We start from the raw sequence: 55,405 nt of genomic DNA, 5'->3' as shown, positions 1-55,405 counted from the left end.
GTCAACCGCTCGACCGAGGAGTCGCTGGACGACATCGCCGAGCTGATCGACCTGCTGCACGGCGCGGGCGCCCGGGCCGAGGTGATCGTGGCGACCAGCTTCGGCTGCCCGTACGAGGGGGACGTCGACCCGTACCGGGTCGCGGGCATCGTGGACCGGGTGGTCCGCGACGGCGCCGACCGGGTGGCGTTCGGCGACACCACCGGCATGGGTACCCCGCGCCGGGTCCGCGAGCTGATCACCGCCGTACGCGACCGCAACGCGCACGTGCCGGTGCTGCTGCACTTCCACAACACCCGAGGTACGGCGCTGGCCAACCTGCTGACCGCGCTCGAGCTGGGGATCACCGAGTTCGACGCCAGCGTGGGCGGCCTGGGCGGCTGCCCGTACGCCCCGGGGGCGAGCGGCAACCTGGCCACCGAGGAGGCCGTGCACATGCTGCACGACATGGGCATCGACACCGGGATCGACCTGGACGCCCTGATCGAGGTCGCCGAGCTGGCCGAGGAGCTGCTCGGCAAGAAGCTCCCCTCCGGCGTGCTGCGCGCCGGCCCGCGTACCCGCCTCACGCCCCGCCCCGCCTGACCCGTTCCACTCGTGACGGGTCACTCCTTCCCGGTGACCGCCGGCCCGTCGGTGCGCGCCGCCCGGCGGGTCGCCGGAGCGGGCGCGGATGCGCTAACCTAACGATCGTTCAGGTCGGCCGGTGGGTGCGCGTGAGGCGTGGCCGGATCAGGTGGCGAGGGAGTCGGCGTGACGCTCGACGGTGAGGCACTGGAGCAGCTGCGCAAGCGCGCCCGGGCCGGCGGTGCGGACAAGTACCACGCGGCGAACGCCGCCAAGGGCAAGCTCTTCGCCCGCGAGCGCGTCGCGCTCCTGGTCGACGAGGGTTCCTTCGTGGAGGACGGCCTCTACGCGAACACGATGGCCGACGGGCTGCCCGCCGACGGCGTGGTCACCGGCACCGCCACCATCGACGGCCGCCAGGTGTGCCTGATGGCCAACGACTCCACCGTCAAGGCCGGCAGCTGGGGCGCCCGGACCGTCGAGAAGATCATCCGGATCATCGAGCGGGCGTACTCCACCAGCGTGCCGATGGTCTACCTGGTCGACTCGGCCGGCGCCCGGATCACCGACCAGGTCGAGCTCTTCCCCGGTCGGCGGGGCGCCGGCAAGATCTTCTGGAACCAGGTCCGCGCCTCGGGTTCCATCCCGCAGGTCTGCGCGCTGTTCGGGCCGAGCGCCGCCGGTGGTGCGTACATCCCGGCGTTCTGCGACGTGGTCGCCATGGTCGACGGCAACGCCAGCATGTACCTCGGCTCCGACCGGATGGTCGAGATGGTCACCGGCGAGAAGACCACGCTGGAGGCGATGGGCGGGGCCAAGGTGCACTGCGCCGAGTCCGGCGTCGGGCACTTCCTCTGCAAGACCGAGGCCGACGCGCTCGACGTGGTGAAGCGCTACCTGTCGTACCTGCCGGCGAACTGGACGCAGCAGCCGCCGGCCGCCGAGGCCGTCGAGGCCTCCGACAAGGTCGACCTGGCCGCGCTGGTCCCGGCCAGCGAGCGGCAGGCCTTCGACATGCGCCGGTACGTCAAGGGCCTGCTCGACGACGGCTCCTTCTTCGAGATCCAGGCGCTCTGGGCCAAGGAGCTGACCATCGGCTTCGGCCGGCTGAACGGCGAGGTCGTCGGCGTGGTCGGCAACAACTCGATGTTCAAGGGCGGCGTGCTCTTCGTCGACTCGGCCGACAAGGCGACCCGGTTCGTGCAGCTCTGCGACGCGTTCAACGTGCCGCTGCTCTTCCTGTCCGACGTGCCCGGCTTCATGGTCGGCAGCGCGGTGGAGAAGCAGGGCATCATCCGGCACGGCGCCAAGATGATCACGGCGATCTCCGAGGCGACCGTACCGAAAATCTGCGTGGTGGTGCGCAAGGCGTACGGCGCGGGCCTCTACGCGATGGCCGGCCCCGGCTTCGAGCCGGACGCCACGATCGCCCTGCCCACCGCGAAGATCGCCGTGATGGGTGCGGAGGCCGCGGTCAACGCGGTCTACGCCAACAAGATCGCGGCCATCGAGGACGAGACCGAACGGGCCGCCTTCGTCGCCGCCAAGCGCGAGGAGTACGAGCGGGACATCGACATCGTCCGGCTCGCCAGCGAGCTGGTGGTCGACGCGATCGTCGAGCCGCACGAGCTGCGCGTCGAGCTGGTCCGCCGGTTCGCCGCCGCCCGCACCAAGGACCGGCAGTTCTCCCGCCGCCGACACGGCGTCACCCCGGTCTGACCCGAGCCGCCGCCCCGCACCACCGCACCGCGCCCGGCTCCGCACCACGAGACGCGCACCGCGCACACCCGGCACCGCCCACCGCGACCAGACGAACCGACCGTCCCGGCGTCACGAGCGCCCGGCGGAGGAGACCCGTACAGGAGGAACCGATGGACTTCCGGCTCAGCGAGGAACAAGAGGCGCTGCGGGAGAGTGTGCGGGAGTTCGCCCGCGAGGTGGTCGCCCCGACCATCGCGGAGCACTACGAGCAGCACACCTTCCCGTATGAGATCGTCCGCCAGATGGGCAAGATGGGGCTGTTCGGGCTGCCCTTCGACGAGGAGCACGGCGGCATGGGCGGGGACTACTTCGCGCTCTGCCTGGCGCTGGAGGAGCTGGCCCGGGTCGACTCCAGCGTGGCGATCACCCTGGAGGCGGCGGTCTCGCTCGGCGCCATGCCGATCTACCGGTTCGGCACGGAGGAGCAGCAGGCGCAGTGGCTGCCGAAGCTGCTCAGCGGGGAGGCCCTGGCCGGCTTCGGGCTGACCGAGCCGGGCTTCGGGTCGGACGCCGGGGGCACCCAGACCCGGGCGGTGCTGGACGAGACGACGAACGAGTGGGTGATCAACGGCTCGAAGGCGTTCATCACCAACTCCGGCACCGACATCACCACGCTGGTCACCGTCACCGCGGTCACCGGCACGAAGCCGGACGGTGCGAAGGAGCTCTCCACCATCATCGTGCCGTCGGGGACGCCGGGCTTCACGGTCGCGCCGGCGTACTCGAAGGTCGGCTGGAACGCCTCGGACACCCACGAGCTGACCTTCGACGACTGCCGGGTGCCGGCGGCGAACCTGCTGGGTGAGCGGGGCCGGGGCTTCGCCCAGTTCCTGCGCATCCTCGACGAGGGGCGGATCGCCATCGCCGCGCTGGCCGTCGGCCTGGCCCAGGGCTGCGTCGACGAGTCCGTCAAGTACGCGAAGGAGCGGCACGCCTTCGGTCAGCCGATCGGCAACTACCAGGCGATCCAGTTCAAGATCGCCGACATGGAGCTGAAGGCGCACACCGCGCGGCTGGCCTACTACGACGCCGCCGCCCGGATGCTGGCCGGCGAGCCGTTCAAGCGGCAGGCCGCCATCGCCAAGCTGCACGCCAGCACCGTCGCGGTGGACAACGCCCGCGAGGCCACCCAGATCCACGGCGGCTACGGCTTCATGAACGAGTACCCGGTGGCCCGGTTCTGGCGGGATTCCAAGATCCTGGAGATCGGTGAGGGCACCAGCGAGGTGCAGCGCATGATCATCGCCCGCGACCTGGGCATGTGAGGTGACCCGGACCCGTCCGGGCCGGTCGAGGTCCGGGCGGGGCGCCCTGCTGTCGGATATCCGCGCCGGAGCGTCGGCTGGCCGACGATGACCTGCCGCCCGTCGCACCCGCTCCGTACTCTTCGTGCCCATGACTCCGGATCATGATCGTTCGCGGAGCCCGGGCGATCGTACCGTTTTGTCGGATCTGCTCCGTGGGTACCGGCTCGCCGCCGGCCTGACCCAGGCGGAGTTGGCGGCGCGGGCGGGCGTCGGGGTGCGGACCGTCCGCGATCTGGAGCGGGGCCGGTCGGTGCGCCCCCAGCGCACCACCGTCGAGCTGCTCGCCGACGCCCTCGGTCTGCCCCACGCCGCCCGGACGATCTTCCTCTCGGCGGCCCGGCCGTCGCCCGCCGCCGAGCCGCGCCCGGCCGGACGGCATCTCCCGGTCACCGGCCCCGGCGCCGCTGCCTCCGGTACGCCGATCGCGCTTCCGCAGCCGGTCCCGCTGATCGGCCGGGACCGCGACATCGCCGAAGTGGCCGCCCTGCTGGCCGCCGACCATCCGGTGGTGAGCCTGATCGGGTTGGCCGGTGTGGGCAAGACCGCGTTGGCCCTGTCGGCGGCCCACGCCGTCGCCGCCGACCACCCCGCCGGCGTGGCCGGGGTGCTGGTCGGCGCGGGATCCGACGCGGCGGACGTGCTCGCCGCCTCGGCCGCGGGCTTCGGGGTGAACCGACTGCGGGACCTGACCGGCCGGTTCGGCGGGCGACCGGCGCTGCTGGTGGTGGACGCGGTGGAACGGGCGCCCGACGCGGTGGCCGAGGCGCTGCGCCGGCTGCTCGCCGCGGCGCCGGACCTGCGGGTGCTGGTGACCGGGCGGCACCCGGCCGGCCTGCCCGGGGAGCTGGTTCGGCCGGTGGCGCCGCTGGACGTGCCACCGCCCGGGACGGTGCCGGCGGGACGGGCGGAGCTGGACCGGTGGCCGGCGGCGGCGCTCTTCACCGCCCGCCTCGCCCAGGTACGCCCCGAGCCGCCCGCCCCCGTCGAGCTGCCGGCCGTCGCGGCACTGGTCCGTCGGCTGGGCGGGCTGCCGCTGGCGATCGAGCTGATGGCCGCCCGTGGCCGGATCCTGGACGTCACCGAGCTGCTCGACCGGTACGGCCACCGGGTCCTCGACCTGGCCACGCCCGAGGATCGACCGGGCCGGGACCCGGCGGAGGGCGCGGTGACCCTCCGCGACGCGGTGGCGACCAGCTACCGCCTGTTGGCGCCCGGAGAGCGGGCGGCGCTGCGCCGGCTCTCCGCGTTCGGCAACCGGTGGTCGGTGGAGCTGGCCGAGGAGCTGCTGGCCGACGGCGGCGACCGGGCGGACGCCCTCCCGCTGCTGGACCGGCTGCTCGAACTCGGGCTGCTCAGCGTCCGGGGCACCGGCCCGTTCCGGTTCCGCCTCCTCGACGCGGTACGCGACTTCGCCACCGAGCAGGCCGGCCGCGAGGGGGAGTTGACCCGGATCCGGCGGCGGCACGCCCGGGTCGTCACCGGGCTGGTGGTGCGGACCGCGCCGGATCTGGCGGGCGCGCAGCTGGGCACCGCCGTGCACCTGCTCGACGAGGCGACCAGCGACATCACGTCCGCCCTGGCGCACGCCGCCGGCGACGATCCGATCACCGCGCTGCGGCTGGCGGCCGCGCTGCCGCGGTGGTGGCGGTTCCGGGGGCGGGACGTCTCCGGGCGGCGCTGGCTGCGCCGGCTGCTGGCCGATCCGCGGACCGCCGACGTCGATCCGGCGCTGCGGGCGTGGGCGCTGCTCGGGATGGCCCAGCTGGCCGCCGAGCACGGCGCGGGGGTGGAGGAGCTGCCGTCGGCGCGGGCCGCGTTGGACGTCTTCCGGGATGCCGGCGAGGTGTCCGGGGAACTGGCCGCGCGGTCGGTGCTCTGCGCGCTGCTGCACGCCACCGGCGGCCACGACGAGGCCCGGGAGCACGCCGAGGCGGTGCTGGAGCTGGCCACCCGGCACGGCCGGGTGCGGGACATGGCGGTCGCGCAGAACAATCTGACCTGGCACGACATCCGGTTGGGCGACCTGGCCGGGGCGCGGCGTCGGCTGGCCGCGGTGGACCGGCTGGCCGCCCAGTGCGGGGAGCGGCGGCTGCGGGTGCTCGCCCGCGCCAACCTGGCCGAGGTGGTCCGCCTGGAGGGCCGGTACGCCGACGCGGTGGCGCAGGGCCGGCGGGTGGCGACGGCGCTGGCGGAGCTGGGCGACCCGGGGCACCGCCGCCGGGTGCTGGGCACGGTGGGGTTGGCGCTGGCCCAGGACGGCCGGGTCGTCGAGGCGCTGGAGGTGGTGGTCGAGCTGCGGTCGGGGACGGCCGACTCCCCGGTGCCGGGGCAGCGCCGCCCGCCGCGGGGCGCGGGTGTCTCCGCCGCCCGTCCACGGGAGGACGCGGTGTGCGCGCTCATCGAGGGCTACCTGGCTCTCTACCAGGGTGACCGGGAGCTGGCGGCCGAGTGGTTCGCCGCCGCGGCCGAGGCGGGCGCCGACGGCCAGGACCGGCGGGACGTGGTGGAGGCGCTGGTCGGGCTGGCGGCGAGCACGGCGGACGTGACGGTGCTGGGTCGGCTCGACGAGGCCCGCCGGGCGGGCGGGGTCAGTCTGCTGCCGCAGGAGGAGGCGCTGCTGTACGCGTTGGTGGCACGTCGTACGGCCGGCGCCCGACGGGACGCGACCGACTGAGCGCGGCCCTCGTTCGGCCCGGGACGGCGTCTGCGGGCAGGTAGGCGCGGGGGTGGCGCGAGCGACAAAGCCCCCTGGTGTTGCCCCTCGCTCATCGCTCGCGCCGGCACCCCCCGGTGCGCCCCCGCTGACGGAAGACTATCCGCTCCTGCTGGGCGATTTGGCGGTTTTTGCGGCTAGATGGACCGGGGGTGAGCCGGTTCTGCCGGTCTTTCTGCCGGTAGGCGGCCGGGGCGGCGGATTCCGGTCAGGAGCCGGTGTCGACAGGTCCGTGAGTCGGTGCCGGGTCGGTGCTGCCGGCGGTCGCGCCCGGGTGGACCGCGTCACGGACCCGGCGCAGGCCGTCCAGGAGGGCCTCGAACGCGGCCGGTTCGAGCTGGCCGGTGAACCACTGCTCGATGATCCGCAGGTGCCCCGGGAGGGTCTCGTCCAGCCGGGCCAGGCCGGTGCTGGTGACCACCGCGTAGGAGCTGCGCCGGTCGGAGGGGCACGCCTTGCGGCAGAGCAGGCCGTCGCGTTCCATCCGGTCGACCACCCGGGTCACCCCGCTGGTGGAGAGCGTGGTCTGCGCCGCCAGGTCGGTCATCCGCAACTGCTTGCCGGGTGAGCGGGCGAGGCGGGTCAGCACCTCGAACTCGACCGGCGACAGGCCGTGCTCCTCGAACTGGGTGGCGAACCGGGCGGACAGCCCGGCGGCCGCCTCGTACAGGAGGCCGGTGGCGGTGATCCGGGGGTCGTCGAACACGTTCTGGTCCACGCGCCCATCCTAGCAGTACTTGACAACGGGAATATTGCTGTGCCTATAGTTGCTTAGTCAGTCGTTGGGCTACTAAACAATCTCCCCTGGAGGACAGCACCATGACCAGCAGCACCGAATCGGTTACCCGCAACTGGGAGGGTCTGACCATCCCGGCTGCCGGCACCTACCTGCTGGACGCGGCTCACAAGCGGGTCGGGTTCGTCGCCCGTCACATGATGGTCAGCAAGGTGCGCGGCGAGTTCGCCGACGCGTCGGCCACGATCACCGTGGCGGAGGACCCGATGCAGTCCTCCGTGACCGCGACCATCCAGGCGGCCAGCATCCACACCGCAATGGCCGACCGCGACGCGCACCTGCGCAGCCCGGAGTTCCTGGACGCCGAGGCGTTCCCGACCCTGGAGTACCGCAGCACCGGCGTGAAGTCCCGCTCCGGCAACGAGTTCGTCCTCTCCGGTGAGCTGACCATCAAGGGCGTCACCCGCCCGGTCGACCTCGAGGTCGAGTTCGAGGGTGTTGGCCGCAGCCCGTTCGGGCAGGACATCTTCGGTTTCTCGGCGAGCACCGAGATCGACCGCGAGGAGTTCGGCCTCACCTGGAACGTCGCGCTGGAGACCGGCGGCGTCCTGGTCGGCAAGAAGATCAAGATCGAGATCGAGGGCGAGGCCGTCCGCCAGGCCTGATCCCCCCGTACGAACCGACGGGCCCGCGCTGTCCCATGCGCGGGCCCGTTCGCGTACGCCCGTCGGGTGCGAATTGTCACGACTCCCGCCGCGCCGGCCACCGGTGGTCCGGACTTCCGCTGGGTAGAGATGCCGCCGGGAGCGCACTGCGGGGCCGGACCCCTGGTTCGGACACCCGGACGCTCTTACCGTGGATGTTCACAACGCGCTCCGGAACGGTACGGTTCCGTTGCGCCGCGCGCCGGGAGGACACATGGGCAGGGACGTCGAGCAGGGCGCCTTCTCCCGGGAGGACCGGGTCCGCTACCGGCACAAGGTCCGGCGGTGCCTGGACGTCTTCGCGCTGATGCTGGACGATTTCGGGTTCGACGCCGACCGCCCGATGACCGGACTGGAGATCGAGCTCAACCTGGTCGACCCGGCCGCCGAGCCGGCCATGCGCAACGACCAGATCCTCGCCGACATCGCGGACCCGCTCTTCCAGACCGAGCTGGGGCAGTTCAACCTGGAGCTGAACGCGTCGCCCCGGCTCATCGAGGGCACCGGCTTCGGCGACTACGAGCAGGACCTGCGTAGCAGCCTCAGCCGCGCCGACGAGCGGGCCGCCAAGTCGGACGCCAGGATCGTCATGGTCGGCATCCTGCCCACCCTCACCGAACGCCACCTGGTCGCCGACAACCTCTCCACCAACGAGCGCTACCGGGTGCTCAACGATCAGATCGTCGGCGCCCGGGGCGAGGACATCGAACTGGACATCCGCGGGGTCGAGCGACTGCAGACGCACACCGACTCGATCGCCCCCGAGTCGGCCTGCACGAGCCTCCAGTTCCACCTCCAGGTGGCGCCGGACAGCTTCGCCGACTACTGGAACGCCTCCCAGGCCATCGCCGGCGTCCAGGTCGCGGTCGGCGCCAACTCGCCGTTCCTCTACGGCCGGCAGCTTTGGGCGGAGACCAGGATCGCCCTCTTCGAGCAGGCCACCGACACCCGCCCGGACGAGCTCAAGGCCCAGGGCGTACGCCCCCGGGTCTGGTTCGGCGAACGCTGGATCACCTCGATCTTCGACCTCTTCGAGGAGAACGTCCGGTACTTCCCGCCGCTGCTGCCGATCTGCGAGGACGAGGACCCGGTCGAGGTGCTGCACGCCGGCGGGGTGCCCGAGCTGAGCGAGCTGCGGCTGCACAACGGGACCGTCTACCGCTGGAACCGGCCGGTCTACGACATCATGAACGGCCGCCCGCACCTTCGGGTGGAGAACCGGGTACTGCCGGCCGGTCCGACCGTGGTGGACATGCTCGCCAACGCCGCCTTCTACTTCGGGCTGGCCCGCGGGCTGGCCGAGTCGGACCGGCCGATCTGGAGCCAGCTCACCTTCAGCTCCGCCGAGGAGAACTTCCACGCCGCCGCCCGCCGTGGCCTGGACGCCGTGCTGCACTGGCCCCGGCTGGGCGAGGTCCCGGTGGCCAAGCTGGTGCTCGACGTCCTGCTGCCGAAGGCCGCCCAGGGGCTGGACCGGTTCGGCGTCGGCCCGGCCGAGCGGGACCGGCTGCTCGGCGTCATCGAGCAACGTTGCCGTACCGGTCGCAACGGCGCGGTCTGGCAGACCGAGACCGTCTGGGCGGCCGAGCGGCACCGTGGCATGGACCGGGACGCCGCGCTGCACCACATGCTCCAGCGCTACGCCGAGCTGCAACGCGGCAACGAGCCGGTGCACACCTGGCCGATCGACTGACCCGCCGGGTCCGCGCCACGCCGGCTCCCCCGGCGGTACGACCAGCCGCTCGGCGGGATCAGCGGGCGCGGCGGCCGGGTCGGGTCTTCGGGCCGGTGCTCGGCCTGGTCGCCGGGCCGCTCTCCGGCTCGTCGGGTCCGGTGGCCTCCACCGACGCCGGCGGGACGTCCGTCGCCTTCCGAGGGGAGGGGATGCTCGGTCCGGCGGTCGTTGTCCCGGATGGTGCCGCCGAAGAGCCAGGTGTCCCGGTGTCCACCCCGGACGCCGGGTCCGCCTCCGGCGCCGGCTCTCCGGTGCCCGTCGCCGCGTCGGACGTCGTCGACGCCGCGCCCAGTGGCAGGTCGAGGTCCTCCCGGCCGGTGCCGGTCGAGAGGTCGTCCGGCCCGGCGGTGCGCTGCCGTGGCAGGGCCACCCCGGTCGGTGCGGCGTCGCGGCGCTCGGACCGCTGGGCGAGCGCGGCCACCAGCACCGAGCCGCCCACCCCGGCGATCACCGCGTACGGGGCGATCAGGTGCGCCGAGACCTGCTCGGCGGCGAACGCGGCGAGCCTCGGCACGGCCAGCAGGTACGCCACCGCCACGAGCAGCGGGCCGGCCGCGCCGGACGCCGCCGCCCCGATGCGCCGCTCCGGCAGCCGCGCGGTACGCCGAGCGGCCAGCGCGCCGATCACCAGCGCGGAGCCCATCGCGAGGAGCGCCCCCGGCCAGTAGAAGTAGTCCCGGATCCAGAACCGTTCGCTGTCCGCGCTGATCTGCCAGATGCCGAGCTGCGCGCTGGCCAGGCCCCGCCCGGCGAGCACGCTGTCGACCACCGAGACGACGGCGAGCAGCCAGAGCCACGCGGTCGTGGCGATCAGGTTGGTGGCGGCCGCCCGGGAGTGCAGCGCCCAGGTCGCCACCACCACGCCGACCAGCAGTCCGACGGCGGCGTAGCCCGCGGCGACGGTCTGCGGGGAGAAGGTGTCCGGCACCCGCGCCGCGCGGGCCGGTACGGCGACCAGGAGCACCGTGATCAGCGCGCCGACCGCCCCGGCGACGGCCAGGGTGACCTTCCGCAGCGTCCCGCCCGGCTCCTCGTCCTCGCCGCCCCGTTCCCGCAGCCGCTGGGCGCAGACCGCGCCCGCGACCACGGAGGTGGCGGAGATCCAGGTGGCCCAGGCGAGGCTCGCCACCCACGCCGCCTCGACCGTCGCGGCCTCGGCTGGCGTCCAGTCGATGATGCCCAGGCCGTAGCCGAAGCCCAGCTGCGCCGCGCCCGCACCGGCAGCGACGCCGATCGCGGTAGCGACCGATCCTCCCCAGCCCCGTCTGGCCATGCCCGGGAGCGTAGCGTCCCAGGGTCGGCTCGGCGAGTCGTGGCGGGCAGCCGGGACCGGCCGCGGCCGGGGGTTTGGTGGCGGCGGCTACGGTCGCCCCTGATGAGGCGGTGGACGCGATGACGGACGGGTACCCGGAGCGGCAGACCTCACCCGGGCAGGCTGACCCGGGGCCGGACCGGGCCAGGTTGCTGCTCGGCGGTGGCCTCGCGGTGGCGCTGCTGGCCGTGATCGGCGCCAGCGGCGGCTGGATCCTCGCCGGCGGCGACTCCGGTGCGAGCGACCGGCCGGTCGCGGCGGTGACCACCGTGCCGGCCCCGACCGAGGCGACGCCGCCCACCGACGCGCCCCGCACCACGCCCCCGGTGACCCGGACGACCGCGCGGGCCACCCCAGCCGGGCTGACGGTGCCGGAGTTGGTCGGCGTTGATTTCGAGGACGCCCGCCGGCAGTTGCACGAGCGGAAGCTCGGCTGGCGGCTGGTCTTCGGCGCGGGCGCCGGCCGGAACGTCGAGCGCACCTCCCCGGAGCCCGGTACGCCGGTGCGGCGGGGCGTCACCGTCACCCTGTGGGTGGCCGGCCCGGCACCGGCTCTGGCCGTACCGGACCTGGTCGGCGACGACTGCGCAGCCGCCGCCGACGACCTGGTCGAGGCGGGCCTCTACCCGCGCTACCGCACCGGTCGGCGCGGCAGCGTCACCGCGCAGGCTCCGGTCGCCGGCACCCGGGCCCGGTGGAACGACCCGGTCACCCTCGTCTGCGGCGACCCGCCGTCGAGCCCGCCCGCCAGTCCGGCACCGACCCCCTGATCGACGGCTCGCCGCGCTGATCCCCGCCGATGGCCGTCCGGACCGCTAACTTGGATGATCGAGGGCCAGGGCGCCCGCCCCGGTGGGGAAAGGACGTGCCATGAGCGACGACCGCCTGGAACCACCCGCCGGGGACGACGCCGACGCCACCCGCGCGCTGCCACCGAACCGGGGCGACGACGCCGACGCCACCCGCGCGCTGCCGCGGGACGGTGGCGCGGACGACGCCGACGCCACGCGGAGGATGCCGCCGACCGGCGACGCGACCGGCCGGACGGCCCGGGCGGGTGGGGCCGCGGAGCGGCCGGAGTCCGGGGAGGCCGCGACCGCGCGGCAGCAGCCCGTCGACCGGACCGCGCCCCTGCCGGCCGCCTGGTCGGGGCGGGCCGGGGTGCCACCGCCCCGACCGGTGGGCTACCAGGAGGCAAGCACCGAGTGGTACACCGAGGAGCAGGCCGGCCGGCGCTGGTGGATGCCGATCCTGCTGGGCATCCTCGCGCTGTTGCTGATCGCGTTGATCGGGGTGGGCGTCTGGCTGGCGCTGCGGGCCGCGGACCGGGGTCCCGAGCCCTCCCCGTCGCTCACGCCCGGGCCGACCACCGCGCCGGCGACTACCGCCGCGCCGACCTCGGCGGCGCCGAGCACCGAGCCGCCGACCAGCCCGCCCACCACCACGGCGACGGCCCAGGTGCCGATGCCGCTGCTGGTGGGACTCCCGGAGGCGGCCGCCCGGGCGGCCCTCGACCGGCTGGGCGTGGACTACCGGGTGGTGACCCGGCCGTCGGACCGGACGGCCGGCACGGTGATCGAGACCGACCCGCCCGCCGGCGCGCCGGTGGCCGAGGGCGACCACGTCACCGTCGTGGTCGCCGAGGCCGCGGCCCCGACGACCGGCGCCGGCACTCCCACGCCCGCCCCCTCGGCCAGCGCCACGCCCTGACCCTCACCACTGCCGTCGTCTGGTGCCGACCAGGCCGAGCCCGGCCAGCGAGATGGCGAGCCCGAGGAGTCCGGAGTAGAACAGCGACCGGCTGAGGTCGTCCGTCGTCCGTACGCCGGTCGAGCCCGTCGCTCCCTCGGCCACCGCGCCCTGCCCGGCCCCACCGCCGGCCTGGTCCGCACCGGTGCCCGGCGGCACGCCCAGGGCGCCGGCCCCCGGCCGACCGACCCAGCCCGGCTCGTCCGGCTCGTCGGGCGGTGCGGAGCCCTCCCCGACCACGGTGATCTCCGGCGCCGGTACGGGCTCGGTCAGCTGCTGGGTGGAGGAGAGGGCGGGGTGGTTGACCGCGACCGCGAGTGCGGTCGCGGCGCCGAGGAGCGCGAGGAGCCCGAAGGCGTAACCGACACGGGACCGGTGGTGCCGCCGCGCGGCGGGCAGATTGACCATGGCCATCCCAGGTTCAGGGTCCGGGACGCGCGGGGTGGAGACTTCGCCGGGGTGGGCGTACCGATTCTATGGCGGCGGCACGCCGCCCGACCTGGCAATCGCGGTGTCAGCCCACCCGAACCGGGGTCCGGGCGACCGGCCGCCGGGTGCGTACGGTGTGCGGGCGGGGCACCGGCGCGACCTCGGTTTGCATCAGCCCGGAGGACTGCACGAAGATCGACCGCCGGTTGACCGCGTCCCCCGCCGCGTTCAACTCGTAGCCGTCGAGCCACAGCCAGCCGTCGTAGGTGGGCCAGTCGAGCACCCTGATCACCCGGAACATGATGGGTCGAAGGAACTGGACACTCGCCGCGCGAGTCACGTGCAGTACGTCACCGGAGCGGGGAAGCACATCGGCTCCTGGGGAGGGTCGGCCGGCGGGCGAGCCGGCGGAGGCTGATCGGGGGAAAGTTCGGGCCCGGTGTCGGGGTCGTGCCTCGTGGACCGGCTGATCAGGTTTCGGTGCTGGTCGGGCCGTACCCGCGGTGGCGCGCCGCCACCCGACCATCACCCGGCTGCTCCCGGTACCGCTCCCGCCGCCGCAGCCGTCGGGCGTGCAGCGGCGGGGTCCTCACCCCCGGGGCAGGTCTCATCACGCCAGCTCGGGCCGGCTCACGCTCCCTCGACCGCCGACCGGTGGGAGCACCACGCCGGGAGATCAAGCGGAGACGGTGAGTAACCCGTGCCATACCGACAGAGTGCATCAGCGGCGTGCTTCATGCAAGTTGCACCGCGACTTTTGCCGATACGGGAGCAGGACACGTGAACGACATGCTTGATGACCTCGCCATCGGGGCGGCACACTGGACGCCGGTTTCGCCCGTCGCGGCCGGTCGATGACCGGCACCACCCCTGCCGCGAACGATCGCCCGCCGTACCACGGTCGCGCCCCCGGCGGGGGTCGAACCGGGCGTGATCGACCGGAGGTGGCCGGGTGAGCGCGAGGGGCCGGGGTTCCCGCACCACGACCCGCGGAGCGGCGTCGTGAGCGAGCGGCGCAGCCCCACCATCCGGCGTCGTCGCCTGGGGGCGGAACTCCGCCGCCAGCGGGAGTCCGTCGGCATCACCATCGAGACGGTCGCCGAGCAGCTCGAGTGCTCGGCCTCCAAGATCTCCCGGATCGAGACCGGCCACACCACCGCCACCCCGCGCGATGTGCGGGACATGCTCCGGATCTACGGGGTGGTCGGCGCCGAGAGCGACGAGCTGGTGCAGATCGCCCGGGAGGCCCGGCAGAAGGGCTGGTGGCACCCGTACAGCACGGTGCTGGTCGGGGCGTACGTGGGGCTGGAGGCGGCGGCCAGCTCGATCCGGGCGTACGAGCAACAGGTGGTGCCGGGCCTGCTGGAGACCGAGGAGTACGCGGGGGCGATGATCCGGGCCGCCCGGCCCGACTTCACCGCCGACCAGGTCCACCAGCGGGTGCGTGTCCGTCTGGGTCGTCAGTCGTTGTTGACCCAGGACGATCCGGTCGATCTGTGGGTGGTGCTCGATGAGGCGGTGCTGAGCCGGCCGGTGGGCGGCGACGCGGTGATGCGTGGCCAGCTCAAGCGGCTGGTGGAGGTGGCCGAACTGCCGAACGTGACGTTGCAGGTCCTGCCCTTCGAGGTGGGCGCGCACGCCGGCATGGACGGGACCTTCACGATCCTCAGCTTCCCCGAACCGAGTGATCCCGATGTCGTGTACGCGGAGAACGCCACGGGTGGGCTCTTCCTGGAGAAGAGCGACGAACTGCAGAAGTACAGCTTCATCTTCGATCACATCCGAGCAGCGGCCATCCGCCCGGAGGAATCCATCGCACACATCGCAAAACTGGCAGAGGAGCCACTGTGGAAATGGCGACCAAGGAGTTCCCCGTGGACCTGACGCAGGCGACCTGGTTCAAGAGCTCGAAGAGCGGTCCGAACTGTGACAACTGCGTGGAGGTCGCGTACGTGACCGGGGTGGTCGGCGTCCGGGACTCGAAGGACAAGACGGGCCCAGCCCTGGTCTTCGCCCCTGGTGACTGGCACGCCTTCGTCACGGGTGCCAGGGACGGTGTGTTCGCCCGGGCCTGACCCGGCGACCCCGACTTGGAAAGCGTGGTCCCGCCCGGCGACGTCGCCGGGCGGGACCATTCCGTCCATTCAGGCGCCGTGCACGCCGCCGGCGCGGCTCACCCGTCGCCACAGCCGCTCCGCCTCGTTGAACCGCACGGATCGGCAACCGAGCGAGGCAGGCGAGACGGATGACGACGATCGGTTCAGAGAATCTCGGCAACGGCCCGGGCAAGCCGGAGCGGTTCGGCGGCAAGTACCGCGGGGCGCGCCGGGACACCGTGCTCACCGAGGTGGTCTCCGCCGACAACGACCTGGGCGGCCGGGACGCCGCGCCACCGGAGCAGGCCGGCCCGCCGCTGTCCCTGCCGTCGCTGGACCCGAACCCGCTCACCGAGCCGTCGTTCCCGCCCACCGGCTGGCCGCCGGAGCCCGCCGAGTCCCTGGTGGACCACCCCCTGCTGCGCGGGCTGCTGATGGAGCTGCCCCCGAAGGGCAGCGTCCCGCCGCCCGGCTGGCTGGACCGCTGGTTCGAGGCGACCCGGGCGATCCTCGAACTGCTATACGTGCAGGGGGCCGGCCGCTCGCGGTGAGGCGACGGCCGCCGGCATCGCCCGCTCGGCGAGCCGGTTGTGCCGCAGCGCGTGGCGTACCCCGATCGCGGCGATCCCCAGCGTGCCGACGGTGACGGCGGCGCCGGTCGGGCCAGCGCCGGTGAAGAGGTCCAGGCCCGCGGCCGAGACCACCGCCGGGACGGTCGCCAGGGCGGTGACCTGCAGCGGCAGCCCGACCAGCGGGTGCGCCGCGGCGGCCCGCAGGCCGTGCGGGGCGGGGGTCTCCGGCGCCCGGGCGAACGCCCCCGCGCCGGCCCGCAACCGCCGGACCCGCCGGACTGTGCAGACCGCGACCACCAGCGCCGGGGCCGCCGCGAGAGCGAGACCGGCGCCGGCCCGGTCGAGCCGCGTGTCGCCCGCGCTCTGCAGGCCCGCGAGCAGCACCGTGGTCGTCAGCGCCAGGCCGGTCAGGGTCAGGGCGGACAACCATCCGGTACGCCGGCGGAGCGCGCGGGCGCGGTCCAGCCGGGGCAGTCCGTCCGCGACGACGCCGGCGGCCACCCAGACGGCGGCGACCGGGAGCAGCACGATGAGATGGTCAGCCATGCCGTCAGCCTGGCCCAGTTCGACGTCCACCGAATCCAGGCCCACCCCCGGTCCGCCCCGTATGTCGTCCCGTAGGGGGCATCCCACCGGTGCTATTGCGGATTCGGCATGTTCCCGCCGACCTGGCTTCCGGCCTAGCCTCATCTCGACACCGCGCGAGCGGTCCGAAGCCAACCTTCCCACCGGCGTCCGGCGGTCACCCCCACGGGTGACCGCCGCACGTCGTGCCGGGGATCAGACGGCGAAGCTGGCCGGGCGGTCGGTGGCCGGCGGCGGCGGGGTGGCCTTCCACAGGCCGGTCTTCTGCGCGGCCAGGCGGGCCAGGTAGGCCGGGTTGAGGATGACGTACCGACGCCAGAGCCGCATCGGCTCCAGGCCGAGCCGCCAGAACCACTCCAGCCCGGCGCGCTGCATCCACGGCGGCGGGTTGCGCAGCAGGCCGGCGTGGTAGTCGAAGGCCGCGCCGACCGCCATCAGCGGCATGTCCAGCAGCGGCCGCATCGCGTACGCGAAGACCTCCTGCCGGGGGCAGCCCAGCCCGACCAGGACGAGCCGGGCACCGCTGGCCCGGATCCGGTCGGCGATCTCGGCGTCCTCGCCGGGCTGCGCCTGGCGGAACTTCGACGGCTCGACGCCGGCGATCTTCAGCGCCGGGAACTTCTCCTCCAGCGCCGGGATCAGCCGGGCCAGGGTCTCCTCGGTGGAGCCGTACAGGTAGACCGGCAGCCCTTCGTCAGCGCAGCGGGCGAGCACCCGGAGGGTGAGCTCCGGGCCGTACACCCGGTCGGTGAGGGCCGCGCCGTGCAGCAGGTTGAGCGCCCAGCGGACCGGCTGGCCGTCGGGGGTGACCACGTCGAACGAGTTGAGCCGGGCGTTGTGCGCCGGGTCGAGCACCCCGGTCATCACGCCGTGCACGGCCAGCGCGGTCAGCGCCAGCGGGCGGCGCTCCCGCGCCGCGGTGACGACCGCCTCGGTGGCCGCGGCGTAGTCGGTGGCGTCGACCAGCACGCCGAGCACGTTCCGCTTGGTGCCGGTGGTCATGCCTGCGGCACCCACTTGTCCACGTTGGCCTCGTAGATCTCGCGCGCGATCATCGGCACGTCGTAGACCTGCTTCCAGTCCGGGTAGTCGGCCTGGAACGCCTCGTTCGAGCCGATCCACCACTTGTGGTCGCCGATCCGGTTCGCATCGACGTACTCGGTGATCATCTCCTGGCCGGTGATCTGCTCGGCCAGCGCGAACGCCTCCCGGTTGGAGGTGTTGGAGTGCCGGCCGCCGCCCAGGTTGTAGACCGCCGCGGAGCGCGGGTTGCGGAAGAACGCCTCGAACGCGGAGACCACGTCCGAGCTGTGGATAGCATCGCGGACCTGCTTGCCCTGGTAGCCGAAGATCTTGTACGTCCGGCGCTCCATGTTCGCCCGCATCACGTAGCCGAGGAAGCCGTGCAGCTCGGTGGCCGAGTGCGCCGGGCCGGTCAGCGTGCCGCCCCGGAAGCAGGCGGTCTTCATGCCGAAGTAGCGGCCGTACTCCTGCACCATCACGTCGGCGGCGACCTTGGAGGCGCCGAAGACCGAGTGCAGGCAGGCGTCGATCGACATGTCCTCGCGGATGCCCTGCTCGTACGGGTGCCCCGGCTCGATCTCCCAGCGCGTCTCCAGCTCCACCAGGGGGAGGCTGTTCGGCCGGTCGCCGTAGACCTTGTTGGTCGAGCAGTGGATCACCGGCGCCTCGATGCAGTGCTCGCGGACGTTCTGCAGCACGTTGAGGGTGCCGCCGGCGTTGACGTCGAAGTCGGTGAACGGGTCGCGGACGGCCCAGTCGTGCGACGGCTGCGCGGCGGTGTGGATCACCACGGCGATGTCGCGGCCGTAGCGGGCGAAGAGCTTCGTCAGCGCGTCCCGGTCCCGGATGTCGATGCTGTGGTGCGAGTAGGCGGCACCCAGCTCGTCGGTCAACCGGCGGACGTTCCAGGCGGTCGACGCCTCGGCGCCGAAGAACTCCTGCCGCATGTCGTTGTCGATGCCGACCACGTCGAGCCCCAGGCCGGCGAAGTGCCGGACCGCCTCGGAGCCGATCAGACCGCCCGAGCCGGTCACCAACGCGACAGTCACACGCCACTCCTGGTCAGTAGGAGGCAGGGAAACCATCGGAGCATAGCGTGACGTCCGGCACGCCCCGATACGACGCGAGGGCCCCGCAAGTTGCGAAGCCCTCGTGATGGTGGGGAAGGGGGGAGTTGAACCCCCACGTCCTTTCGGACACACGGACCTGAACCGTGCGCGTCTGCCATTCCGCCACTTCCCCGTGGCTTGACCTGCAACACCGTATCCCATCGCGGTCCCGCATCCTGCGGCGGGTGCCCGGACATATTACGCTGTCACCGGTCATCGCCACGAGCGATCACCGCTCGTGGCGGACGAAACTGTAGCACGACCCGAGGGGTCCGTTCGAACGGACCGCCGGCGGCCGGCCGAGCGGCATGTGAGCTGCGAGGGCGGTGTCCAGATACCATCATTGCCTCGGGACCCGAGGAGGAGCCGGTGAGCGTGCTGCAACGCTTCGAGAAGCGTCTGGAAGGCCTGGTAGAGGGAGCCTTCGCCAAGGTCTTCAAGGGGGTTGTCCACCCCGTGGAGATCCTCAACGCCATGCAGCGGGAGGCCGAGGCGCACAAGGCGATCCTGGCCGGTGGGCGCACGTTGGTGCCCAACCGCTACGTGATCGATCTCTCGCCGTACGACCACAGCAGGCTGGCGCCGTACGCCGCCGCACTGGCCCAGGAGCTGGCCCAGTCGCAGGCGGAGTTCATCGGCGAGCAGGCCTGGACGGTCTACGGCGACGTGATCGTCGAGATCGAGCGCGGCGAGGGGCTGGACACCGGCATGTTCCGGGTCACCGCCGAGGTCTACACCGGCGGCGACGTCGCCCCGGTCTCCGCGCCCGGCGGCTACGACGCCGGCCCGCCGGCGTACCCGGCGTACGACCAGGGCGGCGGCTACGGCCCCCCGCCCGGCCAGGGCGGCGGTCGCAACGTGCGGCTGGTCTCCGGCGACGGTCGCACCTACCCGCTCCAGATGGGTTCGACGGTGATCGGCCGCGGTGACCAGGCCAACCTGCGCCTGCCCGACGTCGGGATCTCCCGGCGACACGCCCGGCTGGACTTCGACGGCGGCCAGGTCGTGCTGACCGACCTCGGTTCCACCAACGGCACGATGGTCAACGGCCAGCGCGTCTCCGCCGTCGCCCTCAACCCCGGCGACATGATCCAGCTTGGCACGACCACCCTGACCTTCCGCGTGGACGGCTGACCCGCCTTGCCGGAACTCGTCATCACCGTCGCCCGGTTCGGGTTCCTCATCCTGCTGTGGATCTTCGTCTTCACGGTGGTCGGCGTCATCCGCCGGGACCTGTTCGCCGGGGCCCGGTCGGGTCGGTTGGTGGCCGCGCCGCGCGCGGTCGGCGCCTCGACCGGGCAGGCGGCGAAGCCGGCGAAGGTGAAGCGGGGCAGGGCCGCCCACCAGCTGATCGTCACCGCCGGCCAGCTGGCCGGCACCCGGATCACCCTCGGTGAGGCCCAGATCACCATCGGGCGCGCCGAGGACTCCACGCTGGTGATCACCGACGACTACGCGTCCGCGCGGCACGCCCGGCTCATGCCGCGCGACGGGCAGTGGTTCGTCGAGGATCTCGGCTCGACTAACGGCACCTATCTGGATCGCGCTAAGGTCACCGGACCAACCCCCGTCCCCCTCGGCGTGCCGATCCGGATCGGCCGCACTTCTCTCGAATTACGGCCATGACTCTGACCCTGCGCTATGCGGCCCACAGCGACCGCGGTCTGATCCGAGACGGTAACCAGGATTCCGTCTACGCCGGGCCGCGGCTCCTCGCCGTCGCCGACGGCATGGGCGGTATGGCCGCCGGTGACGTCGCCAGCAACATCGTCATCGGTGCCATGGCGCCCCTCGACGAGGACGTCCCAGGTGACGCCCTCGTCGACGCGTTGCGTTCGGCCGTGGGCACCGCCAACCAACAACTCCGCGACACCGTGGACGCCAACCCGCAGCTGGAGGGGATGGGCACCACGCTCACCGCCACCCTCTTCTCGGGCAGCAAGCTCGGCATGGTCCACATCGGTGACTCGCGGGCCTACCTTCTGCGCAACGGCGAGTTCGCGCAGATCACCAAGGACGACACGTACGTCCAGATGCTCGTCGACGAGGGCCGGATCAGCGCCGAGGAGGCGAGCAGCCACCCCCAGCGCTCGCTGCTCACCCGCGCGCTGGACGGCCGCGACATCGACCCGGAGTACAGCGTCCGCCAGGTGCTCCCCGGCGACCGGTACCTGATCTGCAGCGACGGGCTCTCCGGCGTGGTCAGCGCGGACACCATCGGCGACACCATGCGGGAGTACACCGACCCGCAGCAGTGCGTCGAGCGCCTGGTGCAGCTCGCGCTGCGCGGCGGCGGTCCGGACAACATCACGGTGATCATCGCGGACGCCACCGACCAGGACATCGTCGAGGCGTCCCCGATCGTCGGCGGCGCCGCGGCCCGGGACCGGGGCATGGCCACCTCGGCCGACGTCTCCACCCCGGCGGCCCGCGCCTCGGCCCTGTCCGCCCCGCGCCCACCGGCCCCCGAGGAGCCGGCGGACAACCGGGACGACGAGCCGGAAGGGCGCCGGCACCGCCCGCTGCGCAGCGCGGCGATGCTGCTCGCGCTGCTGGTCATCCTCGGCGGCGGCCTGTTCGCCGGGTGGAGCTACACCCAGCGGCAGTACTACGTCGGCGCCACCGAGGAGGGGCAGCTCGCCGTCTTCCGCGGCGTGCCCGGCCAGATCGCCGGCCTCGACCTGTCCAGCGTGCACTCCACCAGCGGCGCCAAGCTGGACGACCTCACGCTCGCCGCGCAGGAGCAGGTCAAGCAGGGCATCCAGGCCAAGAGCGAGCCGGACGCGCAGCGTCGGCTGGCCGAGCTGACCAGCGACGACCCGGCGAACCCGAACCTCAAGCCGATCTGCCCGCCGAGCCCGTCGGCCGGCGCGGTCACGCCGACGCCGACCGGCACCGCCTCGGCGGTGGCCCCGGCCGTCAGCGCCACCGGCCGGCCGCCGGTCACCCCCACAGTCGCGCCGACCACCACGCCCGACGCCGTCCCCTCCGACACCCTCCCGCCGGCCGACCCGGCGGGCTGCCGGTCGCCGGAGTGAGCGTCGGCTCGACACCGAGGACTCATCCGTGACCGCAGCCGCCGTACCGGCAGCCTCGCCCGCCTCGACGGGCGAGCAGCCCGGCGTACGCCTGGCCCGGTCCCGGCGCAACGCCGAGCTGTCGCTGCTGCTGCTCGCCATGGTCCTGGTGGCGGCGTACTCGGCGACGGTCGAGGCGAACGTGCTGGACACGGTCACCCCGGACTTCTGGATGCCGGCCGCCGCGCTGGGGCTGGTCTTCCTCGGCCTGCACCTGGTGATCCGGTGGCTGGCGCCGTTCGCCGACCCGGCGCTGCTGCCGGCGGTCGCCCTGCTCAACGGCATCGGCGTGGGCTTCCTGCGCCGGTACGACCTGGCCAAGGCGGCCCCGGTGGACCGGGAGACGCTGGCGATCTTCGCCGGTACGGGTGGCCGGCAGCTCGCCTGGACGCTCGCAGCGGTGGTCCTCGCCGCCGGCCTGCTGGCGATCTTGCGGGACCACCGCTCGTTGTCCCGGTACGCGTACACCCTGGGCCTGGCCGGCATCGTGCTGGTGATGATCCCGGCGGTGCTGCCCGCCCGGTTCTCCGAGATCAACAACGCCAAGCTGTGGATCCGGATCGGCGGCTTCTCGATCCAGCCGGGTGAATTCGCCAAGCTCGCCCTGCTCGCCTTCTTCGCGTACTACCTGGTCCGCAAGCGTGAGGTGTTGTCGCTGGCCAGCCGGCGGGTGCTCGGCATCGACTTCCCGCGCGGGCGGGACCTCGGCCCGGTTCTCGTGGTCTGGATGATCAGCCTGCTGGTGCTGGTCTTCGAGAAGGACCTGGGCACCTCGCTGCTCTACTTCGGCATGTTCGTGGTGACGCTCTACATCGCCACCGAACGGGTCAGTTGGCTGCTCATCGGTCTGATCCTCTTCTTCGGCGGCGCCTACCTGGCGTACGTGCTGGGCAGCACGGTCGGGGGTCCGTTCCTCAACTTCTACGACCGGGCGCAGATCTGGCTGGACCCCTTCGCCGAGCCGTACGACCGGGGCTACCAGCTGGTGCAGGGCCTGCTCACGCTGGGCACCGGTGGCCTCTTCGGCGCCGGCCCGGGCGGCGGCCAGCCGACCCTTTTGCCCGAGGTGCAGACCGACTTCATCTTCGCCGGCATCGGTGAGGAGATCGGCCTCTTCGGCCTCTCCGCGCTGCTCGTGGTCTATCTGCTGGTCGTCGAGCGGGGCCTGCGGGCGGCGCTGGCGGTGCGGGACTCGTTCGGCAAGCTGCTCGCCGGCGGTCTCGCCTTCACCCTGGGCCTGCAGGTCTTCGTGATCGTCGGCGGGATCAGCAAGCTCATCCCGCTGACCGGCCAGACCACCCCGTTCCTCTCCGCCGGCGGCTCGTCGCTGATGGCGAACTGGCTGCTCATCGCGGTCCTGCTCCGCGTGTCCGACGGTGCGCGCCGGCCGGTCACCGGCGGCGGCCCGGCGGCCCGCCCGTCCGGCGGCCCGCCCGAGCAGCTGCACGGTGCCCCCACGGAGGTGATCCGGCCGTGAACGCACCCCTGCGTCGCGTCGGCGTGGTCGTCATGATCCTTTTCGGCCTGCTCTTCGCGAACCTCAACTGGATTCAGGCCTACAAGGCCGACGCCTACCGCAACAGCGACTACAACGGCCGGGTCCAGGTGGCCGAGTACGAGCGCAAGCGCGGCAACATCGAGGTCGGTGGCACCGCGTACGCCCTGAGCAAGGAGACCGGCGGCAAGCTGAGGTTCCTGCGCACCTACCCGGGCGGGGAGACGTACGCGCACGTGCTCGGTTACAAGCCGGTCAACCTCGCCGAGACCGGCATCGAGCGCACCGAGAACGACTTCCTCGCCGGCACCAGCGACCAGCTGATCGCCAACCGGGTGAAGGACATGTTCACCGGGGACGAGACCGGCGGCGGCAACGTGCTGCTCACCCTCTCCAAGCGGGCCCAGGACACGGCGTTCAAGCAGCTCCAGGACAACCAGGTCGGGGCGAAGCGGGGCGCGGCCATCGCGATCGACCCCCGGACCGGGGCGGTGCAGGCGCTGGTGTCGATGCCGAGCTTCGATCCGAGCCCGCTGGCCAGCCACGACACCAACGAGGCGGCGGCGGCGTACAACCGGCTGGAGCAGGACCCGGACAAGCCGCTGGCCAACCGGGCCCTGTCGGAGACGCTGCCGCCCGGCTCCACCTTCAAGATCGTGGTGGCCGCCGCCGCGCTGGAGAATGGCCTCAGCAAGGAGACCAGGATTCCGGCCGGGCAGAGCTGGACCCCGCCGACGTCCGGCCAGCCGATCAAGAACGCGGCGGACTCGATCTGCCCGCAGGACCAGGTGACGCTGATCCAGGCGGTCACCGAGTCCTGCAACACCGGCTTCGCCCAGCTCGGTGTGAAGCTGGGCGCGGACAAGGTCAAGGAGAAGGCTCGCCAGTTCGGCTTCGAGCAGGGCGACCTGACCGTCGGGCAGCTCAACGAGGGCGGCCTGCCCGTCGCGGCCAGCCGCACCGGCGACATGACCGCTCCGGGCGGGGCCACCGACCCGGCAGCCCTGGCCCAGTCCTCCATCGGTCAGCGCGACGTACGGATGACCCCGCTCCAGGGCGCGCTGGTCGCCGCCTCGGTCGCCAACGGCGGCAGCCAGATGCGTCCTTACCTGGTCAAGCAGTTGCTCGCCCCGGACCGCACGACCAGCTACTACACCGCCAAGCCGCGCGAGCTGCGCCGGCCGGTCAGCGGCCAGGTCGCGAACGACCTGCGGGACATGATGGTCAGCGTGGTCCAGAACGGCACCGGCAAATCGGCCGCCATCAACGGCTACACAGTCGGCGGCAAGACCGGCACCGCGCAGTCCGGGCCGAACACGCCCGACCATGGCTGGTTCATCGGCTTCGCGCTGGACAAGAACGGGAACCCGGTCTCTGCGGTCTGTGTCGAGCTGGAGCAGGCGGGCAGCGGCGGCAGCCATGAGGCCGCCCGGATCGCCGGCAAGATCATGCAGGCGGCCATCGCCGATTCCGGGGGCCGCTGACATGCTCAGCCCCGGCGTCCAGCTCGGCAACCGCTACCGCCTCGACGAGCGGATCGCCAGCGGTGGCATGGGCGACGTCTGGCGCGGCACCGACCAGGTGCTGGGCCGTACGGTCGCGGTGAAGAGCCTGCTCCCGGCGCTGCTCGACGAGCCCGGCTTCGCCGAGCGGTTCCGCGGCGAGGCCCGCACCATGGCCACCATCAACCACCCCGGCGTGGTCGACGTCTACGACTTCGGCAGCGACCAGCACATCGCCTTCCTGGTGATGGAGTACGTCGAGGGTGACGCCCTCGCCGCCACGCTGAGCCGGGTCGGCCGGCTCACCCCGGCCCGGACGATGGCCCTGCTGGCGCAGGCCGCCGACGCGCTGCACGCCGCGCACGAGAAGGGCATCGTGCACCGCGACGTGAAGCCCGGCAACCTGCTGGTCCGGCCGAACGGCACGCTGGTGCTCACCGACTTCGGCATTGCCCGCTCCGACCTGGTCGGCCAGCTCACCGCGGCCGGCTCGGTGCTCGGCACCGCCTCCTACATCTCGCCCGAGCAGGCCACCGGCGCGGTCGCCACGCCCGCGTCCGACGTGTACGCGCTCGGCGTGGTCGCGTACCAGTGCCTCGCCGGTCGACGCCCCTTCGAGGGGGACAATCCCCTCGAGATCGCCATGAAGCACGTCCGCGAGGCGCCCCGACCGCTGCCCAGCGACATCCCGCCGCAGGTCAAGGCGATCGTGGAGCGGGCCCTGGCGAAGGATCCGACGGCCCGCTGGCCGAGCGCCGCCGCGCTGGCCGGCGTCGCCCGGCAGGCCAAGCTGGCGCTGTCGCAACAGGCGCGTACCGGCGCGGGTCCGATCTCCGGCGTGCCGTCGTCGCCGGCCGCGCCGTCGGCCCGCGCCCAGGTGCCCGCCGCGGCCCGGCAGCAGCCCCGCCCGCCCGCAGTCGCGCCGCGCCCGCCGGTCGCCGCCCGACCGGCGGCGGCGCCGGTCGCGCCGCGCGGGGCGGCGCCGGTTCCCCAGCCCCGCCAGCACAATCCCCTCGGGTACGCCCGGCCGGCCGCCCCGGCTCCGCCGTTGCCGGCGCCCCGGCGGTCCCGGGCCGGCCTGTGGTGGACCGCCATCCTGGTGGCCGTGCTGGTCCTGCTCTGCTCCGGCGTGATTTCCTACAACTACCGGAAGGGCGCGGCGTCCGGTGACACCGGCGTGCCCGCTCCGGTGAGCGTGACCTCCGGCGCGGTGCGGGCCCACGGGGCCGACGATCCGGTCCGGACGTCGTACCGTTCTGGGGTACGGCTCCAGCCCGGTGGCGGCGAGACGACGACGAGCGAAGGACGAGAGACGCGATGACAGCGCAGGCCCGCCTGCTCGGTGGCAGGTACCAGGTCGGCGAGCTGCTCGGCTACGGCGGCATGGCGGAGGTGCACCGCGGTCGCGATCTCCGGCTCGGTCGGGATGTCGCGATCAAGATGCTCCGGACCGACCTCGCCCGGGACGCCACATTCCAGATGCGGTTCCGCCGGGAGGCGCAGAACGCCGCCTCGCTCAACCACCCGGCCATCGTCGCCGTATACGACACCGGCGAGGAGACCGCGCCGACCGGCGAGACGCTGCCGTTCATCGTGATGGAGTTCGTCAACGGACGGACCCTCAAGGAGGTCCTCGGCGTCGAGGGGCGGCTCCAGCCGCGCCGGGCGCTGGAGATCTGCGCCGACATGTGCGCGGCGCTGGAGTTCAGCCACCGGCACGGCATCATCCACCGGGACATCAAGCCGGGCAACGTGATGCTCACCCAGACCGGCCAGGTCAAGGTGATGGACTTCGGCATCGCCCGGGCGCTGGCCAGCGGCGCCACCACGATGACCCAGACCAGTGCGGTCATCGGCACCGCGCAGTACCTCTCCCCCGAGCAGGCGCGCGGCGAGGCGGTCGACGCCCGCTCCGACGTGTACGCCGCCGGCTGCGTGCTGTTCGAGCTGCTCTGCGGCCACCCGCCGTTCGTCGGCGACAGCCCGGTCAGCGTCGCGTACCAGCACGTCCGGGAGGCACCGCCCACGCCGAGCGACATCAACCCGGACGTCAACCCGGCGGTCGACGCGATCGTGCTCAAGGCGCTGTCGAAGAACCCGCTCAACCGGTACCAGAGCGCCGGCGAGATGCGGGCCGACCTGCTGCGGGCGGCCGCCGGCCGGCCGGTGCTGGCCACCCCGGTGCTGCGCGAGGACGAGACCGCCCCGATGGCCCCGGCCGCGGGGGGCTACCCGACCCAGGTGATGGGGCCGCAGAACCGACAGGTCCCGGCCCGGGTCGGCGACCCGGGCAAGCGCAAGAGCTCGTCCTGGGTGATCGCCACCTTCGCCGCGCTCGGCGTGCTCGCCGTGATCGCCCTGGGTGCCGCCCTCCTGCTCAAGGGCGGCAACGACAAGGTCACCGTCCCGGACCTGAAGGGCCAGCCGGAGGCCGTCGCCCGGGCCCAGATCCAGCGGGCGGGCCTGACCCCGGTGCTCGGTGATCCGGTGCTCAACAACACCTGCGAGAAGGGCACGGTGGTCGAGCAGAATCCGCCGGCAAATTCGCCGTTGGAGAAGACCCGGAACGTGACCATCCAGGTCTGCGGCGGCAAGAAGGAGGTCACTATCCCTCCTGGCCTGAAAGACTCCACGTTCACGAACGTCAAGGCGCAGCTTGAGGGTCTGGGCCTCACGGTCGACGACAGCCAGGTCGACAGCGGCCTGCCGGAGGGGACGGTCGTCGAGGTCGACCCGAAGGAAGGTAGCCAGGTGGCCCCCGGCAGCACCGTCAAGGTGAAGGTGTCGCGGGGCAACGTCAATGAGGTGCCCAACGTCCGCGGCTACACCAAGGATCTGGCCATCCAGCGGCTGACGGATTCTGGCTACAAGGTGCGGGTCCGGGACGGCGTCGAGGTGCCGGCGGACCAGGCCGGTAAGGTGAGCGATCAGAATCCGAAGGCTGGCACCAAGCTGGCGCGGGGCAAGACCGTCACGATCGAGGTCGACATCCCGGAGCCCACGCCGACCGAGACGCCGAGTGGCACCCCGACGACCCCGGACCCGTCCGGCTCGCCGACGGGCGGTGGCGGTGGCGGATTCCCGTTCCCCACGTCGCCGCCGGCGCGCCTGTCGACCTACTGACCAGCTTGATCACGAGCCGGGACAGCGCCGGATCGACGAGGTTGCGGTGACCGGGCGGGCGGACGCGGCTCAGGCGGCGGCGAAGGCGGCCCGGCGGCGGGCGTCGACCTCGGCGGCCAGCTCCGGAGCGCGCTCCAGCGCCTCCGGGTAGCCGCAGACGGCCAGCCAGTTCGCCAGCATGAGGTGCCCGCCCTGGGTCAGCACCGACTCGGGGTGGAACTGGACGCCCTCGATCGGCAGCGTCCGGTGCCGCATCGCCATCACCACGCCGGACTGCGTCGTGCCGGTGACCTCCAGCTCGTCCGGCAGCGTCTCGGGCAGCACGGCGAGCGAGTGGTACCGGGTCGCGGTGAACGGGTCCGGCAGCCCGGCGAGCACGCCGACCCCGGAGTGGCGCACCTCGGAGGTCTTGCCGTGCAGCAGCTCGGGTGCCCGGGTGACGGTCGCGCCGAACGCCTCGCCGATGGCCTGGTGACCGAGGCAGACGCCGAAGAGGGGCAGTTTGCCGGCGTACTCCCGGATGACGTCCAGGCAGATGCCGGCGCGGTCGGGGCTGCCCGGCCCGGGGGAGAGCAGGACGCCCGCCGCGCCGACCCGGCCGACCTCGGCGACGTCGATCTCGTCGTTGCGCCGGACCTCACAGTCGACGCCGAGCTGGCCGAGGTACTGCACCAGGTTGAAGACGAACGAGTCGTAGTTGTCGATCACCAGGACGCGCATCGGCTCACCTGTTCGGGGTGGAAGGCGGGGTGTTGTTCGATTCGGTGCTGTACGGCAGTTCCTCGTCGGTGGGCGCGCTGCTGGGCACGGTGAGGCCGCCCTCCTGGCCCCCGGTGTCACCGGACTCCTGGGTGACCTGGACGTCGTCGAAGGGGAGCAGCGGCTCCGCCCACGGGAACACCACGAACCAGAGCAGCGCCACCGTCGCGGCGGCGAGCAGCACCGAGCCGACCAGCTTGCCGGCCAGCCCGAACGGGAGCTTGCGCCAGATCCACGCGTACATCGTCAGCCTCCCAGCTCCGCCGGGGGTCCCGCCGACTTGGCCTGCGCGTGGTCCAGCCGGGCGTGGATGATCAGGCGCTGGTAGTTGTCGAACTTGGGGTTGCAGGTGGTCAGGGTGAGCAGCTTCTCGGTCGGCACGGCGTTCGGCTTCATCGGCACCGGCGCCACCACCTCGACCTGGGACGGCTTGACGACGTGGCTCTGGTAGACCTTGTAGATGTACCACTCGGTCTTGCCCTCGACCACGATGTCGTCGCCGGTCCTCAGCTCGTCCAGTCGCCAGAAGGTGGCCCGGATGCGGTGCCCCGCGACGGCGAAGTTGCCTACCTCGCCGGGGAGCGCGCTCTTCGGGTAGTGGCCCGGGGCGTACCGGATGTCGTCGGGGGTGACCCCCTCGACCACCACCCAGTGCTTGTCGAACTTGGGGATGTAGAGCCCAGCGATCGGCTTGCCCTCCCCCGGGGGCGTCGGCTTCTGGGTGGGCCCGGTCGTCGGCGCGACCGTCGGGCCCCACGCCTGGGTCAGCTGACTGTTCAGGTCGCTCTGGTGGGCGTCGACTATGACCGATTTGCCCCAGATCTCGTAGCCAGCGAAGAGCAGCACCACCAGGCCGAAGGTGATCAGCACCTCGCCGGTGAGCCGCACGCCGGACCGCAGCCGGGATGCGAAGGAGGGTCGGGTCAGCTCGGAGTAGACGCTCTTGTAACCCTTGTCGAGCTGCTCCGGGCGGAGCTGCACGACCCGTTCGCCACGGCGCGGGCGCGGCGGTTCGGCCGGGCTGTCGGCCTCGCCGTCGGAGCCGTCGCCGGTGTCCCGGACGGGTGGCACGGCGCCCATCAGCGCGGTCGAGTCGAGGGCCGGGTGGCTGGCCGGCCGACCGGTGACGGCCGGGATCACGGCGGTGGCCGCCGGGTCGACGGGACCGGCCGCTGGCGCCGCGGCGCGGAGTAGGCCGTCGGCCGGCGCCGCCGGGGCGGTGGCGGATCGGCTCTGCGGCCGTGCACCCACCTTGGGAATGATCGCGGTCGGCGCGTCGCCGACGGTGCCCGGGCGGACGCCGGGGGCGGTGGGTTGGTCCACGGGGGCCGGACAGCGGCGGTCTCGTCGGCGGTCCGGCCGCCGGCGCGGACCTGTGGCGCCTCGGCGGGGCCGGGTCCGGCCGGCCGGCGGTCCGGTTGACCGGCGGGCGGGGCCACGGCGTCGCGCGCGAACGGGCCGTCCGGACGGCGCGGCGGCTCGTCCGGCGTACGGCGGGTGCGCTGTTCGGTGGCGGCCTGCCAGGCGGGCGAATCCGGCTGGCGTGGCGCGTGGGCGGGCGCGGCGGGTCCCTGCGGGGTGGCCGGCGCCGGCGGCCGGGCCTGGGCGTTTCCCGGCCAGGCCGGCGGCGGGGAACGGTACGGGTTGGCCGGACCGGCGGGTGCGGCGGTCGGGCCTGGGGTGTCCGGCTGGCGCGCCGGCGCGGGGATGTCCGCTGGAGGCCGGGGCGACGGGGAGCGGGGCTCGATCGGCTCCGGCCAGGGCAGGTCGAGCGCGGGTCGGGGCGGGTCGGGCCGGTCGACCTTGGGGAGAATCGCGGTCCGGTCCGCGCTCTGGTCGCGGTGCCGCCCGTCCTGCCCCGCGGAGCGGCCGTCCTCGGTCACTGGGGAACCTTCGCGGACCGGAGGGCGGTCGAGTCCTCGAACGCCGGGACGGTCACCGTCGACACGGTCTCGCGGTAGCCGAGCTGGTAGTGGTCGACCGCTTCCCTGAACCACCGGACTCCCTCGGACGCGGCGAGGGCCTGCTGGAGGGCAGCGGGATCGCCGATCGCAACGATCTTGAACGGAGGGGAGTACACCCGGCCGTGCAGTAGCAGGGTGTTACCGACGCAGCGTACCGCGCTGGTGCTGAGCACCCGGACATTCATGATCGACATGGCCTCGGCCCCGCCGGCCCAGAGCGCGTTCACGACTGCCTGGACGTCGCCCTGGTGGACGACCAGGTCGTCGTTGCTGACGCCCTTGGGCAGCGTCTGGTCGTTGCGCCGGGGCGCGTCGTTCAGCTCGATGGTGACCCCGGTGCCGGTGAGCGCGGTGAAGCCGGCGGCCTGCCGGCTGGCGGCGGCGCGATCCCGCTGGGCCTTGATCGGGCCGTCGCTGTCGGCGAGGGCGGCGGTCTGGCTCTCGACCTCGGCGCGCAGCCGCGCGGCGCGCTGCTCGCTCGCCTCGACCTGCTCGCGACGGTCCTCGATCAGCTGGGTGAGCTGGGGTCGCCGGTCCTCCCGCAGCGCGGTGCCGCCGGCGGTTGTCGCGGTGGTGGTGAAGAGCAGTCCCGCCGCGGCGGCGATCAGCGGCACCCCGACCGACCACCCGGGCCGTCGTTGCCGGGCGCGCCGCGGCAGCAGGCCGGCCACGGCCCGCCGGAGGACCTTCTGCCAGGAGGCGGCGCCGGACGTGTACTCCACCGGGCGTTTCCTTCCCCGTCGTCTCGGGCCGGCCCGCGAGGGGGTGGACCGGTCTGCTCGACCCGAAAAGTCCCGCCCTTTTCGGTCACTCCATGCACCGGCCTGACCCCATTCGTGGCCGGGACGGTCCGTCGGGACTACGCTAGCTGTCGAACATTATTGGCCATGGACCGTCGCCCCCGCGCCCGGTTGTCAGGCCGGACGAGGTCGTCACCCCCTCTGGAGAGCGTCGTGCCCAAGTCTCAGGTCCGCAAGAAGAAGGTGTACACCCCGCCGACGGACGTACGTCCGACGGCGACGGCGGCGACGCGCAAGCCTAGCCCGGTGTGGTTGCCGATCACCGCCGTCGCGCTGATCGTCGCCGGCATCGGCTGGCTGGTCGTGTACTACCTCTCCGAGCAGGCGTACCCGGTCATGTCGTGGGGTTACTGGAACCTCGCGGTGGGCTTCGGCGCGATGGTCGCCTCGCTGATTCTGCTCTCCCGCTGGCGCTGATCCGCTCGGCCGTCCGGCCCGGTTCCCCCGCCGGGGGGCCGGGCCGTCGGCGTGGCGGGACGGTGGTACGTCACGTGCCGACGCCCCTGCCCGGCGCGCGCGGCCCGGTCCACCTAAGGTGTCCGCAGGGCGGCGTGGCCGGATGCGAGATGACTCACGTTACTGCTGGGTAACCTTGCGCGTAGGCTGCACTGCATGACCGAGCGGAGCGAGGTCATCGGCCGGTCGGGTCGGGGCAGCGGGAGCGGCACAGGGCCACCCGCGCCGTGAGCCGTACCCGGTCGCCGAGCCGCTCGACAGGCAGCAGACCGGGAGGCCAACTCGATGGGCAGCGTCCAGATCGTCACCACGATCCTCGCGGCCGCCATCACCGCGGTGGCGGTGGGGCTTGCGGTGCGCGCGGTCATGAAGATGGTGGCAGTCATCCGGCTGGGGCAACCTGCGCCGGAGCGGTTCACCGACAAGGGCACCCGCACTAGGACCATGCTGGTGGAGACCGCCGGTCACACCCGCATGCTCAAGTGGAGCGTGGTGGGCGCCGCGCACTGGTTCGTGATGGTCGGGTTCATCGTGCTGTCGCTGCTGGTGCTCGAGGCGTACTTCGAGGTGGTCACGCCCGCCGGCGGACTGCCGATCATCGGGCACTGGACGATCTTCGGCCTGGCCACCGAGCTGATCGGGATCCTCGGCCTGGCCGGCATCCTGGTGCTGATGGCGATCCGGCTGCGAAACCGGCCCGCCCGGCCCGGCAACCGGTCCCGGTTCACCGGCTCCACCATGTGGCAGGGCTATTTCGTCGAGTGGGTCGTGCTGCTGGTCCTGATCTTCGGCTTCGTGATCCGGGGCTTCAAGGTGGCCACCGACCACTTCGAGTACCCGGTCTGGGCCACCCCGCTCAGCCACGCGGTCGGCGCCGCGCTCCCGGCCTGGACGGCCGGCGTCAGCGTCGCCGCGCTGATCAAGATCGTCATCTCGATGACCTGGCTGATCGTCATCTCGCTGAACGTCACGATGGGCGTCGCCTGGCACCGCTTCCTGGCGTTCTTCAACATCTTCTTCAAGCGGGAGCCGGCCAAGGCCGCCGGTTCCGGCCTCGGCCCGCTGCGACCGATGATGAGCGACGGCAAGCCGCTCGACTTCGAGGAGGCCGACCCGGAGAAGGACCAGTTCGGCGTCGCCCAGGTCGAGCAGTTCTCCTGGAAGGGCCTGCTGGACTTCAGCACCTGCACCGAGTGCGGCCGCTGCCAGTCGCAGTGCCCGGCCTGGAACACCGGCAAGCCGCTGTCGCCGAAGCTGCTCGTGCTGAGCCTCCGCGACCACGCGTACGCCAAGGCGCCGTACCTGCTGGCCGGCGGCGGCAAGGACCTGACCGGCGAGGAGAAGGCGACCGCCGCCCAGCTCGCCCACATGGACGTGCTCGCCCTGGCAGAGGCCGACCGGCCGCTGATCGGCACCGCCGAGGAGGGCGGCGTCATCGACCCGGACGTGCTCTGGTCCTGCACCACCTGCGGCGCCTGCGTCGAGCAGTGCCCGGTGGACATCGAGCACGTCGACCACATCGTCGACATGCGGCGTTACCAGGTGCTGATCGAGTCGAGCTTCCCGTCCGAGGCCGGCGTGATGCTGCGCAACCTGGAGAACAAGGGCAACCCGTGGGGCGCCCCGCAGAACACCCGCGAGGACTGGACCAAGGGCCTCGACTTCGAGGTGCCGCGGGTCGGCGAGGTCGAGGACTTCGAGTACCTGTTCTGGGTCGGCTGCGCCGGCGCGTTCGAGGACCGGGCCAAGAAGACCACCCGGGCGGTCGCCACGCTGCTCAACGAGGCCGGCGTCAAGTTCGCGATCCTCGGCGAGGGCGAGACCTGCTCCGGCGACCCGGCCCGCCGGATCGGCAACGAGTTCGTCTTCCAGATGCTCGCCCAGCAGAACGTCGAGACCCTCAACGAGGCGTTCGAGGGTCGGGAGAAGGCCAAGCGCAAGATCGTGGCCACCTGCCCGCACTGCTTCAACACCCTGGGCAACGAGTACGGCCAGCTCGGCGGCGAGTTCGAGGTGGTGCACCACACCCAGCTCCTGGCCCACCTGGTCAGCACGGGCAAGCTCACCCCGGTCCAGCCGGTCGACGGCGGCGTGACCTACCACGACCCCTGCTACCTGGGCCGGCACAACCGGGTCTTCGCCGCGCCGCGTGAGGTGCTCGGCAGCGCCATCGGCGGCGGAGCCGGAGATGGCCAGGGTGGCGCAGCCGCGATCTCCGGTGCAGGCCGCGACAGCGGCCTCATCGAGATGCCGCGCAACAGCGAGCGCTCCTTCTGCTGCGGCGCCGGCGGCGCCCGGATGTGGATGGAGGAGAAGATCGGCAAGCGGATCAACGTGGACCGGGTCGAGGAGGCCATGGCCACCGGGGCGAAGACGGTCGCCGTCGGCTGCCCGTTCTGCTCGACGATGCTCAACGACGGGGTCAACGGCAAGGGCGCCGGCGAGCAGGTCGAGGTCATCGACGTGGCCAGCGTGCTGCTCCGCTCGGTCAAGCCGGACACCGCGCCGGGTGAGAAGGAGACCGCGCCGGTCGCCGGCTGAGGTCGTACCCGCGAAAGCGCACGCACGACGGCGGCGGCACCCACGAGGTGCCGCCGCCGTCGTCGTGGTCCGGAGGCTCGCGAACTCGTGCCGCGGGCCGGCCCGTGGAACAATCCCACCCATCGACGGTCTGTTGCTCGGCACGCTGTTGCCCCTGGTCGGCTTCGCGCTGCTGACCGCCGGCAACGCGTTCTTCGTCGCGGCCGAATTCGCCCTGGTCACCGTCGACCGCGCCGAGATCGACCGGCGGGCCGCCGACGGTGACGCCCGGGCCGTCACCGTGCGCCAGGCGCTGCGGGAGCTCTCCTTCCAGCTCTCCGGCGCGCAGCTCGGCATCACCATCACCGCGCTACTCACCGGCTACCTCGCCGAACCGGCCCTGGCCCGGCTCTTCGCCCCGCTGCTGCGACCCGTCGGCGGCGCCGACCGGTTCAGCCCGCTGCTCGCCCTGGCCCTCGCGACGCTGATCTCGATGCTCTTCGGCGAGCTGGTGCCGAAGAACCTGGCGCTGGCCCGGCCGATGCCGGCCGCGCTGGCCACCGCCGCGCCGATGCGCGGCTTCGCCCGGGCGTTCGGCTGGCTGATCCGGGGGTTGAACAACTCCGCCAACCGGCTGGTCCGCCAGCTCGGCGTGGAGCCGCAGGAGGAGCTGGCCAGCGCCCGGTCACCCGAGGAGCTGGGGCTGCTCGCGGCGATCTCCGCCCGGGCCGGCGCGCTGCCGCCGGACACCGCGATGCTGCTGCGCCGGACCATCCGTTTCGGCGACAAGCGGGCCGCCGAGGCGATGACCCCGCGGGTCGACGTGATCGCCTTGCGGGCCACCGCCACGGTGGCCGAGCTGCTGAACCTCTCCCAGCAGACCGGGCGGACCAGGTTCCCGGTCTTCGAGGAGACCCTGGACCTGGTCACCGGGGTGGCCGGGGTGCCGGACGCGCTCGGCGTGCCGCTGGCCCACCGGGCGTCCACCCCCGTCGCCGCGGTCGCCCGGGAACCCGTCTACGTCCCGGAGAGCCTCGACCTGGACGGCGTCCTCGCCGCGCTCAAGGACGCCGGCGCCGACCTGGCCATCGTGGTCGACGAGTACGGCGGCACGGACGGCGTGGTGACCGTGGAGGACCTGGTGGAGGAGCTGGTCGGGGAGATCGCCGACGAGTTCGACCCGGACGCGGTCGACGACCTCGGCCCGATCGAGCTGACCGTGCCGGGTGGCGAGCGGACCGTCCTGGTGGACGGGGTGCTGCGCGAGGACGAGGTGGCCGAGCAGACCGGCTTCCGGCTGCCCGAGGGGCCGTACGAGACCCTGGCGGGCTTCCTGATGGCCCGGCTCGGGCACATCCCGGTGCCGGGCGAGGCGGTCGAGGAGAGCGGGTACGAGTTCACCGTGGTCGAGGTCGAGCGGCACCGGATCGAGCAGGTCCGGGTGGTCCGCCCGGAGGAGCCCGACGACGATGACTGAGCTGCTGGCCGCCGTGCTGCTGCTGCTCGGCAACGCCTTCTTCGTGGGCAGCGAGTTCGCGCTGATCGCCTCCCGCCGTACGGTGCTCGAACCACTCGCCGCCGGCTCCAAGCGGGCCCGGTGGGCGCTGTCCGCGATGAACCAGATCCCGCTGATGATCGCCGGGGCGCAGCTCGGCATCACCATCTGCTCGCTGGGACTGGGCGCGATCGCCGAGCCGGCGCTGGCGCACCTGCTGGAGTCGCCGTTCGAGGCGCTGGGGTTGCCGGTCGGGGCGGTGCACCCGGTGGCGTTCCTGATCGCCCTCGGCGTGGTGGTCTTCCTGCACACCGTGGTCGGCGAGATGGTGCCGAAGAACATCACCCTGGCCGGTCCGGAGCCGTCGGCGCTCTGGCTGGGCCCGGCGATGCTGGCGTTCTGCGTGGGCACCAAGCCGCTGCTGCTGGCGATGAAGTGGTCGGCCCGGCAGGTGCTGCGGCTGTGGGGGGTCGAGGCGACCGACGCGGTGAAGACCGTGTTCACGGCGGAGGAACTGGCCGGGCTGGTCTCCCAGGCGCGTACCGAGGGGCTGCTGGACGCGGAGGAGCACGCCCGGATCACCGGCGCGCTGGCCCTGCACAGCCGGACGGCTGCGGACGCGTTGCAGCCGTGGTCGACGGTGACCACGGTGGCCGAGGACGTCTCACCGGCGTCGCTGGAGGTGCTGGCCACCGGCACCGGCCGGTCCCGCTTCCCGGTGGTGCAGCGGTCCACCCGCCGGGTGCTCGGGTTCGTGCACGTCAAGGACGTGCTCGGGTACGCCGGCGCGAGTCGCCGGGCCCCGGTGGCGGCGGAGGTCTACCGGCCGCTGGCCGTGGTGCCGCCGGACCGTACGCTGGCCGACCTGCTGCTGTCGATGCGGCGCGAGCGGCGGCACATGGTCCTGGTGAGCGACGGCCGCCGGCCGCTCGGCGTGGTGACACTCGACGATGTATTGACGGCGATCGTTGGCGAGTAAATGAATACCCTTGGTGTGCAGGTGGTTGCGCAAACGTGATTGAACGAAAGGCCGCCTTGATATCACCCCGGGGCTTCCCTAATGTGGGGCACCGACCGCTGTGGGTCGTCTGCCTCGATCTTCCCCCTCACGAGGCGCCTGGCGGTCGGTTGCAAAGGAGTCGGTGCCGGTGGCAACCATGCCCCCTCATCGTCACGACCGGAGTAAGCCTTCGGTCCGACCGGTCGGCGCTCGCCGGGTCGTACACCGTCTGCTCACCCTGGTCGCGGCCGTAGCGGTCGGCGCCGGACTCGTCGCCGCGCCCGCGCACGCGGCCCCTTCGGTCGACGAGATCGAGGCGCAGATCGACAAGCAGTGGGAGCAGTTGGAGCCCACCATCGAGGGCTACAACAAGATCCGCGCCCAGCTGAAGGTCAACCAGAAGAAGTCCGCGGACCTGCAGAAGAAGATGGCGCCGCTGGAGCTGCAGTCCGCGCTCGCCATGAACCGGGTCGGCGACCTGGCCTCCCGCTACTACATGCAGGGTCCGTCCCAGGAGGTCGGCGCTCTGCTGGTCGACGCCAAGCCCGGGACGCTCGCCGAGCAGCTCACCATCCTCGACCGGCTGGCCGCCGAGCAGCGCAAGCAGGTCGCCGGGGTGCTCGCCATCCGCGACAAGTACAACCGCGAGAAGCAGAAGCTGGACGCGCTGATCGCCACACAGGTCAAGCAGCGCGACGAGATGGCGGCGAAGAAGAAGCAGATCGACGCCGAGATCAAGCGGCTCACCGCCTCGCTGCCGAAGACCACGGTGAAGGTGGCGGGCTGTCCGACCATCAACGGCGTGGTCAGCAGCGCCGCGCAGACCGCCATCCGGGTCGCCTGCCAGCAGGTCGGTGACCCGTACGTCTGGGGCGCCACCGGGCCGAACTCGTTCGACTGCTCCGGCCTGACCCAGTACGCCTACAAGGCGGCGGGCATCTCCCTGACCCACTTCACCGGCGCCCAGTGGAACGAGGGCAGGGCCGTCTCCCGCACCGACGCCCGCCCCGGTGACCTGGTGTTCTTCTACAGCGACCTGCACCATGTGGGCCTCTACCTCGGCAACGGCCTGATGGTGCACGCGCCCCGGACCGGCAAGCCGGTCCAGGTGACGCAGGTGAACTACATGCCGGTGGCCGGCTACCGCCGGGTCACCTGATCCGATCCGACGACGAAGGCCCCCGGTCAGCTGACCGGGGGCCTTCGTCGTGCCGCCGGGGACTACTCTGGTGAACCCACCGCCGCCGGCAGGATGAGCACGTCGTCCAGGTTGGCGAACATCACCCGGTGACCGAACTGCATCTGCACGTACTGGTTCTCGCCCCGGACCACGGTCCGGTCGCCGGGGGCGGAGCCGTCGAAGGAGACCGCCCGGTAGTACTCGCCCGGGAGGACGCCGCCGAGTGCGTACCGCTGGCCCGCCGCGAAGGTGTACTGCAACGGCGAGATGGTCTGGTACGGGATGGTGGCCGGGTAGGCCGCCCGCTCCGGGTAGGCCCGGCCGTACACCGGGATGGTGGCCTTGCCCGGCTTGGGCGTCACCACGAAGCCCTGCGCCCACTTGGCCGTGGGGGCCGACGCCGGGTTGAGGAACCAGGCCTTCTGGCCGAGGTACCAGATCGCGGTCCAGTCACCCTGGACCTCGGCGAGGGCGTACGTCTGGCCGGCCGAGGCGCGGGCGCCGTGGTCGGAGATGTACATGGTGTCCGGCGTGCCGTTCGGCCGCAGGCCGCGATCGTTGACCAGCGGGGCGGACTCGCTCGGGGCGGTGTGCAGGATGACCGAGGAGGAGCCGCGCAGCGGGCACGGCACCGCCGGCGGCGTGGGCTTCGGCACGCCGGGCGGCTGCTGGTTGCAGCCGAGGAACGCCGGGCGGTTGGTGGCGTAGTCCGGGTCGATGGTGACCAGGCCGGTGTGCGGCGTGCCGGTCGACTGGAACGGCGCCTTCATCAGGTCGAAGTAGTGCGACCAGTCCCAGTACGGGCCCGGGTCCCAGTGCATCCCGGCCACGTTCCCGGGGAGGATGCCCGGCACGTTGTCGTGGCCCAGGATGTGCTGCCGGTCCAGCGGGATCTGGAAGCGCAGGGCCAGGTGGCGGACCAGCTTGGCCGAGGTCCGGTACATCGCCTCGGTGTACCAGGTGCCGTGCCCGGCGAAGCCCTCGTGCTCGATGCCGATGGACTTGGCGTTGACGTACCAGTTGCCGGCGTGCCAACCGACGTCCTTGGCCTTGATGTGCTGGGCGACGTAGCCGTCCACCGAGCGCAGCGTGTAGTGCCAGCCCAGGTAGGTCTTGTCCTGCACGAGCTTCACGCTCGGGCCGAAGTAACCCTCGGTGTCGTGGATGACGATGTACTCGATCTTCTGCTGGGCGGGCCGCTCGCCGAGGTCGTGGTTGCCGTAGTCGCCGGAGTTCGGGCCGTACTTCTCGTACGGCGCGGGGATCCACTCACAGGCCAGGCGGACCGGGCACTCCAGCCCGTCCGGCCGTTCGGCGCGGCGCAGTCCGAGCTTGTGCAGCCCGGACTCGTCCGGCGTCACCGCGGTGGCGGCGAGGGTGACCCGCTGGCCGTCGTCGGTGGTCCGGCTGGCGCCCTGGCCGATCTGGTCGTACACCTCGTCGGCGAAGGCCGCCGCGGCGTCCTCGGTGTCCGCGCCGGAGTAGCGGGCCACCGCGCCGTACCAGGCCGCCGGGTCGCTGCCGGCGCCGACCGGCGCGGCCAGTTCTTTCTGGTACGACGCCAGCAGCGCCGCCCCGCCGCGGATGTTGGCCGCTGCGTCGGTGCGCAGCGTCTCCTCGGCCGCCCCGGTGAGCGCGGCGGCGGCGTCGAGGGTCTGCAGGGAGGCCTGCGGCAGGAGGTCCCCCGGGGTGGCCGCCGCTGCGGTGTCGACGACCAGGGGCCGGGACTCGTCGCCCCGGGGGTCCTCGTTCTCGTCGACGTGTGCGCTGGACGGCGTGGCGGCGACCTGTTCGGCGTCGGTCAGGTGCATCGGCCCATAGCCGCCGCTGGTGCTGGGCTGGCCGGGGTGGGTGTCCCAGCGGGATTCCAGGTACGACACGCCGAGCAGGACGCTCTCCGGCACGCCGTACTCGGCTGCTGCGGCGGCGTACTGCTGTTGGCGGTCGGTGGGTCCGGTCGGCCCGGCGTCGGGTTCGGCGGCGACGGGTCCGGTGGTGAGGAGAACGGTGGCCGCCGCCACGGCGGCGGCGAGCAGAGCTCGTCTGGTTGGGGGCACTGGCGAACGGAGCATGGAACCTCCAGATCGGGCGGAAGTCACTGCGTGCTCACCCTCGCCCCACGCATGGCGCTGGGTCAATACCTTTCCCCGTGATGATGTTGAGTGAAGGAAACCTTCACCGCGCCGATCGCCGGGAACTTCGGTACGGAGTGTCACGGCGTCGTGGGTTGCGGATCGATAACGGAGATCTCTACTCTGGTCAATCGTCGACCGATGTATGCACCGCCCAACCGGGGTGGTGACGGTCCGACACCGCCGAGTCGCCTCCGGGCGAGCCGGGGAACCAGGTACCTGGGGTGAATCCGCGACACTGCGGTAGGGCGGCTCCCTTCCCGTCCGAACCCGTCAGCTAACCCGGTAGGCGGTCAGCGAAGAAGGAGTACGGAAGCCCGGTGGCACACCATGCCCCGCGGCGACCGTCGGTCCGGTCGGTCGACCGGACGACGGCTGCGCCGCGTCCACGCTGGTCCCGCTTCACCACCGCACTCGCCGCACTGGCCGGCACCGCCGTCATCCTGACCGGCGGCGCCACGGCGGCGCACGCCGACCCGTCGGTCGCCGAGATCGAGCGCCAGATCGACCAGGACTGGAACAAGCTCGAACCGATCATCGAGCAGCACAACGCCACCCGTCAGGACCTCGCCGTCAAGCGGAAGCAGGCCGACGCGCTGGCCAAGCAGATCGCCCCGCTGCAGCTCCAGGTCGACCTCGCCATGGGTCAGGTCAGCGGCCTCGCCGCCGACGCGTACAAGGGCGAGCAGCTGTCGACGGTGAACGCGCTGCTGGGCAGTCGCTCCCCGGCCGACGTGGTCAACAACCTCGAACTGCTCGACCGCTTCGCCCACCGTCAGCAGCAGCAGGTGAGTTCCGTCGTCGAGCTTCGCGACCAGCTGGCCGCCAAGAAGAAGCCGCTGGACGAGATGGTCGCCCAGCTGGCCCGCACCGAGGCCCAGCTCGCGGCGAAGAAGAAGCTGATCAACGCCGAGATCGCCAAGCTGGACAAGCTCCGGCTCAAGGTCTACGGCAACGGTGGCGGCGGCCCGCTGCGGCCCGCGCCCTGCCCGTCCGGCTATCCGGGCGGCCCGGCCGGCATCGCGGTCAAATTCGCCTGCGCCCAGATCGGCAAGATCTACGTCTGGGGCGCCGCCGGCCCGGACCACTACGACTGCTCCGGCCTGACCATGGCCGCCTGGGCCAAGGCCGGCGTGTCGCTCCCGCACAACGCCCGCCAGCAGCACGACGTCACCCGCCGGGTGAGCCGGAGCGAGCTGCGCCCTGGCGACCTGGTCTTCTACTACAGCGACCTGCACCACGTCGCGATGTACGTCGGCGGTGGCTGGGTGGTGCACGCCTCCCAGTCCGGCAAGCCGATCACGATGAAACGCGTCGACGACGGCCAGATCAACAGCTACGGCCGACCGGGCTGATCCGCCGGAAGGGGCTCCCGCGCCATGGGGGCCCCTTCGCCGTCAGCGGGTCGGCCAGGTGCGCCAGTTCTGCCAGGACCGGCTCGGCGTCGGACCGCGCTGCCCCTGGTAGCGGGAGCCGTAGACCGCCGAGCCGTACGGGTGCTCGGCGGGCGAGGAGAGCCGGAAGATGCAGAGCTGACCGATCTTCATCCCCGGCCAGAGAGTGATCGGCAGGTTCGCCACGTTGGAGAGCTCCAGCGTGACGTGGCCGGAGAAGCCCGGGTCGATGAAGCCGGCGGTGGAGTGGGTGAGCAGCCCGAGCCGACCCAGTGAGCTCTTCCCTTCGAGGCGGCCGGCGAGCTGGTCGCCCAGTGAGATCACCTCGAGCGTCGACGCGAGCACGAACTCGCCCGGGTGCAGCACGAACGGCTCGCCCTCGGGCACCTCGACCATCGAGGTCAGGTCGTCCTGCTGGACCGCCGGGTCGATGTGCGTGTAGAGGTGGTTGTTGAAGACCCGGAATAGCTTGTCCAGGCGTACGTCGATGCTGGACGGTTGCACCAGCGTGGGCTCGAACGGCTCCAGCGCGAGCGTGCCCACCTTGATCTCGGAGACCAGGTCGCGGTCGGAGAGCAGCATCCGAACACCATAGCGACCGGTACGGGTGACCTGCGTGTCGGACTGCGCGTTCGTACGTGTGTTCGATAGAATGTCGGCATGGCTTCCTGGTCCGAATTCGCCGCCGACGAGCCCCGCCTCGCCGACGAGATCCGCCTTCTCATGCAGCAGTACGGGCCGGGCTTTGGCTATCTCGCCACGGTCCGCGCCGACGGCGGCCCCCGCGTCCACCCGGTCTCGCCGGTCATCACCGACGAGGGGCTCTTCTGCTTCGTCCTCGACTCGCCCAAGCGCCGCGACCTCGAACGCGACGGCCGCTACGCGCTGCACTCGTTCCCGCCCGAGGAACGCGACGACGAGGCGTACGTGGCCGGCCGCGCCCGGCCGGTCACCGACCAGGCCCGGGTGGCCCGGGTCGCCGAGATCGGCCGGGCCGCGCCGCAGGTCGACTGGCGGCTGTTCGAGTTCACCGTCGACGTGGCCATGCTGACCCGGCGCGACCAGGGCGGCGCGGCCGATCCGGTCGACGGTTCCGCGGCGCCGGCGGTGCAGGTCTGGTTCGATCCGCGGGCGGGCGCGCCCGCGCGCCGGGTCGGCGCCACCGCAACGGAGGGCCGGCGCGGCCGGCACGGGTTCGACACCCGCCGTCCGGCCGCCTGAGGCAGCGGAAACGCCGGTGCCGGCCCCGTCCGAGGACGGAGCCGGCACCGAGTCGCCGTACGGCTGCGTTACGCCGCGCGGTAGGCGTTCCACGCGGTCAGCATGCGGCTCGCCTGACCAGGGGTGAACTGGTACATGCACGAGTCGTAGGTGTAGTCCATGAAGTTTGTGATCGGGTCCAGGCCGGCCGTGGTGCAGGTGTCCCGCCCGGTCGGGCACTGGAACGCCGGCGACGACTCCGCCGGGGTGTCGGAGACGCTGTCACCCGAGCCGGAGCAGCCACCCTGGAAGGTGTGGTAGAGGTTCAGCCAGTGGCCGACCTCGTGGGTGCCGGTGTCGCCCTGGTTGTAGTTGGTGGCGGTGCCACCCGGCAGCGACTCGTTCAGTGCGACGACGCCGTCCATGCTGTCCAGCTTGCGCTTCGGGAAGGTCGCCCAACCCAGCAGGTTGTCGCTGAGCTCGCCCAGGTAGAGGTTGAGCGTGCTCTTGCCGCCCTCCCGCAGCGAGGACTTCATCTGCCGCTCGGCCGTGGAGCCCTGGACAATCGGGTACCAGGCGGCGTTGGTCACGTGGTGGACCTTCTGCAGCTGGAAGCTGAACGCGGTCGGTGCGCCGCCGGTCGCACCGGCGTAGGCCTTGTTGAGTACGTCGATCTGGGCGGTGACCAGCGAGTCCGGGATGTTGCCGCCGGCCCGGGTGGTGTCGCGCTGGATGACGTGCACGACCACCGGGATGGAGACGGTGGCCAGCGTGGTGACGCCGGCGCCGGCGCGGAAGTTGGCCCGCTCGCGCAGCGCGGCGGCGAGGTCGGCCTCGCGGTCGCGGACCTGCTTGGCGGTCAGCGTGTTCGGGTCCAGCTTGGCCGAGCCGCCCTTCTTGATCCGGGCGTCCGAGTGGACGTCGGTCGGTTCGGCGCAGGACGCGCCGGGGGCGGCCGAGAAGGCCGAAGCAGCGGGAACGACGCCCACGGCAGCGGTGCTGAGCAGCAACGCGAGGGTCGTCGACGCGACGCCGGCGGTACGCCGGGTCAGCAGGTTGGGACGAAGTCCCATGGGCCCACCTCTTTCTGGCGGCACGACAGGGGGTATGTCGCGCCGTGGCTGAGAACGTGTGGGTGACGTTACAACCCATCGACGGATTTGAGAACGGGTATATATTGCCGCGAGGAAACTTTTCCCTGCCTGGCCGTACGGCGGTGTTTTCAAGATTGTTTCGGGGTCGTTTCGGCGGCGGCGAGGGGTCGGTGGCGCGCCGGGGGTACCTGGATGCACGGGGGCGGTGACCTCAGGTACAGTGGTGCCGCCTGCGGGTGTAGTTCAATGGCAGAACATCAGCTTCCCAAGCTGACAGTGCGGGTTCGATTCCCGTCACCCGCTCCACGTGCGAGGCCCAGGTCAGGACATGTTTCCCGACCTGGGCCTCATGCATGCCGGTCACTTCTTGCGCTTGCCGTGCCCGTTGCGTGCCCGATCGCGGCCCTTCTTGATCTGGTCACTGAGCCCGTCGGCGATGTGCTCGTCGCGCTCCCGGGCCGTGTGTTGATAGATCATCGCGGCGCGGGTGGAGGCGTGTCCCATCCGGGCCATGAGGTCGGCGAGGCTCGCCCCGGTCCGTGAGGCCAGGGTGTTGCCGGTGTGCCGAAGGTCGTGGAAGTGGAAGCTGGGCAGGCCGACCGCCGCCACCGAGTCGCGCCACTTGCAGGTGCGCTGGAAGTTGGAGCGGCCAGGACAGCGCCGGTCGCGCCGGTGAAGACGAGCGCGTCCTGGTCCTCGTCGACGAAGTCGTCCAGGTGTGCGCGCACATCGCGTCGGATGGCCGCCGGGATGGTGACCATGCGGAGCCCGGCGGCGGTCTTCGGTGGTCCGGAAGGTCAGAGTGCCGTCCTGGCGCTCTACCAGGGTCGCGCGGACCGTCAGGGTCTTGCAGCGCGGGTCGAAGTCGTGGCGGCGTAGGGCCGCGAGCTCTCCATTGCGGAGGCTGGCGAAGGCAGCCAGGAGGATGAGGACGCGGAGGCGTCCGGGCACGATCTCGGCGAGCTGGAAGACCTGGGCGACGGTGGCGGTCGGCCGCTCGGTCGGCCGTTCGATGCCAGCGACCTGGATGCGGCAGGGGTTGCGCCGGATGAGTTCGTCATCGACGGCGGTATTCAGCACGGCGCGTAGAAGGCGGTACGCCTTGGCCGTCATGGTGGCGCTCACGCCATCGGCGAGGAGGTCAGCCCGCCAGGCCCGGATGGCACCCGGCGTCAGATCGGTCTGGACTGCAACCGTGGAGTGGCAGCTCCGCATGCAGCTCATCGAGTCCCGGGCGATCGCGCTACGAGCCCTCTTTCTCTCGACCAACGCCTGACCCGGGCAACCGGCGGCGGTCGTCGCCCGGGAAGGCCGGCCGGGCTGCCGGCGATGTCGGGTCTCAGGACCACCGTGACAGATCAGTCTGGGGACGTGGGTGACACGTCCGGCTAGGCGATCATGGCGTGCCCCCGGCGCGGTCCATCCCGGCGAGGAAGGGGACATGCCCGCCCGGGACAATGGGCCGGTGAACATCACCCGACTCACTACCTCGGAGGACGCGCCGGCCCTGGCCGAGCTGCTCCGCGTCAACCGTGAGTTCCTCGTGCCATGGGAGCCGATCCGGAGTGAGGACTACTTCACGGCAGACGGCCAGCACGCCGTCATTCAAGCCGATCTCCAGCAGCACGAGCAGGGCTCGAAGCTGCCGCACGTCATCCTCGACGACTCCGGCCGCGTGATCGGCCGGATCACCCTCAGCGGAATAGTGCGCGGCCCGTTCCAGTCATGCGCCATGGGCTATTGGGTGAGCGCCAGCCACAATGGCCGAGGGTTCGCGACCAGGGCCGTGCGCGAGATCGTGCGGGTGGCCTTCGAGGAGTTGGGGCTGCACCGGGTGCAGGCAGAGACTCTGCTGCACAACGTCAGATCGCAGCGGGTGCTGGAACGCAACGGATTCGTGCAGTTCGGCATGGCGCCGGAGTACCTCAACATCGCTGGCCGGTGGCAGGACCACGCCATGTACCAGGTGGTGAAGCCGTCCTCGGCAACCGGCTGAACATCATCGCCCCACCAAAGTGCGCTGAAGCCGAGCCTTGCGATCAAGGTGTCCGGCGTTCGCTGACACTTACCGCGCAAGCCCTCGCCGGAGTGTCACGCACGTCCTGAGAACGATGTGTCACGCAGGTCCTGAGACCGGACACCGGACTGCCGGCGTATCTAGTCCCACCACCTGCTTGACGAATCCCTCCCAGCACATGCGCGACGCTTTGCCTAGGTTGCTGTCCGGCTGCTTCGGCTCGGCACTCACCGGGGCGGGTCATCGATCACGCTGTCGCTCCGGATGAGCCTGCTACCCAGCATCTGGAGGAGACGCTACTCGGGCAGCAGTTCAGTCCTATCGCCGTTGACCAGTAACACCTCACCATCCCGTAGGGCCCGGTGAGGCTGCCCAACGGCGGCGTATGCGGCGGACACCGCATCGCAGGCGGCCGCCTCCGGATGGCCGGGTGAACGTACGTGAGGTACGAAGGGCCGATCGAGCAGGCCAAGACCGGTCATGAGCGGGTCGGCGACGACATGGGGGTCATCGACGAGTTTCAGGCCCGTCAGGTCATCAGCCAGGACACAGGCGCCAGCGCTGTAGCCGCCGTAGACCACCATGTCGCTCGGAAGCAGGTCCAGTAGCACGGCACCAGCTCCGGTGTCCGCCAGCACCCGGCGCAGCACGAAGACGTTGCCGCCGCGGACCCACACGATGTCGTAATCGACAAGGCTGTGCACCGCGCATGGCTCTCTCAAGGTCAACCAGCGTGACATCGAGACCTACCCCACCGCGCCCCAGAAGTCGTCGGTGATCGGTGCGGGCCGGGGCGGCTCCGCGAGGGGCGGCCCCCGGCCCGCGTTCCACCGCCGACCGCTCGCGGCCGAGCAGAACGTCAGGTGTCCTGCGGGTACCAGCGGAGCTCGACGATGTTGCCGTCCGGGTCCCGTACGTAGATCGAGGTGGCGCTGCCCCGCGCCCCGAAGCGCGGCACCGGCCCGGTCAGCACCTCGAAGACGCCGGAGTCGATCACCTGCTGCCAGTCCAGCGGCTCGACCACCAGGCAGATGTGGTCGACGTTCGACTCGCCGCGCTCCCCGGCGACGAGGTCGATGATGGTCTCCGGGGTGACCCGTACCGAGGGGAAGGGGACCTCGCCGGCCCGCCACCGGTCGACCCGGACCGGTTCCAACCCGAGCGTGCCGCAGTAGAAGGCGAGGGCGCGTTCGACGTCGGCGACGGTGAGCACCAAGTGGTCGAAGGCGGTCACCCGCACGCTGCTCACCTCGTCTCCAGCTCGTACGCCTGCCGCAGCCAGCCGGCGAAGAGGGTCGGGTCGATCTCGTCGACGGTCCGGAGCTTCACCGAGGCCATCTGCCGGGCGCCCGGGGCGAGCCGCCCCGAAGGGTCGGCGATCTCCTGCCCGCGCCACAGTCCGAAGGTGACGTACGACGCGTACGCCTTGAGCAGGCAGACCGGCGCCTTGCCGGGGCGGTCGCCGAGGCTCCACGTCGGGTGGCCGTGCCACATCGCGCCGGTCGCCTCCGGCAGGGCGGCGTCGATGACGGCGCGCAGCTTCGCGGCGACCTCGGCGACGGGCGCGTCGAGGCCGGTCAGGTAGTCGGTGACGGGGTTCATGAGGCTCCTGTCGGGTGCGGATCGGGACGACTCCAGACTCGTCCCGACGCCGAACCGGACCAAGACCCGATCAGGCTACGATTCTTTACCCAGAATCAACGGTAGGGGTGGGTCTTGCTGGAACGGTACGAGCTGGAGACGTTCCTGACCCTCGCCGACGAGTTGCACTTCGGGCGGACCGCCGAACGGCTGCGGGTGACCACGGGCCGGGTCAGCCACGTGGTGAAGAAGCTGGAACGCCGGATCGGCGCGCCGCTCTTCGAGCGGACCAGCCGGGTCGTCCGGCTGACCCCGATCGGGGCCGAACTCGCCGAGGACCTGCGCCCGCTGGTCGCCGGGGTCGAGGAGGCCGTGCGGCGGGCCGTCGAGGCCGGGCGGGGCGTCACGGGCGAGCTGCGGGTGGCATTCCTCGGCGAGTGGACCGCCCCGGTGCTGCTCCGGGCGGTCGGCCTCTTCACCGAACGGCACCCGGACTGCGTGGTGCACGTCCACGAGGCGCAGCTCGCGACCACCCGGTCGAGCCTCCTCGACGGCTCGATCGACGTGCTGATCGCCGCCTACCCCTTCGACGGCATGGCCAACGGCCCGGCACTGCTCTCCGAGGGGCGGGCGCTCGCGGTGGCCGCCGGCCACCCGCTCGCCGGTGCGGCGTCGGTCTCCGTGGAGGTGCTCGCCGACCATCCGGTCGTGCAGTATCCGGCCGTGACCTCGGCCGAGTTCAAACGCGACCGTACGCCGGAGCGGACGCCGTCGGGGCGGCCGGTGCCGAGGGGGCCGGTAGGCAACACCTTCTCCGAGATGCTCTCGCTGGTGGCGTTGGGTCGGGGCGTGCTGCCGGTGGGCGAGCACACCCGGCGGTACTACCCGCGTCCGGACGTCGCGTACGTGCCGATCCACGACGCGCCGCCGATCCGGCGCGGCCCGGTGTGGCGGGCGACCAACACCACCGCCCGGGTACGCGAGTTCGTCCGGGCCGCGGTCGACGCCAATCCGCGACCGGCGGGCTGACGGCTGTCGTACCCGGCTGACAGCATCCGGGGAATGCGGGTGGCGGCGGAGATCCGGGAGCTGGTGGCGGCGCTGGCGCCGGTGGACGAGCTGGAGGCACGGCACCGGGCGGAGTGCCTGGCCTGGCTGGCCGGGACCGACGACATCTTCCGCCGGGAGAAGCCCCGCACCCCCTCGCCGCACCTGGTGTCGTACTTCCTGCTGCACGACGAGGCGGACGGCAGCGTGCTGCTGGTCGACCACCGCAAGGCGGGGATGTGGCTACCCAGCGGCGGACACGTCGAGCCGGGCGAGCACCCGGCCGAGACCGTGCGCCGGGAGGTGGTGGAGGAGCTGGGCGTGCCGGCCGTCTTCTCGCCGCGCTTCGGCGAGCGTCCGGCCCTCCTCACCGTGACCGAGACCGTCGGCGCGCCGGAGGACCGGCACACCGACGTCAGCCTCTGGTTCGTGCTGAGCGGCAGCCGGGACCAGAAGCTGATCCCCGACCCGGGTGAGTTCCACGGCGTCCGCTGGTGGACGCCGCGGGAGGTGACGGCCGCGGCCCCGGCGACGATCGAACCGCACCTGGGCCGGATGCTGGCCAAACTGACCGCCTGATCCGGCCGGCCCCGGCAACGATCGCCAACCCGGGCAGGGCGTGCGCGATACCTGGTCAAGGGCCTTGACCTTTACCTTGGGGCAAGCCACAGCCTGGTCCGTGCCGGTCATCCGGACCGGTACGAGGAGGATGCCGACGTGGAGCTGCTGACCATCGGGGCGTTCGCCCGGGCGGCGCACCTGACGCCGAAGGCGTTGCGTCTCTACGACGAACTCGGCCTGCTGCCGCCGGCCGCCGTCGACCCCCACTCGGGGTACCGGCTGTACGAGCCCGGCCAGCTCGACCGGGCCCGGCTGATCGCCGCGCTGCGCCGGGCCGGGATGCCGCTGGCGGACGTCCGTGCGGTCTGCGGTCTCGACCGGGCCGCAGCCGCAAAGGCGATCGACGCCTACTGGCGGCGGGTCAGCGCCGACACCGCGGCCCGCGGCCGCGTCGTCACCGACCTCGTCGAACAGCTCTCCGGAAGGGGCAGCAACATGTCCGACACCAAGCCCGCCCTCAGCCTCCGCTACGCCGCCCGCTGCGAGGCCGGCGCCGTCCGGGACACCAACGAGGACACCGCGTACGCGAGCGGGAACCTGCTGGCCGTGGCGGACGGCCAACGCGGCCCGGGTGGCGCCGCTGCCAGCGCCGCCGCCGTCGACGCGCTGAAGCCGCTGGAACTCGCCGACGCGCCAGCCGCCGAACTGCTCGCCACGCTGGCCGCGGCGGTCCAGTCGGCCGAGCGCACGGTACGCGGCGCGGCGACGGAAGAGCACCAGCCGGTCACCACCCTGACCGCGCTGCTGCGGCGCGGATCGCAACTCGCGCTGGTGCACGTCGGGGACACCCGGGCGTACCTGCTCCGGGGCGGCGAGCTGTTCCGGCTGACCCAGGACCACACGTACGTGCAGTCGCTGGTCGACCAGGGCCGGCTCGCGCCCGACCAGGTCGCCGCGCACCCGCAGCGCGCCCTGCTGGTGCGGGCCCTCGGCGCCGGTGGCAACCAGGTCGAGGCGGACCTGGCGCTGCGGACCGCGCTGGTCGGTGACCGCTACCTGCTCTGCTCCGACGGGATCTCCGCCGTCGTCGGGCAGGAGGCGCTGCACCGCGCGCTCGGCGGCGTCGACGACCCGGAGAGCGCCGTCGGGCGGCTGGTCGACCTCGCGTACGCCGAGGGCGCGCCGGACAACATCGCCTGCGTGGTCGCCGACGTCGTGGCGGACTGACCCGGACTGGCCGCCGGACCCGCTCGGGCCGGCCGGCCAGGCCGTACGCTGGCGATCATGCGGATTGGCATCGTGATCCTCCCCGACCAGCGCTGGTCGGACTCGCAGCGCCGCTGGCGGCAGGCCGACGAGTGGGGCTTCGACCACGCCTGGACGTACGACCACCTGGGATGGCGGGACCTGGTCGACGGGCCCTGGTTCGACTCGGTGACGACGCTGACCGCCGCCGCGACGGTGACCTCGCGGATCCGGCTCGGCACCCTGGTCGCCTCGCCGAACTTCCGACACCCGGCGGCCTTCGCCCGGCAGATCACCGCGCTGGACGACGTCTCGGGCGGTCGGCTACTGCTCGGCCTCGGTGCGGGTGGGATCGGCTTCGACTCGGGGGTGTTGGGCGGCGAGACGCTGCCGCCGCGGCAGCGGGTGGACCGGTTCGCCGAGTTCGTCGAGCTGCTGGACCTGATTCTGCGGGAGGACGGGACGACCTGGCGCGGCGAGTGGTTCGCCGCCGTGGACGCCCGGAACAACCCGGGCTGCGTGCAGCAACCCCGGGTGCCGTTCGTGCTGGCCGCGAACGGGCCGCGCTCGATGCGGCTGGTGGCCCGGTTCGGCCAGGGCTGGGTGACCACCGGCGCGGGCGAGGACGACCTGGAGAGCTGGTGGTCATCGGTCGCGGAGTTGTCCACCCGGATGGACGCGACGCTGGAGCAGGCGGGCCGCGACCCGGCCACCCTCGACCGGTACCTGTCGCTGGACTCGGCCCCGGTCTTCTCGCTGAGCAGCGCGGACTTCTTCGCCGAGCAGGTCGGCCGGGCCGCCCGGCTGGGCTTCACCGACGTCGCCACGCACTGGCCCCGGGCCAGCAGTTGGTACGCCGGCGACGAGCAGGTCCTGGTCGATGTCGCCACCCGGCTCCTGCCGGAGCTGCGCCGCGCCTGAGGACGGGCCTGCTCAGGTGCTCAGGTCGCCGGTGCTGATGCCGCCGTCGCCGGCCGAGACCAGCCGGAAGCGGATGCAGACGATCTGTGTGTCCTCGGTGACCGGGGTGCCCTGCCGCGCCCAGTAGGCGCCGTGGCCGTCCCGCCACTCCTCGATGGACCGGTCACCCTCCCCTTCGGAGCGGGCGAAATCCCAGGGCACGCCGGCGAAGCGGACCACCTCGACGCCGGTCACCTCGACGACCGCGACCAGCGCGTCGTGGTCGTCGACCAGGGCCAGCCGCTCGCCGACCTGCTCCAGCTCCTCGTTCTCCTGTGCGTACTCGCTGATCAGGCCGGCGGTCGCGGTCTTCACGCCGGCCAGCACCAGGGTGTTGAGCGTGGCGCGCAGCTCGCCGGGCGTACCGAGGGCGAGCGAGCGCAGTTCACCGATGCGGGGCCACATCCTGCCGAGGCTAGTCGCCGGCTGATCTCCCATCGCGGCATTTCGCCTCCCCCATCGGCGGGCCCGTCGGCGCTAGCATGAGGGCGGTCGGGACCAGGAGGAGGCGACCATGGCGGACCGGCGCGCGGTGCTCATCCCGGGTCGGGGCTACGACACCCGGGCCCCGCTCTTCGTCTACGTCGGTGAGGCGCTGCGCCGGCTCGGTTTAGACACCCACGAGGTCACCTGGCAGGTGCCCGCCGACCTGGGCGGCGACCGGGCCGCGCCGTGGGTGGCCGAGCAGGTGACACCCACCCTGGGCGAGTCGACCGACCTGCTGGTCGGCAAGTCGCTCGGCACCTTCGCCGCCCCGCTCGCCGCCGACCGGGGGCTGCGGGCGGTCTGGCTCACCCCGCTGCTCAACCGCGCCGACGTGACCGCCGCGCTGAGCCGGGCGACCGAGCCGTTCCTGCTGGTGGGCGGCACGGCGGACCAGCTCTGGGACGGCGAGGTGGCCCGCCGGCTCACCCCGCACGTGCTGGAGATCCCCGACGCCGACCACTCGATGCTGGTGCCCGGACCGCTGGCCCGCTCGGCGGAGGTGCTGGGCCGGGTCTGCACCGCGGTCGAGGAGTTCGTCAGATGAGCTGCCCGGCGTAGCCGGCGGCCGCGAGGACCCGGTCGTCGCCGGTCGCCGCGTGCGCGTCGAGCACCGCGTCGGCCAGCTTCACCACGTGCGCGTCGCCGTGCCCGGCCGCCCGGGCGAAGACCTCCGCCGGGTCGCCGGGGGCGACCGCCGGCGGCGGGACCGCCGTCGGCGCGGCGTACACCGAGGTGACGGCGGCCGTGGCCGACCAGGCCGCGGCGAGGCTCGGCGCCCACGCCACCGGGTCGAGGGCCGGCAGGGTGCGTCTCACCGCGGTGGGCGCGGTCACCGCGTGCACCAGCATCACCGGGTTGCCGTGCCCGAACCGGAGGTAGTCCAGGCCCGTCCGGTGCACCAGGTCGGTGAGGGTCCGCTCGGCCTCCGCGGGGGTGGTCGGCGGGCGGAGCGCCGTCACCGCGCCGGACCACTCCGGTACGTCGGGCAGCCGGCCCAGCCGCTCCCGGATGCCACCGGTCTGCGCGGCGATCCGCGGCACCCCGGCCAGCGCGGCCGGCACGTCGGACCGGCCGGTGAGCGGGCCGGCCCCGGGCACCGGCTGCCACCGGGCGGCCCAGTAGCCGAGCGCCTGGCCCAGTTCGGTCAGCCGGTCCGGTCCGGCGCCGTCGTCGAGCAGCACCCGGACGGCGTGCCCGACCCGGATCACCCCGTGGGTGGCGCCGGCGGCGATTCCCGGCAGCAGCCGGGGCCACCAGGTGCCCAGCACCTCCCGCCAGGGGCGTTCGCGCAGCTCGCGGTCGAAGTGGGCGAGCCAGTCGCCGGCCCGTTTCGGGTCGCCGAGCGCGGCCCGCCAGTCGTCGATCGGCCGGAGCCCGCGCGGCAGCTCGTCGAGGCGGCGCAGGTAGTCGTCGAGCCAGCGGTGCACCCGTGCCTCGTGCCCGTGCCGGACCAGTGCCTCGACCGCCATCGGGCCGTGGTTGGAGAGCCAGCCCTCGAACTCCGGGCCGGTCCGGTGCAGCCGCTGGTATGCCTCGTCAAGGATGCCGTCGTTCATGCCGATGATGGTCTGACCTCAATCGCACTTGAGGTCAAGCGCGGCGCCCGGAACGGTGCCGCTCGGCGGCGGCCGGCTGGCGTGGGCCGGGGTCAGGCGAGGAGCCGGGCGGCGTCGACCAGGGGGCGGACGCCCAGTTCGGTGGCGACCTCGGGCGGGCAGTCGGCGACCACGGCGGCGGTGCCGACCACCTCGGCGCCGCGGGCCGCGCAGAGCTCGCGCAGGGCGCGCAGTTGGGCGCCGGTGGCCACCCAGTCGTCCACCAGCAGCACCCGGTCACCGGGGTGGAGGTGCCGGTCCCGGACGCCGAGGGTGACCCGCCGGCCCCGGAAGTCGGGCGGGCTCTGCGCCCAACTGACCGCCCCGGCCGGCAGCCGCCCGTCACCCACCTTGTACGCCGGCACGAAGCCCACCTCGAGCGCGGTCGCGGCCAGCGGTCCGAGCAGCAGCCCGGTCACCGCCGGGGCGAGCACCACCGTCGGGCGGGCCGGACGGAACGGTGCCACCAGGGCCGGACCGAGGGCGACCAGCACCTCCGGATCCCGCCACCAGCCGGAGACGTCGCTGACCAGGTGGTCGCTCTCCGGTCCGGGGTCGACCCAGCGGAAGAGTTCGATCAGGCGTTCGCTCAGCACCGTCCCATCCTCGGACACCGACGCCAGGCGATGGCGGACAAGCCGTGGCCAGCGATCCTTCCTCCGATCGGGCAGCGGGTAGGGGCCGATCGGCTAGACGTACCAGGGTAAATGCGGGCATATCACCATGATCACGTTGACTTCGGAAGTGCTCCTCTCGTTACGGTCCGAGCCGGTTTGTTCAGATGACGAAAGGACCGGGCCGGTGGCTGGTAGGCACTTCCGTACCCGCAAGTTCTCCTCGCCCGCCGGCATCGCGGCCACGGCGGCGCTCGGCGTGGCGCTCGCCGTCGGCGGCACCGTCGGCGCGGTCCAGCTCACCTCCGGCTCGGCCGCCCCGGAGCCCGCCGTCGCCGAGGCCCTGCCCAGCACCCTGGCACCTGCCTCGCCGTCCGTCTCGCCGAGCGCGTCGGCCGCGCCCAGCCTCAGCCCGTCGCCGACGGCCACCCCCAGCCCGACGGCCACCCGGACCCAGGCCGCCTCCCGGAGCAAGACCCGGACCGCCAGCCCGAAGCCCTCGGCCACCGCGAAGAAGACCGCCGCCGCCAAGGTGCTGGAGAGCGGCTCCTGCGGCGCGTCCTTCTACGACGAGGGCCAGATGACGGCCAACGGGGAGACCTTCAACCCGGACGCGCTGACCGCCGCGCACAAGACGCTGCCGTTCAACACGAAGGTCCGGGTGACCAACCCGGCCAACGGCAAGTCCGTCGTCGTCCGGATCAACGACCGCGGCCCATACATCGACGGCCGCTGCCTGGACCTGTCGCGGGCTGCCTTCGCGGCCATCGCCTCCACCGACCTCGGCGAGGTCTCGGTGAAGTACGAGGTGCTCGGCTGACCCGGTGACCGACGGCGATCGGGCCGGCGCGGCGATCCGGCCGGGCAGAACCTCCTCGGACGACGGGTCAGGTTCATTCACCCGTTCACGTCCATCAGGCATGCTGTCCGATGTACGCACGCAACCCTTTCAGTCGGGCCGCGGCCCGCTGAGCCCCGGATCCCGCGCCGGCCTCGGCGCGGCCCTCGCGCTGCTCGCGCTCGTCTCCGCCGTGGAGCTGGCCGACGGTCGGCCGGCGCACTACGTGGCGCTGATGGTCGCCGCGCCGTTTCTCGCCGCCGCCCTGGCCTCCTGGCGGTTGGTGCTCGGCGTGGGCGTGCTCGCCACCGTGATCGGCGCCGGTTTCGCCCTCGCCGAGCGGACGATGTCGCTGGTCAGCGCGGTCAATGTCGCCGGAATCGCCCTCGCCACCGCGATCGCCGCCGCCGTCGCCTCGGTGCGCCAGCGGCAGGCGGAGCAGATCGCCGAGCTGTCGAAGCTGGCGGCGGTCGCCCAGCAGGCGGTGCTCCGGCCGCTCGGCCCGCAGGTGGGCACGCTCGCGGTGGCCGGGCGCTACATCTCCTCGACCGCCACCGCCGAGATCGGCGGTGACCTCTACGAGGCGATGGACACCCCCTACGGCGTCCGCATGATCATCGGGGACGTCCGGGGCAAGGGGTTGGACGCGGTCCGCCTGGCCAGTATCGTGCTCGGCTCGTACCGGCACGTCGCGTACGAGCGGGCGGACCTGCGGGCCGTGGTGACCGACCTGGATCGGGCGGTGGCCCGCAACGTGGGCGACGAGGATTTCGTCACTGCGGCGCTGGTCGAGGAGCGGGGCGGCACGCTCACCATCGTCAACTGTGGGCACCCGCCGCCGCTGCTGCTGCGCCGGGGCGCGGTGATCCCGT

At 72.4% G+C, this 55,405-nt stretch carries 54 protein-coding genes, 2 tRNA genes and 1 riboswitch (2 of these 57 running past the window's edge); of the genes, 34 read left to right on the top strand and 22 right to left on the bottom strand.

All coding sequences use genetic code 11. From position 1 onward, the window contains the following. The 4 genes from OG799_RS28720 to OG799_RS28705 form a co-directional block, all read left to right on the top strand. Positions 1–585, top strand: partial view of a hydroxymethylglutaryl-CoA lyase gene (locus OG799_RS28720; RefSeq protein ID WP_406039393.1) — the 3' portion only. 336 nt of this gene lie to the left of the window's left edge; 585 of the gene's 921 nt are visible here — the last part of the coding sequence; its start codon lies beyond the left edge, outside the window; it ends in the stop codon at positions 583–585. Positions 586–753: 168 nt separating this feature from the next. Beyond that, entirely contained in the window at positions 754–2,286 is a 1,533-nt protein-coding gene (locus tag OG799_RS28715; RefSeq protein WP_406039391.1) for an acyl-CoA carboxylase subunit beta, read from the top strand. Positions 2,287–2,438: 152 nt separating this feature from the next. Then, positions 2,439–3,593 (top strand): acyl-CoA dehydrogenase family protein, encoded by a 1,155-nt coding sequence (locus OG799_RS28710; RefSeq protein ID WP_406039389.1) that lies wholly within the window; start codon positions 2,439–2,441, stop codon positions 3,591–3,593. A gap of 130 nt (positions 3,594–3,723) precedes the next feature. Beyond that, positions 3,724–6,309: an ATP-binding protein gene (locus tag OG799_RS28705; protein ID WP_406039387.1), complete on the top strand. Its 2,586-nt coding sequence runs from the start codon at positions 3,724–3,726 to the stop codon at positions 6,307–6,309. A gap of 247 nt (positions 6,310–6,556) precedes the next feature. On the opposite strand, the gene OG799_RS28700 is transcribed toward OG799_RS28705, so the two are convergent. Next, positions 6,557–7,066 carry a MarR family winged helix-turn-helix transcriptional regulator gene (locus OG799_RS28700; RefSeq protein ID WP_406039385.1) on the bottom strand — a complete coding sequence of 170 codons (510 nt, stop codon included), beginning with the start codon at positions 7,064–7,066 and terminating at the stop codon, positions 6,557–6,559. A 101-nt stretch (positions 7,067–7,167) separates the two neighbouring features. On the opposite strand from OG799_RS28700, the gene OG799_RS28695 reads away from it, so the two are divergent. Then, entirely contained in the window at positions 7,168–7,749 is a 582-nt protein-coding gene (locus tag OG799_RS28695; RefSeq protein WP_406039383.1) for a YceI family protein, read from the top strand. A 253-nt stretch (positions 7,750–8,002) separates the two neighbouring features. Beyond that, positions 8,003–9,481, top strand: a complete 1,479-nt coding sequence (locus OG799_RS28690; protein WP_406039381.1) for a glutamate--cysteine ligase — start codon at positions 8,003–8,005, stop codon at positions 9,479–9,481. A 58-nt stretch (positions 9,482–9,539) separates the two neighbouring features. On the opposite strand, the gene OG799_RS28685 is transcribed toward OG799_RS28690, so the two are convergent. Then, positions 9,540–10,796: a hypothetical protein gene (locus OG799_RS28685; RefSeq protein ID WP_406039379.1), complete on the bottom strand. Its 1,257-nt coding sequence runs from the start codon at positions 10,794–10,796 to the stop codon at positions 9,540–9,542. 119 nt (positions 10,797–10,915) lie between these two features. Between OG799_RS28685 and OG799_RS28680 the strand changes: the two genes are divergently transcribed. After that, a complete protein-coding gene (locus OG799_RS28680; protein ID WP_406039377.1) occupies positions 10,916–11,605 on the top strand; it encodes a PASTA domain-containing protein in 690 nt (229 codons plus the stop codon). A gap of 100 nt (positions 11,606–11,705) precedes the next feature. Continuing rightward, positions 11,706–12,545 (top strand): PASTA domain-containing protein, encoded by an 840-nt coding sequence (locus tag OG799_RS28675; RefSeq protein WP_406039375.1) that lies wholly within the window; start codon positions 11,706–11,708, stop codon positions 12,543–12,545. Between the two features lie 3 nt (positions 12,546–12,548). Here OG799_RS28675 and OG799_RS28670 read toward each other — a convergent pair whose 3' ends face one another. After that, positions 12,549–12,998 (bottom strand): hypothetical protein, encoded by a 450-nt coding sequence (locus tag OG799_RS28670; RefSeq protein WP_406039373.1) that lies wholly within the window; start codon positions 12,996–12,998, stop codon positions 12,549–12,551. 100 nt (positions 12,999–13,098) lie between these two features. Then, positions 13,099–13,383, bottom strand: a complete 285-nt coding sequence (locus OG799_RS28665; protein ID WP_406039371.1) for a hypothetical protein — start codon at positions 13,381–13,383, stop codon at positions 13,099–13,101. 632 nt (positions 13,384–14,015) lie between these two features. Here OG799_RS28665 and OG799_RS28660 point away from each other — a divergent pair. From OG799_RS28660 to OG799_RS28650, 3 genes are all read left to right on the top strand, one after another. After that, positions 14,016–14,897 carry a helix-turn-helix domain-containing protein gene (locus tag OG799_RS28660; RefSeq protein ID WP_406039369.1) on the top strand — a complete coding sequence of 294 codons (882 nt, stop codon included), beginning with the start codon at positions 14,016–14,018 and terminating at the stop codon, positions 14,895–14,897. Then, positions 14,867–15,088, top strand: a complete 222-nt coding sequence (locus tag OG799_RS28655; RefSeq protein ID WP_406039367.1) for a DUF397 domain-containing protein — start codon at positions 14,867–14,869, stop codon at positions 15,086–15,088. Before OG799_RS28660 ends, OG799_RS28655 begins: the two co-directional genes overlap by 31 nt. Positions 15,089–15,258: 170 nt before the next feature. Next, a complete protein-coding gene (locus OG799_RS28650; RefSeq protein ID WP_406039365.1) occupies positions 15,259–15,660 on the top strand; it encodes a hypothetical protein in 402 nt (133 codons plus the stop codon). Here OG799_RS28650 and OG799_RS28645 read toward each other — a convergent pair. The 4 genes from OG799_RS28645 to OG799_RS28630 all read right to left on the bottom strand — a co-directional run bounded on the left by OG799_RS28645 (position 15,628) and on the right by OG799_RS28630 (position 18,531). Continuing rightward, a complete protein-coding gene (locus OG799_RS28645; protein WP_406039363.1) occupies positions 15,628–16,227 on the bottom strand; it encodes a hypothetical protein in 600 nt (199 codons plus the stop codon). The two genes, OG799_RS28650 and OG799_RS28645, sit on opposite strands and share 33 nt — an antisense overlap. Before the next feature lie 234 nt (positions 16,228–16,461). After that, positions 16,462–17,268 carry a WecB/TagA/CpsF family glycosyltransferase gene (locus OG799_RS28640; protein ID WP_406039361.1) on the bottom strand — a complete coding sequence of 269 codons (807 nt, stop codon included), beginning with the start codon at positions 17,266–17,268 and terminating at the stop codon, positions 16,462–16,464. Continuing rightward, positions 17,265–18,338: an NAD-dependent epimerase/dehydratase family protein gene (locus OG799_RS28635; protein ID WP_406039359.1), complete on the bottom strand. Its 1,074-nt coding sequence runs from the start codon at positions 18,336–18,338 to the stop codon at positions 17,265–17,267. Before OG799_RS28635 ends, OG799_RS28640 begins: the two co-directional genes overlap by 4 nt. Positions 18,339–18,445: 107 nt before the next feature. Next, positions 18,446–18,531 (bottom strand) — tRNA-Leu (locus OG799_RS28630). 209 nt (positions 18,532–18,740) lie between these two features. On the opposite strand from OG799_RS28630, the gene OG799_RS28625 reads away from it, so the two are divergent. The 7 genes from OG799_RS28625 to pknB are packed head-to-tail and all read left to right on the top strand — an operon-like array spanning position 18,741 to position 27,595. After that, positions 18,741–19,532, top strand: a complete 792-nt coding sequence (locus tag OG799_RS28625) for a DUF3662 and FHA domain-containing protein (protein ID WP_200208939.1) — start codon at positions 18,741–18,743, stop codon at positions 19,530–19,532. Between the two features lie 6 nt (positions 19,533–19,538). Continuing rightward, on the top strand, positions 19,539–20,024 hold the full coding sequence (locus OG799_RS28620; protein WP_406039357.1) for an FHA domain-containing protein: 486 nt from the start codon (positions 19,539–19,541) through the stop codon (positions 20,022–20,024). After that, entirely contained in the window at positions 20,021–21,436 is a 1,416-nt protein-coding gene (locus tag OG799_RS28615; protein WP_406039355.1) for a PP2C family protein-serine/threonine phosphatase, read from the top strand. Before OG799_RS28620 ends, OG799_RS28615 begins: the two co-directional genes overlap by 4 nt. Positions 21,437–21,464: 28 nt before the next feature. Further along, a complete protein-coding gene (locus OG799_RS28610; protein WP_406039353.1) occupies positions 21,465–22,952 on the top strand; it encodes an FtsW/RodA/SpoVE family cell cycle protein in 1,488 nt (495 codons plus the stop codon). Then, on the top strand, positions 22,949–24,454 hold the full coding sequence (locus OG799_RS28605) for a peptidoglycan D,D-transpeptidase FtsI family protein (RefSeq protein ID WP_406039351.1): 1,506 nt from the start codon (positions 22,949–22,951) through the stop codon (positions 24,452–24,454). Before OG799_RS28610 ends, OG799_RS28605 begins: the two co-directional genes overlap by 4 nt. Before the next feature lies 1 nt (position 24,455). Further along, entirely contained in the window at positions 24,456–25,793 is a 1,338-nt protein-coding gene (locus OG799_RS28600; RefSeq protein ID WP_406039349.1) for a serine/threonine-protein kinase, read from the top strand. Continuing rightward, positions 25,790–27,595: a Stk1 family PASTA domain-containing Ser/Thr kinase gene (pknB, locus tag OG799_RS28595; RefSeq protein ID WP_406039347.1), complete on the top strand. Its 1,806-nt coding sequence runs from the start codon at positions 25,790–25,792 to the stop codon at positions 27,593–27,595. Before OG799_RS28600 ends, pknB begins: the two co-directional genes overlap by 4 nt. 69 nt (positions 27,596–27,664) lie before the next feature. Here pknB and OG799_RS28590 read toward each other — a convergent pair whose 3' ends face one another. The 4 genes from OG799_RS28590 to OG799_RS28575 form a co-directional block, all read right to left on the bottom strand. Then, positions 27,665–28,315, bottom strand: a complete 651-nt coding sequence (locus tag OG799_RS28590; RefSeq protein ID WP_406039345.1) for an aminodeoxychorismate/anthranilate synthase component II — start codon at positions 28,313–28,315, stop codon at positions 27,665–27,667. A 4-nt stretch (positions 28,316–28,319) separates the two neighbouring features. Continuing rightward, a complete protein-coding gene (locus OG799_RS28585; RefSeq protein WP_406039343.1) occupies positions 28,320–28,598 on the bottom strand; it encodes a hypothetical protein in 279 nt (92 codons plus the stop codon). A gap of 2 nt (positions 28,599–28,600) precedes the next feature. Continuing rightward, positions 28,601–29,677, bottom strand: a complete 1,077-nt coding sequence (locus OG799_RS28580; RefSeq protein WP_406039341.1) for a class E sortase — start codon at positions 29,675–29,677, stop codon at positions 28,601–28,603. Between the two features lie 556 nt (positions 29,678–30,233). After that, positions 30,234–31,040 carry a DUF881 domain-containing protein gene (locus tag OG799_RS28575; RefSeq protein ID WP_406039339.1) on the bottom strand — a complete coding sequence of 269 codons (807 nt, stop codon included), beginning with the start codon at positions 31,038–31,040 and terminating at the stop codon, positions 30,234–30,236. A gap of 231 nt (positions 31,041–31,271) precedes the next feature. On the opposite strand from OG799_RS28575, the gene OG799_RS28570 reads away from it, so the two are divergent. From OG799_RS28570 to OG799_RS28550, 5 genes are all read left to right on the top strand, one after another. Then, positions 31,272–31,535 (top strand): cell division protein CrgA, encoded by a 264-nt coding sequence (locus OG799_RS28570; protein ID WP_091126805.1) that lies wholly within the window; start codon positions 31,272–31,274, stop codon positions 31,533–31,535. Between the two features lie 324 nt (positions 31,536–31,859). Further along, complete coding sequence (locus OG799_RS28565; RefSeq protein ID WP_406039336.1) at positions 31,860–34,115, top strand: heterodisulfide reductase-related iron-sulfur binding cluster; 2,256 nt, start codon at positions 31,860–31,862, stop codon at positions 34,113–34,115. Positions 34,116–34,236: 121 nt separating this feature from the next. Then, positions 34,237–35,571, top strand: coding sequence for a hemolysin family protein (locus tag OG799_RS28560; RefSeq protein WP_406046435.1), 1,335 nt, complete (start codon positions 34,237–34,239; stop codon positions 35,569–35,571). After that, a complete protein-coding gene (locus OG799_RS28555; RefSeq protein ID WP_406039334.1) occupies positions 35,564–36,568 on the top strand; it encodes a hemolysin family protein in 1,005 nt (334 codons plus the stop codon). The genes OG799_RS28560 and OG799_RS28555 overlap by 8 nt, the downstream gene beginning before the upstream one ends. A 178-nt stretch (positions 36,569–36,746) precedes the next feature. Next, on the top strand, positions 36,747–37,748 hold the full coding sequence (locus tag OG799_RS28550) for an NlpC/P60 family protein (protein WP_406039332.1): 1,002 nt from the start codon (positions 36,747–36,749) through the stop codon (positions 37,746–37,748). Between the two features lie 62 nt (positions 37,749–37,810). On the opposite strand, the gene OG799_RS28545 is transcribed toward OG799_RS28550, so the two are convergent. Continuing rightward, positions 37,811–39,841 carry an N-acetylmuramoyl-L-alanine amidase gene (locus OG799_RS28545; protein ID WP_406039330.1) on the bottom strand — a complete coding sequence of 677 codons (2,031 nt, stop codon included), beginning with the start codon at positions 39,839–39,841 and terminating at the stop codon, positions 37,811–37,813. Between the two features lie 231 nt (positions 39,842–40,072). After that, positions 40,073–40,208, top strand: a riboswitch (cyclic di-AMP (ydaO/yuaA leader). A gap of 13 nt (positions 40,209–40,221) precedes the next feature. On the opposite strand from OG799_RS28545, the gene OG799_RS28540 reads away from it, so the two are divergent. Further along, a complete protein-coding gene (locus tag OG799_RS28540; RefSeq protein ID WP_406039328.1) occupies positions 40,222–41,256 on the top strand; it encodes an NlpC/P60 family protein in 1,035 nt (344 codons plus the stop codon). Between the two features lie 42 nt (positions 41,257–41,298). On the opposite strand, the gene dcd is transcribed toward OG799_RS28540, so the two are convergent. Continuing rightward, positions 41,299–41,877: a dCTP deaminase gene (gene dcd, locus OG799_RS28535; RefSeq protein ID WP_406039326.1), complete on the bottom strand. Its 579-nt coding sequence runs from the start codon at positions 41,875–41,877 to the stop codon at positions 41,299–41,301. A gap of 78 nt (positions 41,878–41,955) precedes the next feature. Here dcd and OG799_RS28530 point away from each other — a divergent pair, with 78 nt between their 5' ends. Further along, entirely contained in the window at positions 41,956–42,516 is a 561-nt protein-coding gene (locus OG799_RS28530; protein ID WP_406039324.1) for a pyridoxamine 5'-phosphate oxidase family protein, read from the top strand. 68 nt (positions 42,517–42,584) lie between these two features. On the opposite strand, the gene OG799_RS28525 is transcribed toward OG799_RS28530, so the two are convergent. Continuing rightward, the gene (locus tag OG799_RS28525; protein WP_406039322.1) at positions 42,585–43,568 is read right to left on the bottom strand and encodes a zinc metalloprotease; all 984 of its coding nucleotides are present in this window, start codon (positions 43,566–43,568) and stop codon (positions 42,585–42,587) included. A 253-nt stretch (positions 43,569–43,821) separates the two neighbouring features. Here OG799_RS28525 and OG799_RS28520 point away from each other — a divergent pair. After that, positions 43,822–43,895: transfer RNA gene (locus OG799_RS28520), tRNA-Gly, on the top strand. A 54-nt stretch (positions 43,896–43,949) separates the two neighbouring features. Here the strand turns inward: OG799_RS28520 and OG799_RS28515 are convergent. Next, positions 43,950–44,714, bottom strand: a complete 765-nt coding sequence (locus OG799_RS28515; RefSeq protein ID WP_406039320.1) for a tyrosine-type recombinase/integrase — start codon at positions 44,712–44,714, stop codon at positions 43,950–43,952. A 340-nt stretch (positions 44,715–45,054) separates the two neighbouring features. Here OG799_RS28515 and OG799_RS28510 point away from each other — a divergent pair, with 340 nt between their 5' ends. Beyond that, positions 45,055–45,585 carry a GNAT family N-acetyltransferase gene (locus OG799_RS28510; protein ID WP_406039318.1) on the top strand — a complete coding sequence of 177 codons (531 nt, stop codon included), beginning with the start codon at positions 45,055–45,057 and terminating at the stop codon, positions 45,583–45,585. Between the two features lie 317 nt (positions 45,586–45,902). Here the strand turns inward: OG799_RS28510 and OG799_RS28505 are convergent, their stop codons facing one another. From OG799_RS28505 to OG799_RS28495, 3 genes are all read right to left on the bottom strand, one after another. Beyond that, a complete protein-coding gene (locus OG799_RS28505) occupies positions 45,903–46,346 on the bottom strand; it encodes a Type 1 glutamine amidotransferase-like domain-containing protein (protein WP_406039316.1) in 444 nt (147 codons plus the stop codon). 119 nt (positions 46,347–46,465) lie between these two features. Further along, positions 46,466–46,855 carry a VOC family protein gene (locus OG799_RS28500; RefSeq protein WP_406039314.1) on the bottom strand — a complete coding sequence of 130 codons (390 nt, stop codon included), beginning with the start codon at positions 46,853–46,855 and terminating at the stop codon, positions 46,466–46,468. Continuing rightward, positions 46,852–47,208 carry a DUF1801 domain-containing protein gene (locus OG799_RS28495; RefSeq protein ID WP_406039312.1) on the bottom strand — a complete coding sequence of 119 codons (357 nt, stop codon included), beginning with the start codon at positions 47,206–47,208 and terminating at the stop codon, positions 46,852–46,854. The genes OG799_RS28500 and OG799_RS28495 overlap by 4 nt, the downstream gene beginning before the upstream one ends. A gap of 114 nt (positions 47,209–47,322) precedes the next feature. On the opposite strand from OG799_RS28495, the gene OG799_RS28490 reads away from it, so the two are divergent. The 4 genes from OG799_RS28490 (at position 47,323) to OG799_RS28475 (ending at position 50,961) form a co-directional block, all read left to right on the top strand. Further along, entirely contained in the window at positions 47,323–48,216 is an 894-nt protein-coding gene (locus OG799_RS28490) for a LysR family transcriptional regulator (protein WP_406039310.1), read from the top strand. Positions 48,217–48,249: 33 nt separating this feature from the next. Next, positions 48,250–48,813: an NUDIX hydrolase gene (locus OG799_RS28485; RefSeq protein WP_406039308.1), complete on the top strand. Its 564-nt coding sequence runs from the start codon at positions 48,250–48,252 to the stop codon at positions 48,811–48,813. A gap of 138 nt (positions 48,814–48,951) precedes the next feature. Further along, positions 48,952–50,022: a MerR family transcriptional regulator gene (locus OG799_RS28480; protein ID WP_406039306.1), complete on the top strand. Its 1,071-nt coding sequence runs from the start codon at positions 48,952–48,954 to the stop codon at positions 50,020–50,022. 57 nt (positions 50,023–50,079) lie between these two features. Beyond that, positions 50,080–50,961: an LLM class flavin-dependent oxidoreductase gene (locus tag OG799_RS28475; RefSeq protein ID WP_406039304.1), complete on the top strand. Its 882-nt coding sequence runs from the start codon at positions 50,080–50,082 to the stop codon at positions 50,959–50,961. Between the two features lie 12 nt (positions 50,962–50,973). On the opposite strand, the gene OG799_RS28470 is transcribed toward OG799_RS28475, so the two are convergent. Then, the gene (locus tag OG799_RS28470; protein ID WP_406039302.1) at positions 50,974–51,405 is read right to left on the bottom strand and encodes an ASCH domain-containing protein; all 432 of its coding nucleotides are present in this window, start codon (positions 51,403–51,405) and stop codon (positions 50,974–50,976) included. A 109-nt stretch (positions 51,406–51,514) separates the two neighbouring features. On the opposite strand from OG799_RS28470, the gene OG799_RS28465 reads away from it, so the two are divergent. After that, positions 51,515–52,030, top strand: coding sequence for an alpha/beta hydrolase (locus OG799_RS28465; protein WP_406039300.1), 516 nt, complete (start codon positions 51,515–51,517; stop codon positions 52,028–52,030). On the opposite strand, the gene OG799_RS28460 is transcribed toward OG799_RS28465, so the two are convergent. Next, positions 52,023–53,042 (bottom strand): hypothetical protein, encoded by a 1,020-nt coding sequence (locus tag OG799_RS28460; RefSeq protein WP_406039298.1) that lies wholly within the window; start codon positions 53,040–53,042, stop codon positions 52,023–52,025. The genes OG799_RS28465 and OG799_RS28460 overlap by 8 nt on opposite strands. A gap of 92 nt (positions 53,043–53,134) precedes the next feature. Beyond that, the gene (locus OG799_RS28455; protein ID WP_406039296.1) at positions 53,135–53,677 is read right to left on the bottom strand and encodes a phosphoribosyltransferase family protein; all 543 of its coding nucleotides are present in this window, start codon (positions 53,675–53,677) and stop codon (positions 53,135–53,137) included. Between the two features lie 205 nt (positions 53,678–53,882). Between OG799_RS28455 and OG799_RS28450 the strand changes: the two genes are divergently transcribed. Continuing rightward, positions 53,883–54,515 (top strand): septal ring lytic transglycosylase RlpA family protein, encoded by a 633-nt coding sequence (locus OG799_RS28450; protein ID WP_406039294.1) that lies wholly within the window; start codon positions 53,883–53,885, stop codon positions 54,513–54,515. 100 nt (positions 54,516–54,615) lie between these two features. Further along, a protein-coding gene (locus OG799_RS28445) for a PP2C family protein-serine/threonine phosphatase (protein ID WP_406039292.1) crosses the window boundary here: on the top strand, positions 54,616–55,405 show its 5' portion. The gene runs 338 nt beyond the window's last position; 790 of the gene's 1,128 nt are visible here — the first part of the coding sequence; the start codon lies at positions 54,616–54,618; its stop codon lies beyond the right edge, outside the window.

Source organism: Micromonospora sp. NBC_00898 (assembly GCF_045207895.1).
Classification (GTDB): domain Bacteria; phylum Actinomycetota; class Actinomycetes; order Mycobacteriales; family Micromonosporaceae; genus Micromonospora.
This window is presented reverse-complemented; position numbering and strand designations above follow the sequence as displayed.

What these genes read in the sequence shown, in the direction of transcription:
- OG799_RS28585 (WP_406039343.1), bottom strand. Translation starts at nt 28,598, where the DNA reads ATGTACGCGTGGATCTGGCGCAAGCTCCCGTTCGGGCTGGCCGGCAAG.
- OG799_RS28695 (WP_406039383.1), top strand. Translation starts at nt 7,168, where the DNA reads ATGACCAGCAGCACCGAATCGGTTACCCGCAACTGGGAGGGTCTGACC.
- OG799_RS28555 (WP_406039334.1), top strand. Translation starts at nt 35,564, where the DNA reads ATGACTGAGCTGCTGGCCGCCGTGCTGCTGCTGCTCGGCAACGCCTTC.
- OG799_RS28530 (WP_406039324.1), top strand. Translation starts at nt 41,956, where the DNA reads ATGGCTTCCTGGTCCGAATTCGCCGCCGACGAGCCCCGCCTCGCCGAC.
- OG799_RS28465 (WP_406039300.1), top strand. Translation starts at nt 51,515, where the DNA reads ATGGCGGACCGGCGCGCGGTGCTCATCCCGGGTCGGGGCTACGACACC.
- OG799_RS28590 (WP_406039345.1), bottom strand. Translation starts at nt 28,315, where the DNA reads ATGCGCGTCCTGGTGATCGACAACTACGACTCGTTCGTCTTCAACCTG.
- OG799_RS28550 (WP_406039332.1), top strand. Translation starts at nt 36,747, where the DNA reads ATGCCCCCTCATCGTCACGACCGGAGTAAGCCTTCGGTCCGACCGGTC.
- dcd (WP_406039326.1), bottom strand. Translation starts at nt 41,877, where the DNA reads ATGCTGCTCTCCGACCGCGACCTGGTCTCCGAGATCAAGGTGGGCACG.
- OG799_RS28685 (WP_406039379.1), bottom strand. Translation starts at nt 10,796, where the DNA reads ATGGCCAGACGGGGCTGGGGAGGATCGGTCGCTACCGCGATCGGCGTC.
- OG799_RS28495 (WP_406039312.1), bottom strand. Translation starts at nt 47,208, where the DNA reads ATGAACCCCGTCACCGACTACCTGACCGGCCTCGACGCGCCCGTCGCC.
- OG799_RS28640 (WP_406039361.1), bottom strand. Translation starts at nt 17,268, where the DNA reads ATGACCACCGGCACCAAGCGGAACGTGCTCGGCGTGCTGGTCGACGCC.
- OG799_RS28650 (WP_406039365.1), top strand. Translation starts at nt 15,259, where the DNA reads ATGACGACGATCGGTTCAGAGAATCTCGGCAACGGCCCGGGCAAGCCG.
- OG799_RS28460 (WP_406039298.1), bottom strand. Translation starts at nt 53,042, where the DNA reads ATGAACGACGGCATCCTTGACGAGGCATACCAGCGGCTGCACCGGACC.
- OG799_RS28600 (WP_406039349.1), top strand. Translation starts at nt 24,456, where the DNA reads ATGCTCAGCCCCGGCGTCCAGCTCGGCAACCGCTACCGCCTCGACGAG.
- OG799_RS28545 (WP_406039330.1), bottom strand. Translation starts at nt 39,841, where the DNA reads ATGCTCCGTTCGCCAGTGCCCCCAACCAGACGAGCTCTGCTCGCCGCC.
- OG799_RS28680 (WP_406039377.1), top strand. Translation starts at nt 10,916, where the DNA reads ATGACGGACGGGTACCCGGAGCGGCAGACCTCACCCGGGCAGGCTGAC.
- OG799_RS28505 (WP_406039316.1), bottom strand. Translation starts at nt 46,346, where the DNA reads ATGTCACGCTGGTTGACCTTGAGAGAGCCATGCGCGGTGCACAGCCTT.
- OG799_RS28690 (WP_406039381.1), top strand. Translation starts at nt 8,003, where the DNA reads ATGGGCAGGGACGTCGAGCAGGGCGCCTTCTCCCGGGAGGACCGGGTC.
- OG799_RS28645 (WP_406039363.1), bottom strand. Translation starts at nt 16,227, where the DNA reads ATGGCTGACCATCTCATCGTGCTGCTCCCGGTCGCCGCCGTCTGGGTG.
- OG799_RS28525 (WP_406039322.1), bottom strand. Translation starts at nt 43,568, where the DNA reads ATGGGACTTCGTCCCAACCTGCTGACCCGGCGTACCGCCGGCGTCGCG.
- OG799_RS28485 (WP_406039308.1), top strand. Translation starts at nt 48,250, where the DNA reads ATGCGGGTGGCGGCGGAGATCCGGGAGCTGGTGGCGGCGCTGGCGCCG.
- OG799_RS28670 (WP_406039373.1), bottom strand. Translation starts at nt 12,998, where the DNA reads ATGGCCATGGTCAATCTGCCCGCCGCGCGGCGGCACCACCGGTCCCGT.
- OG799_RS28710 (WP_406039389.1), top strand. Translation starts at nt 2,439, where the DNA reads ATGGACTTCCGGCTCAGCGAGGAACAAGAGGCGCTGCGGGAGAGTGTG.
- OG799_RS28615 (WP_406039355.1), top strand. Translation starts at nt 20,021, where the DNA reads ATGACTCTGACCCTGCGCTATGCGGCCCACAGCGACCGCGGTCTGATC.
- OG799_RS28475 (WP_406039304.1), top strand. Translation starts at nt 50,080, where the DNA reads ATGCGGATTGGCATCGTGATCCTCCCCGACCAGCGCTGGTCGGACTCG.
- pknB (WP_406039347.1), top strand. Translation starts at nt 25,790, where the DNA reads ATGACAGCGCAGGCCCGCCTGCTCGGTGGCAGGTACCAGGTCGGCGAG.
- OG799_RS28655 (WP_406039367.1), top strand. Translation starts at nt 14,867, where the DNA reads ATGGCGACCAAGGAGTTCCCCGTGGACCTGACGCAGGCGACCTGGTTC.
- OG799_RS28470 (WP_406039302.1), bottom strand. Translation starts at nt 51,405, where the DNA reads ATGTGGCCCCGCATCGGTGAACTGCGCTCGCTCGCCCTCGGTACGCCC.
- OG799_RS28675 (WP_406039375.1), top strand. Translation starts at nt 11,706, where the DNA reads ATGAGCGACGACCGCCTGGAACCACCCGCCGGGGACGACGCCGACGCC.
- OG799_RS28565 (WP_406039336.1), top strand. Translation starts at nt 31,860, where the DNA reads ATGGGCAGCGTCCAGATCGTCACCACGATCCTCGCGGCCGCCATCACC.
- OG799_RS28705 (WP_406039387.1), top strand. Translation starts at nt 3,724, where the DNA reads ATGACTCCGGATCATGATCGTTCGCGGAGCCCGGGCGATCGTACCGTT.